General features: G+C 44.1%; 47 protein-coding genes (2 of these 47 running past the window's edge). 25 read left to right on the top strand and 22 right to left on the bottom strand.

Annotated elements, in window-relative coordinates:
• The 4 genes from ilvC to ilvD form a co-directional block, all read right to left on the bottom strand.
• On the bottom strand, positions 1–790 hold the 5' portion of the coding sequence (ilvC, locus tag M1L62_RS20450) for a ketol-acid reductoisomerase (RefSeq protein WP_254561482.1). 257 nt of this gene lie to the left of the window's left edge; the window shows 790 of its 1,047 coding nt (coding positions 1–790); it begins with the start codon at positions 788–790; its stop codon lies off the left edge, out of view.
• 230 nt (positions 791–1,020) lie between these two features.
• Entirely contained in the window at positions 1,021–1,554 is a 534-nt protein-coding gene (gene ilvN / locus M1L62_RS20455) for an acetolactate synthase small subunit (protein WP_254561483.1), read from the bottom strand.
• A 55-nt stretch (positions 1,555–1,609) separates the two neighbouring features.
• A complete protein-coding gene (ilvB, locus tag M1L62_RS20460; RefSeq protein ID WP_254561484.1) occupies positions 1,610–3,370 on the bottom strand; it encodes a biosynthetic-type acetolactate synthase large subunit in 1,761 nt (586 codons plus the stop codon).
• Positions 3,371–3,450: 80 nt separating this feature from the next.
• Complete coding sequence (gene ilvD, locus M1L62_RS20465; RefSeq protein WP_254561485.1) at positions 3,451–5,136, bottom strand: dihydroxy-acid dehydratase; 1,686 nt, start codon at positions 5,134–5,136, stop codon at positions 3,451–3,453.
• Positions 5,137–5,471: 335 nt separating this feature from the next.
• On the opposite strand from ilvD, the gene murQ reads away from it, so the two are divergent.
• Entirely contained in the window at positions 5,472–6,275 is an 804-nt protein-coding gene (gene murQ, locus M1L62_RS20470; protein ID WP_254561486.1) for an N-acetylmuramic acid 6-phosphate etherase, read from the top strand.
• Positions 6,276–6,317: 42 nt separating this feature from the next.
• Here the strand turns inward: murQ and M1L62_RS20475 are convergent, their stop codons facing one another.
• From M1L62_RS20475 to M1L62_RS20485, 3 genes are all read right to left on the bottom strand, one after another.
• Positions 6,318–7,331 carry a quinone oxidoreductase family protein gene (locus tag M1L62_RS20475; RefSeq protein ID WP_254561487.1) on the bottom strand — a complete coding sequence of 338 codons (1,014 nt, stop codon included), beginning with the start codon at positions 7,329–7,331 and terminating at the stop codon, positions 6,318–6,320.
• Positions 7,332–7,446: 115 nt separating this feature from the next.
• On the bottom strand, positions 7,447–8,235 hold the full coding sequence (locus M1L62_RS20480) for an NIPSNAP family protein (RefSeq protein ID WP_254561488.1): 789 nt from the start codon (positions 8,233–8,235) through the stop codon (positions 7,447–7,449).
• Between the two features lie 123 nt (positions 8,236–8,358).
• The gene (locus tag M1L62_RS20485) at positions 8,359–9,357 is read right to left on the bottom strand and encodes a PorP/SprF family type IX secretion system membrane protein (RefSeq protein ID WP_445439670.1); all 999 of its coding nucleotides are present in this window, start codon (positions 9,355–9,357) and stop codon (positions 8,359–8,361) included.
• Between the two features lie 255 nt (positions 9,358–9,612).
• On the opposite strand from M1L62_RS20485, the gene M1L62_RS20490 reads away from it, so the two are divergent.
• The 3 genes from M1L62_RS20490 (at position 9,613) to M1L62_RS20500 (ending at position 14,157) form a co-directional block, all read left to right on the top strand.
• Positions 9,613–12,480 (top strand): PKD domain-containing protein, encoded by a 2,868-nt coding sequence (locus M1L62_RS20490; protein ID WP_254561490.1) that lies wholly within the window; start codon positions 9,613–9,615, stop codon positions 12,478–12,480.
• Positions 12,481–12,570: 90 nt separating this feature from the next.
• On the top strand, positions 12,571–13,596 hold the full coding sequence (ruvB, locus tag M1L62_RS20495; protein WP_254561491.1) for a Holliday junction branch migration DNA helicase RuvB: 1,026 nt from the start codon (positions 12,571–12,573) through the stop codon (positions 13,594–13,596).
• A gap of 138 nt (positions 13,597–13,734) precedes the next feature.
• Positions 13,735–14,157, top strand: coding sequence for a (deoxy)nucleoside triphosphate pyrophosphohydrolase (locus M1L62_RS20500; protein WP_254561492.1), 423 nt, complete (start codon positions 13,735–13,737; stop codon positions 14,155–14,157).
• Here M1L62_RS20500 and M1L62_RS20505 read toward each other — a convergent pair.
• Entirely contained in the window at positions 14,143–15,504 is a 1,362-nt protein-coding gene (locus M1L62_RS20505) for a dihydroorotase (protein WP_254561493.1), read from the bottom strand. The genes M1L62_RS20500 and M1L62_RS20505 overlap by 15 nt on opposite strands.
• A gap of 74 nt (positions 15,505–15,578) precedes the next feature.
• Between M1L62_RS20505 and M1L62_RS20510 the strand changes: the two genes are divergently transcribed.
• Positions 15,579–16,331 (top strand): ComF family protein, encoded by a 753-nt coding sequence (locus M1L62_RS20510; protein ID WP_254561494.1) that lies wholly within the window; start codon positions 15,579–15,581, stop codon positions 16,329–16,331.
• A 78-nt stretch (positions 16,332–16,409) separates the two neighbouring features.
• Here the strand turns inward: M1L62_RS20510 and gldJ are convergent, their stop codons facing one another.
• Together gldJ and mfd are read right to left on the bottom strand one after the other, a co-directional pair.
• The gene (gene gldJ / locus M1L62_RS20515) at positions 16,410–17,669 is read right to left on the bottom strand and encodes a gliding motility lipoprotein GldJ (RefSeq protein WP_254561495.1); all 1,260 of its coding nucleotides are present in this window, start codon (positions 17,667–17,669) and stop codon (positions 16,410–16,412) included.
• A 99-nt stretch (positions 17,670–17,768) separates the two neighbouring features.
• On the bottom strand, positions 17,769–21,119 hold the full coding sequence (gene mfd, locus M1L62_RS20520) for a transcription-repair coupling factor (RefSeq protein ID WP_254561496.1): 3,351 nt from the start codon (positions 21,117–21,119) through the stop codon (positions 17,769–17,771).
• A 194-nt stretch (positions 21,120–21,313) separates the two neighbouring features.
• On the opposite strand from mfd, the gene pnuC reads away from it, so the two are divergent.
• Complete coding sequence (gene pnuC, locus M1L62_RS20525; RefSeq protein WP_254561497.1) at positions 21,314–21,934, top strand: nicotinamide riboside transporter PnuC; 621 nt, start codon at positions 21,314–21,316, stop codon at positions 21,932–21,934.
• Here the strand turns inward: pnuC and M1L62_RS20530 are convergent, their stop codons facing one another.
• The 3 genes from M1L62_RS20530 to M1L62_RS20540 all read right to left on the bottom strand — a co-directional run bounded on the left by M1L62_RS20530 (position 21,935) and on the right by M1L62_RS20540 (position 23,319).
• Positions 21,935–22,375 (bottom strand): barstar family protein, encoded by a 441-nt coding sequence (locus tag M1L62_RS20530; RefSeq protein WP_254561498.1) that lies wholly within the window; start codon positions 22,373–22,375, stop codon positions 21,935–21,937.
• Between the two features lie 72 nt (positions 22,376–22,447).
• Positions 22,448–22,930 (bottom strand): guanyl-specific ribonuclease, encoded by a 483-nt coding sequence (locus M1L62_RS20535; protein WP_254561499.1) that lies wholly within the window; start codon positions 22,928–22,930, stop codon positions 22,448–22,450.
• A 92-nt stretch (positions 22,931–23,022) separates the two neighbouring features.
• Positions 23,023–23,319, bottom strand: coding sequence for a muconolactone Delta-isomerase family protein (locus M1L62_RS20540; protein ID WP_254561500.1), 297 nt, complete (start codon positions 23,317–23,319; stop codon positions 23,023–23,025).
• Between the two features lie 344 nt (positions 23,320–23,663).
• On the opposite strand from M1L62_RS20540, the gene M1L62_RS20545 reads away from it, so the two are divergent.
• The 7 genes from M1L62_RS20545 to M1L62_RS20575 all read left to right on the top strand — a co-directional run bounded on the left by M1L62_RS20545 (position 23,664) and on the right by M1L62_RS20575 (position 31,112).
• Positions 23,664–24,227: an RNA polymerase sigma factor gene (locus tag M1L62_RS20545; protein ID WP_254561501.1), complete on the top strand. Its 564-nt coding sequence runs from the start codon at positions 23,664–23,666 to the stop codon at positions 24,225–24,227.
• Entirely contained in the window at positions 24,202–25,734 is a 1,533-nt protein-coding gene (locus tag M1L62_RS20550) for an outer membrane beta-barrel protein (RefSeq protein ID WP_254561502.1), read from the top strand. Before M1L62_RS20545 ends, M1L62_RS20550 begins: the two co-directional genes overlap by 26 nt.
• 113 nt (positions 25,735–25,847) lie before the next feature.
• A complete protein-coding gene (locus tag M1L62_RS20555; RefSeq protein ID WP_254561503.1) occupies positions 25,848–27,083 on the top strand; it encodes a serpin family protein in 1,236 nt (411 codons plus the stop codon).
• A 240-nt stretch (positions 27,084–27,323) separates the two neighbouring features.
• Entirely contained in the window at positions 27,324–28,568 is a 1,245-nt protein-coding gene (locus M1L62_RS20560) for an LVIVD repeat-containing protein (protein ID WP_254561504.1), read from the top strand.
• A 123-nt stretch (positions 28,569–28,691) separates the two neighbouring features.
• Positions 28,692–29,996: an LVIVD repeat-containing protein gene (locus tag M1L62_RS20565; RefSeq protein WP_254561505.1), complete on the top strand. Its 1,305-nt coding sequence runs from the start codon at positions 28,692–28,694 to the stop codon at positions 29,994–29,996.
• A gap of 67 nt (positions 29,997–30,063) precedes the next feature.
• On the top strand, positions 30,064–30,645 hold the full coding sequence (locus M1L62_RS20570; protein ID WP_254561506.1) for a hypothetical protein: 582 nt from the start codon (positions 30,064–30,066) through the stop codon (positions 30,643–30,645).
• Between the two features lie 11 nt (positions 30,646–30,656).
• Positions 30,657–31,112 (top strand): META domain-containing protein, encoded by a 456-nt coding sequence (locus M1L62_RS20575; RefSeq protein ID WP_254561507.1) that lies wholly within the window; start codon positions 30,657–30,659, stop codon positions 31,110–31,112.
• On the opposite strand, the gene M1L62_RS20580 is transcribed toward M1L62_RS20575, so the two are convergent.
• Together M1L62_RS20580 and M1L62_RS20585 are read right to left on the bottom strand one after the other, a co-directional pair.
• Complete coding sequence (locus M1L62_RS20580) at positions 31,099–32,220, bottom strand: glycosyltransferase family protein (protein WP_254561508.1); 1,122 nt, start codon at positions 32,218–32,220, stop codon at positions 31,099–31,101. The genes M1L62_RS20575 and M1L62_RS20580 overlap by 14 nt on opposite strands.
• Before the next feature lie 9 nt (positions 32,221–32,229).
• On the bottom strand, positions 32,230–33,102 hold the full coding sequence (locus M1L62_RS20585) for a UDP-2,3-diacylglucosamine diphosphatase (RefSeq protein ID WP_254561509.1): 873 nt from the start codon (positions 33,100–33,102) through the stop codon (positions 32,230–32,232).
• Positions 33,103–33,279: 177 nt separating this feature from the next.
• On the opposite strand from M1L62_RS20585, the gene M1L62_RS20590 reads away from it, so the two are divergent.
• The 5 genes from M1L62_RS20590 (at position 33,280) to M1L62_RS20610 (ending at position 39,731) form a co-directional block, all read left to right on the top strand.
• The gene (locus tag M1L62_RS20590; RefSeq protein WP_254561510.1) at positions 33,280–34,716 is read left to right on the top strand and encodes a TonB family protein; all 1,437 of its coding nucleotides are present in this window, start codon (positions 33,280–33,282) and stop codon (positions 34,714–34,716) included.
• Positions 34,717–34,781: 65 nt separating this feature from the next.
• Entirely contained in the window at positions 34,782–36,218 is a 1,437-nt protein-coding gene (locus M1L62_RS20595; RefSeq protein ID WP_254561511.1) for an energy transducer TonB, read from the top strand.
• Between the two features lie 128 nt (positions 36,219–36,346).
• Positions 36,347–37,204 (top strand): SPFH domain-containing protein, encoded by an 858-nt coding sequence (locus tag M1L62_RS20600; RefSeq protein WP_254561512.1) that lies wholly within the window; start codon positions 36,347–36,349, stop codon positions 37,202–37,204.
• A gap of 1 nt (position 37,205) precedes the next feature.
• Positions 37,206–37,391, top strand: coding sequence for a type II toxin-antitoxin system antitoxin (locus M1L62_RS20605; protein ID WP_254561513.1), 186 nt, complete (start codon positions 37,206–37,208; stop codon positions 37,389–37,391).
• A gap of 156 nt (positions 37,392–37,547) precedes the next feature.
• The gene (locus M1L62_RS20610; RefSeq protein ID WP_254561514.1) at positions 37,548–39,731 is read left to right on the top strand and encodes a S9 family peptidase; all 2,184 of its coding nucleotides are present in this window, start codon (positions 37,548–37,550) and stop codon (positions 39,729–39,731) included.
• A 99-nt stretch (positions 39,732–39,830) separates the two neighbouring features.
• On the opposite strand, the gene M1L62_RS20615 is transcribed toward M1L62_RS20610, so the two are convergent.
• The 4 genes from M1L62_RS20615 to M1L62_RS20630 form a co-directional block, all read right to left on the bottom strand.
• Positions 39,831–41,357: a M20/M25/M40 family metallo-hydrolase gene (locus M1L62_RS20615; protein WP_254561515.1), complete on the bottom strand. Its 1,527-nt coding sequence runs from the start codon at positions 41,355–41,357 to the stop codon at positions 39,831–39,833.
• Positions 41,358–41,525: 168 nt separating this feature from the next.
• Positions 41,526–44,816 (bottom strand): S41 family peptidase, encoded by a 3,291-nt coding sequence (locus tag M1L62_RS20620; RefSeq protein WP_254561516.1) that lies wholly within the window; start codon positions 44,814–44,816, stop codon positions 41,526–41,528.
• 91 nt (positions 44,817–44,907) lie between these two features.
• A complete protein-coding gene (gene hemB / locus M1L62_RS20625; protein ID WP_254561517.1) occupies positions 44,908–45,888 on the bottom strand; it encodes a porphobilinogen synthase in 981 nt (326 codons plus the stop codon).
• 142 nt (positions 45,889–46,030) lie between these two features.
• Positions 46,031–46,717, bottom strand: a complete 687-nt coding sequence (locus M1L62_RS20630) for a response regulator transcription factor (RefSeq protein ID WP_254561518.1) — start codon at positions 46,715–46,717, stop codon at positions 46,031–46,033.
• Between the two features lie 170 nt (positions 46,718–46,887).
• Here M1L62_RS20630 and M1L62_RS20635 point away from each other — a divergent pair, with 170 nt between their 5' ends.
• From M1L62_RS20635 to M1L62_RS20655, 5 genes are all read left to right on the top strand, one after another.
• Complete coding sequence (locus M1L62_RS20635) at positions 46,888–47,901, top strand: alpha/beta hydrolase (RefSeq protein ID WP_254561519.1); 1,014 nt, start codon at positions 46,888–46,890, stop codon at positions 47,899–47,901.
• A 119-nt stretch (positions 47,902–48,020) separates the two neighbouring features.
• Complete coding sequence (locus M1L62_RS20640; RefSeq protein WP_254561520.1) at positions 48,021–48,845, top strand: enoyl-ACP reductase FabI; 825 nt, start codon at positions 48,021–48,023, stop codon at positions 48,843–48,845.
• Positions 48,846–49,038: 193 nt separating this feature from the next.
• Positions 49,039–49,821 carry a hypothetical protein gene (locus tag M1L62_RS20645; RefSeq protein ID WP_254561521.1) on the top strand — a complete coding sequence of 261 codons (783 nt, stop codon included), beginning with the start codon at positions 49,039–49,041 and terminating at the stop codon, positions 49,819–49,821.
• Positions 49,822–49,958: 137 nt separating this feature from the next.
• A complete protein-coding gene (locus tag M1L62_RS20650; protein ID WP_254561522.1) occupies positions 49,959–50,786 on the top strand; it encodes a DUF4349 domain-containing protein in 828 nt (275 codons plus the stop codon).
• A 601-nt stretch (positions 50,787–51,387) separates the two neighbouring features.
• Complete coding sequence (locus M1L62_RS20655; protein ID WP_254561523.1) at positions 51,388–52,506, top strand: acyltransferase family protein; 1,119 nt, start codon at positions 51,388–51,390, stop codon at positions 52,504–52,506.
• A gap of 23 nt (positions 52,507–52,529) precedes the next feature.
• Here the strand turns inward: M1L62_RS20655 and M1L62_RS20660 are convergent, their stop codons facing one another.
• Complete coding sequence (locus M1L62_RS20660) at positions 52,530–54,071, bottom strand: YifB family Mg chelatase-like AAA ATPase (RefSeq protein ID WP_254561524.1); 1,542 nt, start codon at positions 54,069–54,071, stop codon at positions 52,530–52,532.
• 218 nt (positions 54,072–54,289) lie between these two features.
• Here M1L62_RS20660 and M1L62_RS20665 point away from each other — a divergent pair, with 218 nt between their 5' ends.
• On the top strand, positions 54,290–55,294 hold the full coding sequence (locus M1L62_RS20665) for an N-acetylmuramoyl-L-alanine amidase family protein (protein WP_254561525.1): 1,005 nt from the start codon (positions 54,290–54,292) through the stop codon (positions 55,292–55,294).
• On the opposite strand, the gene M1L62_RS20670 is transcribed toward M1L62_RS20665, so the two are convergent.
• Both M1L62_RS20670 and M1L62_RS20675 read right to left on the bottom strand, forming a co-directional pair.
• Complete coding sequence (locus M1L62_RS20670; RefSeq protein WP_254561526.1) at positions 55,295–56,143, bottom strand: TIGR01459 family HAD-type hydrolase; 849 nt, start codon at positions 56,141–56,143, stop codon at positions 55,295–55,297. It lies immediately after the preceding gene.
• Between the two features lie 18 nt (positions 56,144–56,161).
• Positions 56,162–57,250 (bottom strand): hypothetical protein, encoded by a 1,089-nt coding sequence (locus M1L62_RS20675; protein ID WP_254561527.1) that lies wholly within the window; start codon positions 57,248–57,250, stop codon positions 56,162–56,164.
• Positions 57,251–57,459: 209 nt separating this feature from the next.
• Between M1L62_RS20675 and M1L62_RS20680 the strand changes: the two genes are divergently transcribed.
• Positions 57,460–57,671: the 5' portion of an ATP-binding protein gene (locus M1L62_RS20680; RefSeq protein WP_254561528.1), read on the top strand. Its footprint extends 949 nt past the window's final position; only the first 212 of its 1,161 coding nucleotides appear in the window; it begins with the start codon at positions 57,460–57,462; its stop codon lies beyond the right edge, outside the window.

Raw genomic sequence — 57,671 nt, forward strand, 5'->3', positions numbered from 1 at the left:
AGTCCATACCGTTTTCAGCAACAAGAGGCATCAATGATTGAGTCAATTCTTCAACTGTTTCATTGAAAGCTTCTGATGGTGTGTGTCCGTTTGAACGAAGAACTTCATACTGAGCAGCAAAAATTCCCTGGATAGCACCCATCAAAGTACCACGCTCACCTGTAAGGTCAGAAGTTACTTCACGGTAGAAATCAGTTTCGAACAAATATCCTGAACCAACACCGATACCCATTGCGATACATTTTTCACGTGCTTTACCAGTTGCATCCTGGAACACAGCGAAAGATGAGTTCAAGCCTTTTCCTTCTACAAACAAACGACGAAGAGAAGTTCCTGATCCTTTTGGCGCTACAAGATAAACATCTACGTCAGCAGGAGGAACGATTCCAGTTTGATCTTTATAAGTTACACCGAAACCATGTGAGAAATACAATGATTTACCGGCAGTCAAATTAGCCTTAACAGTTGGCCATAATTCGATTTGAGCGGCGTCAGAAAGAAGGTAGCAAATGATTGTTCCTTTTGCCAATGCTTCTTCAAGTTCGAAAAGCGTTTCACCAGGAACCCATCCGTCAGCAATCGCTTTATCCCATGATTTACCACCTTTACGTTGTCCAACGATTACGTTGAATCCGTTGTCACGCATGTTTAAGCTTTGACCAGGACCTTGAACACCGTATCCGATCACGGCAATAGTTTCAGTAGATAGTACTTCGCGCGCTTTTTCTAGTGGGAACTCTTCGCGGGTTACTACTTCTTCTTCGACCCCGCCGAAATTTAATTTTGCCATTGATTATTAATTGAATTATTGATTACTTAATTAAAGGACAATATTACTAAAAATGGATTTGATACTTATTGATAAACATGTTATTAAACAGGCAACTCCTACGGAGTTTTGTCAAATCTGGAATTACTAGATTCTATAAACACTTCGGAGAAGTATCCTGTTTATAGCCATTACGTGTGTTAGTCCAATAATGGGCTCTGGAAGAGCCTCCTGATCATAACACAACGTTATTACATGTAATACTCCCACTCAGCTTCCGGCAGATAATCTACCAGTGTCTGAGGTGATTTGCTTACCGCTACACGTCCCGAGCGTACAAATTCAAGGATTTCGTGTGGTTTGATATAGTTGAAGAATTCGAAAATTTCTTCTTCCGTACCTGTTTTTTGAATGATCACATAAGTCAGGTGCCAGTAAACAACCCAAGCTTTGTACACTTTGTTGATCGTTTCGATATCAAGCGGTTTTGCTCCTATTGGCGTGGAAATCTTGAACATCGCAATTTCATTGTAAGCGATATCGTCGTTCAGATACCCGAAAACAGCCAGAACTTCAATAACCTTACGGATCTGACGAACAAGTTTTTCAACAGCTTCACGTGATTCATGACGAATGACGATGGTAAAGCGGGAAATACCCTTACGTTCCGTTTCCGAAACCGTCAGACTATCAATATTGATACGGCGACGGGTGAAAATGGTTGTGATCTTATTTAATATCCCAATCGTATTTTCGGTAAATACGCAAATGGTGTAAGTTGTCATGATTCTTTTAATGTCTAGTGAAAAAATGCAAGTGATTTTTGAGAGTTCAGTTACATTATTCTAGTCTGATATCCGCTACACAAGCTCCTGTTGGAACCATTGGGAACACGTTTTCTTCTTTTTCGACCAGTACTTCCAATAAATATGGTTTGTCGGAAGCCAGCATTTTATCAAGTGAATCGTTAAGATCTTCACGTGCACCGCAAGTATGTCCGTCGATACCGAAACCTTTTGCAATTGTGATAAAATCAGGATTTTGCAGCTCAACAAATGAATAGCGTTTCTGGTGGAAAAGCTGTTGCCACTGGCGAACCATCCCTAAGAAGTTGTTATTCAGGATAATGATCTTAACCGGTAGGCCACTTTGTGCAATGGTTCCCAATTCCTGGATCGTCATCTGAAAACAGCCGTCACCGATAATCGAAACAACTTCACGGTCAGGCGCTCCTACTTTTGCACCGAAAGCCGCTGGTAAAGCATATCCCATCGTGCCCAATCCTCCTGAAGTGATGAAAGAATTTGCTTTTTTGAACTGGTAATAACGAGCCGTCATCATCTGGTGCTGACCAACATCCGCTACAATTACCGCTTCACCTTTTGTTTTATCAGAAAGTGTGCGGATTACTTCCGCCATCTTTATTTTCTCTGTTGTAGGAGCAAGTTCCGGCTGCGTGATTTTTTCGTCCTCAATCGCATCGAATTTCTTGAATTCTGCCCGCCATGTTTCGTGATTATTTTCATTCACAAGTGGCAAAAGCATTTCCAAAGCTTTTTTTGCATCACCCACAACCGGTGCATCTGCCTTCTTTATTTTATCAATTTCGGCAGGATCGATTTCGATATGAACCACTTTGGCTTGCTTTGCATAACGGCTCAGATCGCCGGTTACACGGTCATCGAAACGCATACCGATCGCGATGATAAGGTCACACTGGTTCGTAAGAACGTTGGTTCCATAGTTGCCATGCATTCCTAACCAACCTACATAATTCGGGTGATCGACAGAAACAGACGAAAGACCTAACAGTGTTGAAGCGGCAGGAACATCTGTTTTTTCAATAAATTTCAGCAACTCTTGCTCAGCACCAGCGATTTGTACGCCATGTCCGAAGAACAAAAACGGACGTTTAGCTTCATTGATAAGCTTTGCAGCCGCCTCAACCTGATCTTCTTTTGGGGATAGGCGTGGGCGATAGCTAAGCAACTTTTCACATTTTTTGTGTGAAAAAGGTTTAGTCATCAGTTTTTGCTGCGCATCTTTTGTGATATCGATCAGTACTGGTCCGGGGCGGCCGGATTTTGCTATATAAAATGCCTTGGCAATAATTTCAGGAATTTCATCAGCATTGGTAATCTGGTAGTTCCATTTGGTAATCGGAATGGTAACCCCCATGATATCTGTTTCCTGGAAAGCATCTGTCCCGAGCAAATGAGATCCAACCTGACCAACAATACAGACCATTGGCGTAGAATCAATGATGGCGTCTGCGATGCCTGTCACAAGATTTGTCGCACCTGGGCCTGATGTTGCCAAACATACGCCAACCTTACCGCTGATACGGGCGAATCCTTCTGCTGCATGTGCGGCACCTTGTTCGTGGCGTACGAGAATATGATTGACTTGTTCCTGATAATCATAGATAGCATCGTAAACAGGCATAATTGCCCCGCCCGGATATCCAAAAATCGTTTCGACGCCTTCGGCAATCAATGACTGGATCAGTGCGTGAGAACCGTTGATCAGTTCTGGTGTTGCTACCGAAACTGGCTGCTCAGCGATTTCGGTTGTTTGTGTTTGGTTTTCATTAAATTCCATGACCTCTTACTTATTTAGTCGGATGAATTTCAAGCTTTCTATATTGGAAATTGTGTCGCCACAATTTTTTTGTTCTTCTACTACGCTTCGTCAGTCACACATCCTTCACTGGCAGATTTTACCGTGCGGATATATCTTCCTAACATTCCTTTTGTAAATCTCGGTGCAGGCTGAACCCATGCTGCTTTACGTGCTGCCAATTCTTCATCAGAAATATGAACGGTCAGCTGACGTGTGTTTGCATCGATGGTAATTCTGTCGCCATCTTTCACCAGCGCAATCGGACCTCCGTCAAATGCTTCCGGTGTGATGTGGCCTACCACAAATCCATGTGTTCCTCCTGAGAAGCGACCGTCTGTGATCAGTGCAATTTTATCGCCAAGTCCGGCTCCCATGACGGCAGATGTTGGTTTCAACATTTCTGACATCCCTGGTCCGCCTTTTGGTCCTGCATTACGAATAACAACCACGTGGCCTTCTTTAATTTCTCCTTTTGAAAGCATGGTGATAATCTCCGTTTCATGCTCGCAAATTTTCGCTTCTCCGTCAAATGTCAAACCTTCTTTACCCGTGATTTTCGCAACAGAACCCTGCGGGGCCAAATTGCCGTATAAAACCTGGATATGTCCGGAAGACTTAATCGGCGTTTCCAGAGGGAAAATAATTTTTTGTGTTTCAAAATTAAGATCCGGAGCCTCAGCCAAATCTTCTGCCAATGTTCTACCTGTTACGGTAAGACATTCGCCGTGAATTAGACCTTTTGAATACAAATATTTCATTACAGCAGGCACACCACCGATTTCCAGGATGTCCTCCATGTAATATTTGCCGCTTGGTTTCAGATCAGCGATAAAGGGTACGCGGTTAGAGATTTCCTGAATATCATCCAATGTCAAAGGAAGGTCTGCTGCACGTGCGATCGCCAGGAAGTGCAGTGCTGCGTTTGTAGAACCACCTAAGGCCATAACCACCGTCAATGCATTTTCAAGCGATTTTTTCGTGATGATATCTCTTGGAGTAATGTTCAGTTCAAGCAATTTTTTCATTGCCGCCCCGATTTTCTTACATTCTTCCTGTTTTCCTTCGTGTGTTGCAGGGTAAGAGCTGCTGAAAGGCAAACTTAGTCCCATCGCTTCAATCGAAGCAGCCATCGTGTTTGCCGTGTACATACCACCACAGGCACCCTGACCAGGAATTGAATTCTGGATCACGCCTTTGTAATCTTCATCAGAAATATTGTTGGCGAATTTTTTACCAAGTGCTTCAAAAGCAGAAACGATATCCAGTTTTTGTCCTTTATAATGTCCTGAACGGATTGTTCCGCCATAAACCATAATTGAAGGGCGATCGATACGCGCCATGGCCATGATCGCACCCGGCATATTTTTGTCACAACCTACCACGGCGATAACACCATCGTACCATTGTGCGGAAACTACGGTTTCAATAGAATCGGCAATGATATCGCGACTTGGCAGGGAATAACGCATACCGTCATTTCCATTTGTCATACCATCGGAAACTCCAATTGTGTTGAAGATCAAACCGACCATATCATTGGCAGTAATGCCCTGTTTCACATAAACAGAAAGTCCGTTTAAGTGCATATTACAAGGGTTTCCTTCATACCCGGTGCTGGCAATCCCGATTTGCGGTTTTGACATGTCAGCTTCTTTTAATCCAATACCGTAAAGCATTGCCTGAGCTGCCGGATTTGTAACTTCCTGGGTTAGGGTCTTTGAAAATTTGTTCAGTTCTGTCGCCATGGTGAATTATTATAAAATAAAAACACCTCACTCAGTTATTGAGTGAGGTGCAGGTTATATACCGTAACATCCCACTCACGCCTGGGGCGTGACTACAATCAGGAGGAGAATGAAACGGTTTGAAAACATAAATATCAGATAAAAACGAAAATTTTGATTTTAGCGAAATTTCGCTGACTCTCAGATTCTGTTACAAATTAGGAGGGTATCTTTTTATTTTCCAAATTTTAGGGCAAATTTTTGCAGATATACTTAGATAAATACCATAATATTTATTTGGTAAAGGTTCGTAAACAGAAAATAATTAATTTTGGATTTAAATTAATGCAACATCTATGCTAACGACCGAAGCTTCATCCCTCTATAATGATCTCGATTTAATGAGCGTTCAGGAAATTCTGACCTCGATTAATCGTGAAGATCAGACCGTTCCCAATGCTGTTCAAAAGGTGATTCCTCAAATCGAAGCGCTTATTGAGCAGATTGTTCCGCGCATGAAAAAAGGCGGACGTTTGTTTTATATCGGTGCCGGAACGAGCGGTCGTCTGGGCGTTGTGGATGCATCCGAATGCCCCCCAACTTTTGGTGTTCCGTTTGATCTGGTTGTAGGGATTATTGCCGGTGGCGACGTTGCGATCAGAAAAGCGGTAGAAAACGCGGAGGATGACTGGAATCAGGCCTGGATTGATCTGGCTTCATATAATCTTACTGAAAATGATACGTTGATAGGACTTGCCGCATCAGGCCGTACACCCTATGTGATCGGTGGGTTGAATGAGGCTAAAAAGGCAGGTTTGTTAACAGGTTGCGTGGTTTGCAATAACGGCTCTCCTGTTGCGCAGGCTTGTGAATATCCGGTGGAAGTGGTGGTAGGACCTGAATTTCTGACAGGAAGTACAAGAATGAAATCAGGAACGGCTCAGAAACTGGTGCTGAATATGATTTCTACGGCGGTGATGATCCGCCTTGGTAAGGTAAAAGGAAATAAAATGGTGGATATGCAGATGACAAACGAAAAACTTGTCAACCGTGCCATTCATATGATTATAGACGAACTGGGTGTGTCGCCTGATGAGGCAGAATCGTTGCTCGAAGAGCACGGCAGTGTCCGCGGTGCGATTGATGCGGTAAGAAAATAGTAAAAAAAACAGCGCTGAGCCGGCTCAGCGCTGTTTTTTTTGTCAATCAATTTTGAGAATAATCTTTCCAAACTGTTTGCCGGAATCCATTTTTCTGAATGCCTGTTCGGCCTGTTCAAGGGACAACACTTCGTCGATCACGGGAACAACTTTGTGTTCTTTCACAAAATCGATCATATCCGAAAACTCTGCTTCGGTACCCATGGTGCTTCCGTAAATATTAAGCTGCTTGAAAAATACCTTGGCCGGAACCACGTCTGTGATATTTCCCGTGCCGCCACCATAAAAGCAAATCCGCGCTCCAGGTGCAGCAATGTCAATCAAACGGGCAAATCCAGGACCGCCGGCACTGTCAATAATCACATCGAAATAGCCAATCTTTTTACCGCGTACCTTTACAAGCAGATCCCGGAACCAGGTTGGATTTTTGTAGTTAATCCCGCCTTTCGCTCCAAGGGCAATGGCTTTTTGAATCTTATCGTCGGATCCGGATGTTACCCACACCTCCGCACCGGCTGCAATAGCAAATTGTATCGCAAAAAGCGCCACACCGCCGCCTGCACCCGTGATCAGTACCCTATCGTTTTTCGTCAGGTTGGCGCGCGTGATCAAAGATCTCCACGCCGTTAAGCCACCCATGGGCAAAGCCGCAGCCTCTTCAAAAGAAAGATGTGCCGGTTTTTCGGCAAGATATTTTGCTTCGGTTTTTACAAATTCTGCAAAGGTCCCGTTGTCTGGTAAACCCAGGATTTTATGTTCTTCGGAATAAAAAGCCGGATTATCGCCCCAGTTATGTGAAGGATTGATGATCACTTCTTTGCCAAGCCAGGCTTTATCAACGCCGGGACCTATTGCCGTAACAATTCCGGAACCGTCGGAGCCCAGAATGATCGGTGTTGTGATTTTAGGGTATAATCCCTTTTGAATCCAAACGTCCCTGTGATTGAGTGACGCGGCTTTTAATTGAACAATTACCTCTCCTTCGCCTGCTTCCGGTGTGATTATCTGTTCAACAACGATGGGTTCATTTATACTTTTTAAAATAGCGGCTTTCATAAAAAATAGCATTAAATGAAAAATGATGGAACATGGGTTTTATCTTAAGACGACAACAAGCCCATATTCCATCAATACAAAGTGCGACAAATTTTAGTTGCCTGAAAATCCGTTCTCAGATATCTGAGTAGTCTGTCGGATACAGGAAGAAGCTTGTATTTTTTGATACGTTGTTCTGGTACTCAGGATTCACCTTTAATTTATTCCATTCAGCGTCGCTGCTGAAAGCTTTCCAGTGCTCATCACGCGATGCCTTGTTTTCGAAGGTTGTCATGTACATAAGGTTCGGCTGGTGACTTCCGGCGATCACTTCGCCATAAAATACCGCGTTGAAACCCAATCTTACGAAAAGAGGAACTTCGCCGCCGTCGTTAAACATTTTAACCTTGTTCTGGTAAATTTTTTCGGTGTAACCCTCATAGCTGCGCAGCTCATATACACGTTCGCTTTTTGGTCCGGTCAAATTTGGTTTTGCATGAACCGGCATCGTTGTGAAAGCCTGCAATACCGTTGTTTCGATGCGGGCATAAGGCGGATTTTTATAGGCTGCGTCGATATAATCTTTCCCTGCCGATAAATACTTGGCATCTTTTTCCAGCAATTTAGGCAGTGAAAGCAATTGATCCAGTGAACTGATCGGAGTCAGTACATAAATCAGTTTTCCACTCATCGTGTCCGAAGCAACAGGTTTGAAAACCCCTACATTTTTTATTCCGGCACGGTGTAAGGCAGGTATATAGGCGTCTTTAAGATAATTTTCGACAGTTGCTTCCTGCGTTTTATCTTTCAGACGATACATTTTTATTTCGTAATACTCTCTTTTAGGAGGTGCCGCAATAGCGCCAATGGCCAGCACCAGCATGAAAAGGCCGGATAAGAGTTTTTGTGTAGTAGGCTTGATCATAGATTAATTTTCTCTTGGAATAAGGTTAATTTAAATCGAAAAGAAGCGATTGCTTATTTTATACTGTAACAAAAAATGCAGACAAATTTGTCTGCATCGGGGTATAAAATCAAATCTGTTATGCTAAAATTTCGGGCAGGAAAGCTGGTGTTTACTGCTTCTGCTGCGTTTAGGTTTAGGGGTGAGCGGTTCAAAAATGTAGGACAGCGAAATTTCATGCGCTCCGCCGCTGCCTGCACCCAAAGTTGAGATCGTTAAGTCATAACTGTAACCAATCGAAAATTTGTCCTGACGAAATCCGGCGAGAAAAACGAGCGATTCGTGGTTATTGATCGAGGGTTCATATTTTTTGAAAGGAATCCCGCGATACCACATCCCCAACACCAGCGGCTCGATGGTTACATAAAGCCCCATATCCAGCTGATCGTACTTGCCTTGTTTTTTATACAAAATCGCCGGTGAGATTGTCTTTTCCTTGTCGATTTCATTTCCTAAAAATGTATATCCTGCAAAAGGAATGCGCAAACCAGCCTGTAAACTTGTTTTTACCGGAAGGCGCGCCTCCGTTCCGCTGAATGCCTGATTGGGTTTGTTGATATGATGCGCCGACAATCCAAGCCAGTACCAGTCGGAATAGACCATCATACCGGAGGAGAAATCGGCATAAGAAACGTTGGGGCCGCCTTGGGCAAAGGGATCCGAGGATGGATTGCCGTTGAGTCCGCCGTTGTTATACTGGTCGCCGAAAGTCAATCCGTAATAATCGAGTGAACGTGACGAAAAGCCACCTTGTATTCCTAATCTTAAAGAAGTAACCTCATTCAGTGAAATCTGGTAAGAATATTGGAGAGCGACGTCCGTTGCCTTTAAATTGCCCAGACCCTGGCTATCGGTAGTTACCTGAATGCCAACACCGCTATTATAATTTGGAAGAAAAACATCGGCACCGAAAGAAGCAGTTACAAAATTTGCAGAAAGCGCAGGCCACTGATTACGATAATTTGCGGTAAGACGCGGCGCCAGCGCACCACCAGCCAGAGCGGGGTTAAGGTACAACGGGTTAGCGTAAAATTGCGAAAATTGAGGATCCTGACTCCAACCTTTCAGGCAGAGCAGTGTCATTATCATAAGAGGAAGTAAACGCTTAATCATATATTTTCAGGCTTTGTTCGCCATTTACAGCGAATTGGGTATACGAGGATGAAAATTACTAAAATATAATTCACAAATTGTCGCCACATTGCGTATTAATATTCAAATTAGCATGGTTTTTAAGACTTTACCACACAAAATTTTAACATATTATTTTCGTTAGAATGATCAGGTAACAAGAATATTAAATTGGCGGGGTAGGGATGATTGAATAAGTAACGAAACATGAGGCGATTTTATAATACACATCGGAAAATATTTTATTCACTGTTCTTTTTGCTGTTCCTGGGCGCGGGTTTTGCAAACGCGCAGCCGTTTACAGTGAAAGAAACCTGTGTGCCAAGTCCTGCGTGTGCCGAGGATGGAACGGTGTTTACCGAAGATGCAAACAGTAAAGCAACTGCCTGGGCCTGGGTTTTTGGTGATGGAGGCACCGATAAGGTACGTAATCCACTCCATTCCTATAAGACGGCGGGTACTTATACCGTAACCGTAACCCGTACTTTTGCAGACGGAAGCACGGCGAGCGAGTCGCAGCAGGTCATTATTGGCGAACTTCCCCCGGCATTTCAGAAATGGAAAGCAGATACCACCATTTGCCCAAATACAAGTATAACACTGGACCCTTATCCTGACGGAGCTCCCGCAGGCGCAAAATATATCTGGTATCCGAAGGGAGATACCACACAGACGCTCGAAGTAGATAGCTCAGGGTGTTATTCAGTGGAAGTAATAATGCCTAACGGATGTAAAATTCAGGATCGCGTTAATGTCAAAATTTGTATGCAGCCTGAAAATCAGGAAGGTGCAAAATGGTTTTTTGGTGGAAACGCTGGTCTTGATTTTTCAAACAGCCCGCCTACCCCCATTACCGATGGCAAAGTGAACACGCCGGAAGGGACATCTTCGATTGCCAATTCCAAGGGGATTCTGCTGTTTTACTCAGACGGGATAACGATCTGGGACAAGGATGGCGGCGTTATGCCCTGTATTGACCCGGCGAATTGCAAACCGCTTTTGGGTAGTAAAAACTCAACGCAATCCGTGCTCATTGTGCCGCAGCCGACTTGCCGGGGCTGTGAGTATTTGTTCAACGTTTTTACGACATCCGATATTAATGGTGAAAAGCTCCTGACGGTCAGCGTGGTGGATATGCGTAGAAATGGTGGCAAGGGAGCTATTATTGAGCAGAATACGACGTTACAGCAACCAACGACGGAACGCCTTGCTGCTGTCCAAAACAAAAGAGACAGCACTTACTGGGTTATTTCTCACGATTACGGCACCAATAAATTTCGCATCTTTCACGCTACGGCGGGAGGCCTGACAGAAACCAGTGCACCTGAACTGGGTATGGCGCATGACTCGCTCAACAAAGGTGAGGGATATATGAAATTTTCTGCTGCGGACAGCACCAGCGGAGACAGACGTCTGGCGGTAGTTATTCCCGGCCCGCCCACCAATTACGTCGAGTTATTCAAATTCAATGACTCAACCGGTGTTTTGACCTATGACAAAACCATCAACCTCGGCCCTGCCCCGCCCAAAGCGTACGGGATTGAGTTTTCGCCCAGCGGTGAAAAAATGTATGTCTCGTTTCAGGGTGAAAACGGTACGAAATCATATTTGAAACAGTACGATCTCACATTTAGTGATAGCCTGATTGTCGAATCGGCTATCGTCATTGACAGCTCGGCCACGCAGAAATTCGGCGCTTTGCAGATTGCTCCTGATGGAAAAATATATATGGCCATTGATGGCAGCGATTATCTGGCATCCATTGGTGAGCCGGAAAGGAATTCCGTATCGGCGATAGAATACAAAAGGAATGGCGTCAATCTGGGAGGCAAGAAAAGCCAGCTTGGTTTACCAAGCATGGTGCAGGATTTTACACAGGAAGCCTCAGGTCCGGGATTTTCTGCTGACGGGTTTTGTACAGGTGAACCGACCAACTTTGAAGCCGGCCCGATTTGCGATCCGTTGAAGGATAATATGTACATCTGGGATTTTGGAGATGGAGCCGGTGGAACTTCCAAAGAACCGAAAATTTCGCATACTTATATCCAACCGGGAAGGTATTTGGTTTCATTGTCGCAGTCCAATGCCTGTACGAGCATTGTCAGCAAAGACACGGTTGTTATTTATGAAACGCCTCCTAAAATTGTACTTGGCCCTGACAAAGATACCTGCGGGGCTTATGTGCCTTTGGATATGGGGGTTAAGGCAGAGATTTATGAATGGTATAACCGCGGCAGAATTATTGGCCGTGCCAAAACAATTCGCATCACAACAACGGGCAGATACATAGCGGTTGCGTACAACGGCCCTGACCGGGATTGTTTCTCTGCCGATACTATTGAAGTGGTGCTTCGAAAGCCACCACCATTTGAGCTCCGGGATACTACGATATGCCGCGATAGTTCTGTTGTATTATTGGCGACAGGCCTTTCCTGGAACGAATGGTTGTGGAGCACCGGCGAAACCACACAAAGTATTACCGTTAAGCAGCCGGGCACGTATTTTGTACAGGTTAAAAACAGACTTAACTGCTACAATAGTGATACATTAGAGGTGAAGGAGTTACCATCTCCAATTTTGAGACTGGATCCTGAATATTATATCTGTATCCCGGATGGCGGCTCAACCAAGCTGGATCCAAGGGGCATTGGTGTAGTGCATTATGAATGGCCGCAGTCAGGAGATACAACGGCTACGATCACGGTCGATAAGGAAGGCGTTTATACCGTTCTTGCGACTAACAAAGAAGGTTGCGTTGCACAGCAATCCACCAAAGTTGTTGATCAATGTGAGCCACGATTCTTTATTCCGGATGCTTTTACGCCGGACGGTGATGGTAAAAATGAATCGCTGGATGTTTTTGGAGCTTATTACACCAATTATTCTATCAAGATCTATAACCGCTGGGGAGAGGTGATTTACGCGACCAACACGATCGAAGGACGTTGGGATGGGACTTACAAAGGCGTGAAAGTGCAGCCGGGCGTGTATCCCTATATTGTGTCTTACGAGGCTCAGTATTTCCCGGAACGTAACCCTGTGGTGCTTCGTGGGTCCGTGATGGTGATCCGGTAAAAGTTCGGTTTTGCCAATAAAAACGGCTATTTTTGAAGTTAAAATCAATGCGTTTTTAGTTGAAACGTAGCTAATATTGTCAAAAAGCCTATGCGCCAGGATTATCTGTCCGGAGATAAAGAAAATCTTTCCAACCCGGAAAAAGAGATCGACCGGGCTTTACGTCCGTTGTCCTTCGATGATTTTACGGGACAGGATAAAATTCTTGAAAACCTTAAAATATTTGTTCAGGCGGCGAAACATCGGGGTGATGCCCTCGACCATGTTCTGCTTCATGGGCCTCCGGGTCTGGGTAAAACCACATTGTCACATATCATTGCCAACGAACTTGCGTCGGGTATCAAAATTACCTCCGGACCTGTACTCGATAAACCCAGTGATCTGGCTGGTTTGCTGACCAATTTACAGGAGCACGACGTACTTTTTATTGATGAGATCCACCGTTTGAATCCGATCGTGGAAGAATATCTGTATTCTGCCATGGAGGATTATAAAATTGATATCATGCTGGACAGCGGTCCGAATGCACGCAGCATTCAGATCGGTCTGAATCCTTTTACACTGATTGGAGCCACCACCCGGGCCGGTATGCTTACGTCGCCGCTGCGTGCCCGTTTTGGGATCAATGCTAGGCTGGAATATTACGATGCTCAGCTCCTGTCATCGATTTTAAAAAGATCAGCAGTGATCCTGGGTACTCCGCTGGAAGATGATGCGGCTTTCGAAATTGCCAGACGAAGCCGGGGGACACCACGTATCGCCAATAACCTGCTTCGCCGGACACGTGATTTTGCCCAGGTAAAAGGCAATGGCCGGATAACCGTAGCCATCGCAGAAATGGCATTGCTGGCATTGGATGTTGATCAGAATGGTCTGGATGAAATGGATAACCGTATTCTAAGTACCATTATCGAGAAATTCAAAGGCGGCCCGGTAGGACTTTCCACCATTGCCACAGCATGCGGAGAAGAGGCAGAAACGATAGAAGAAGTTTATGAGCCGTTTTTGATCCAGGAGGGATATCTTAAGAGAACTTCAAGAGGAAGAGAAGTAACCGAAAAGGCTTTTCGTCACCTCGGAATTTTGCCAAGACACCGCTCGGGAGAGCTGTTTTAATGCAAACCGAGGCATCCCGAAAATTTTATATTTAGCACAGAATAAAACCAGCGAGGTATTGAAAATCAATTCAATACCTCGCTGGTTTTTATAAAATAAAATCTATACTTTTGCGGTAAATTTTGTGTCACCGTTGGTATGGTAGAAAGTATTGTTGCTGTTAAATTAGTTGTACGGGTTCCTTGTGCTATTATTGAACATAATGGCAAGGTATTGGCCGGTCAGCGCAGTGCTGCATTATCCTTTCCGCTTCAATGGGAATTTCCCGGAGGAAAGCAGGAGGAAAACGAAACAGACGAAGAAACGCTGGTGCGCGAGATCCGTGAAGAACTGAATGTAGAAATTGATATAATTCAAAAACTTCCCGTTACGACAAAGGATCAGGGATGGAGGGAAATCATACTGGTACCCTTCGTTTGCAAGCTTCGTACCCATGATATCGTCCTTTCAGAGCATGAGCAAATCTCATGGCTTGAACCACAAGATTTGCCTACACTCGACTGGACGGAAGCAGATTTAGGCGTTATCCAGAGTTATTACGCTTATCTAGCGGGAGAATAACATCCGTTTTCCTTTTACAGATTCGTCAAAATTCCCGTTTTCATAAGCCAGGTGGCCTGAAACAAAGGTATGTGTCACCACAGACTGGAAATTGGTGCCTTCAAAAGGTGACCAGCCACATTTTGAATAGAGATTGGACGGCTGTACCGATGTGGTGCCGTCAAGATCAACAAGTACAAGATCAGCCCAGTAGCCTTCCCGGATATAACCTCTTTCCTTGATCTGAAAACAGTCAGCCACCGCGTGACTCATTTTTTCAGCTACCCTTTCCAAAGGTATTTTACCTTTTTTACTGAATTCAAGCATCACATTAAGCGTATGCTGAATAAGCGGTAAACCCGAAGGCGCCTGCCAGTAAGGCTGCGCTTTTTCTTCGATCGTATGCGGCGCATGGTCCGTGGCAATGACATCGATACGGTTGTCTAAAAGTGCCTGGAAGATGGCTTCCTTGTGATGAGGAGCCTTGATCGCCGGGTTACATTTTATCTTGTTGCCAAGGGTATGATAATCCTCTGCGTCAAACCATAAATGATGGACACAAGCTTCGGCAGTAACGAGTTTTGGAGCGCCGCTTGCCAATAGAATCTGTCCGTTTACACGTTCTCCGATCTCAAAAAGAGATACCTCGTCTCCCGTTGAAATGTGAAGAATGTGCAGTCTGGTTTTGTGTTTATGCGCCAGCGCACTGGCAAATGAAGAAGATTTCAGACAGGCTTCTTCGTTTCTTATCAGTGCGTGAATATCGTAAGGGACATTCTCGCCATATTTCTCTTTAAAAAGCTCCATCCGGTGACGCACCGTAGGTTCATCCTCACAGTGTGTTGCGATAAGGCAGGGAGCATTTGCAAACAATTTTTCAAGCACGTCCGGCGAATCCACCAGCATGTTTCCGGTAGAAGACCCCATGAATACTTTGATACCGCAAACCTGGGTCGGGTCGGTGCGCATTACCTCGTCGTAATTGCTGTTGGAACCACCCATAAAGAAGGAATAATTAGCCAGTGAAGATCGTGCGGCAATGTCATACTTATCCTGCAATAACGGCTGCGTCAGTGTATTCGGAACCGTATTGGGCATTTCCATATAAGACGTGACACCGCCAGCCACACCTGCGCGCGCTTCTGAATGGATATCGGCCTTGTACGTTAACCCCGGCTCGCGGAAATGAACCTGATCATCAATTACGCCGGGAAGCAAATACGTTCCTTTGGCATCGATAATCCTTTCAGCAGGAAGATGTTGTAAATTCTTACCAATACGTTCGATGTGACCATTGCTAATATACACGTCAGATTCCTGGATCGTGTTTTCATTCACGATGCGGGCATTCAGGATAAGGGTGTTCATTTCGTAATTGAAAATAGGTTACTGAAAATTCGAAATCAATGACAAATTCATGAAGCCGTAAAGTTAACAATGTCTTGGCTGACCAGCTAACGATTCTGTTATTCTCTCATGGTATCATCCAAAATTACCTGCTCATGAGCCTGAAATCGATATGGTTTGATTTTGTTGATCTTATTTTTCCGCGTTGCTGTGCAGCTTGCGACAAAGGGCTGGTAGGCAATGAAGATATTATTTGCACCTCCTGCCGTATCGCTTTGCCAAGAATTGAGAAGGAAAGTGTTCATGATGAAATTATCAGGCATAAATTTGTCGGTGTGCATGAGGTGCTGGAAACACATGCCTTTCTGTTATTTACAAAAAGGGGAAAAGTGCAGAAGCTGCTGCATGCACTCAAATACAAAGGACAGGCCGACGTAGGAATTTTGCTGGGCTCTATGTTTGGCCAGGAAATGATTTCGAACAGCATTTTACCCGAAGCAGATCTGATCATCAGTGTGCCGCTGCATAAGAAAAAATTGAAAGTCAGAGGTTATAACCAGAGTGACAAACTCGCGGAAGGATTTTCCAAGGCGACGGATATCCCGTGGTCGGGCGGGGTTTTGGAAAGAATAAAATATACCGAAACCCAAACGGGGAAAACAAGAAATGAACGCTGGGAGAATGTGAAAGGCGTATTTTCGGTAAAAGAAAGTGTTGCGGGCAAACGGATTATCATCATGGATGATGTGTTAACCACCGGAGCAACACTGGAAGCCTGTATGGAAGCGTTGAAAAGTGCCGGCTGTGACCAGTTTTATATCCTGACTATCGCTTCTGCCCAGCATTGACGGAAACAGCTATAAATGAAAAAGAGCCGCTATCCAATGGCAACGGCTCTTTTTGCTATATTTTAAAAACTGTCAGGCCTATTTGCGGCTACCTGTTGCGATCATAGCACAACGGAAACCAACCATAGCCGTAGCAGAATCCTGATCCATGTAACGACGTGTTCCCGGAGACAACCAGTAGGCTACGTCAGACCATGAACCGCCTTTGTAAACACGAAGGTTATCGTTTACCAGCGAGTTGCCATTTTTATTGTCATAATTTTTGGCCTCATCCTGATATCCGTCACGACGGAAAGAGTTCAAGTCGTTTACGTCATTGTTTGAAAGCGGACGGTAAACGTCATACACCCATTCGCTAACGTTTCCAGCCATATCATAAAGACCGTTGTCATTAGCAGGATACGAACGAATTTCCTGTGTAATGATCGCTCCATCGTTTGATCTTCCTGCAATACCTGCATAATCCCCAGGGCCGCGTTTGAAGTTGGCAAGCATTGTTCCTTGCTTACGTCCGCGTGGCTGGCGCATTGTAGAACCATCCCATGGATAAATACGCTGGTTTGACTGATTTTCATCTGCATACTGCGTACCGATCATCGCGATTGCAGCGTATTCAAATTCAGCTTCTGTCGGAAGACGGTAAGGAGGCATTACGTAGCCGCTTTCGATTCCAAGTTTAGCAGGTTCCGAAGATGCAACAGCTTCTGCTTCGGCAGCAGCGGCAGCTTTTTTCTTCTTACCGATAGAAAATCCTTTCTTAGGCTGACCAGCTTTTGCACCGGCAGCGTTATTGCTTTTACTTACAGCGTCCGTTCTCCATGCGCAGTAATCGTTAGCCTGAACCCACGATACACCAACCACCGGATACAAACGGAAGCCCGGGTGACGCAGATACATGGTCACGTATGAATCGTTGAAAGACAATTCGTTGAACCAAACGGCTGTGTCAGGTAAGGCTTTGCTGTAAAATTCTTCTGATGAATCTTTCTGAACAGCATTAAGATATTCAAGATAGTGAACGTTGGCAACTTCCGTCTGGTCCATGTAGAACGACTGGATACTTACCGTACGTTTCGGGTTGTCACGTCTGTTCATGACATCCTCTTCCAAAGATCCCATGGTAAAACGTCCGCCTTCGATATAAACCAAGTCAGGACCAGCCGGTAAAGCTTTGTATTGTTTTACCTTATATCCATCCTTGCCATTATACGCCAAGCCTGTTTTTGAACTGGTTTTTCCAGGCTTTAAACTCGTTGGTCTTTTTTTCTTACTACAGGAAGTGGCCGCTAATAACACAATCAGTATCAACGCGATCGACCGGATACCCATCTTATGCATGCAAATCATTGCTTTAAAGTGACTTAGAGTGTTTGGTATTTAATAGTATGCGAAACTGCAAATGTATGAAATCAATCCAACTTATTTGCTACAAATCTTTTATTGGCACATTTCTGTTAAAATCTTTTGCGCCTGGTCGATACTGTGTACATCCTGACAAATCAGGATTAACTTCCCTTTCTGATCTTTCAATGCGATCTGTCTCGGATGCATTTTTATGTAATCAATCACTTTTCCGAATCTCGGCGACTGAAAAAATTCATCGTTCTGCGAAGTAACGAAGTATCCTTTCAATGTATTGCTTTTCAGTGTTAATTTTTCGAAATACAAACCTTCTGCTTCCCAGCGCAACCGAACCGTTTTCAGCAAATCCTCCACTTCTTTCGGCATAGGCCCAAAGCGGTCAGCGACTTCTTTTTCAAAACCGATGAGTTCCTCATCCGTCTTCATGTCGTCAAGACGCGTATATAACGAAAGTCTTTCCGAAATATTTTTAACGTATGTTTCCGGGATCAGTGTGGCAAAATCGGTCTCGATCTGACAATCCGGCAATAACTTCTTAGGCAGTCCGAGTGCTGAGGAAAACAGGTCTTTAAATTCGTTATTTTTCAGCTCAGAAACCGCCTCATCCAGCATTTTGTGATACAGTTCATAGCCAAGATCGTTTACAAATCCGCTTTGCTCGGCTCCTAACAAATTTCCTGCTCCGCGAATGTCAAGGTCACGCATGGCTACTTTAAAACCGTCGCCAAGTTCGGAGAACTCTTCAAGTGTCTGAAGGCGTTTTCTCGAATCGCTCGCCAAGGTAGACGCAGAAGGTGTCAGCAGATAACAGAATGCTTTTCTGTTGGAACGCCCTACCCGGCCGCGCATCTGGTGCAGGTCGGACAAACCGAACATATGCGCAGAGTTAATAATAATGGTATTGGCATTGGCGATATCAATTCCGGATTCGATAATATTGGTCGAAACCAGGATGTCGTATTCTCCTTCGATAAAATCCACCATCACTTTTTCGAGCTTATCGCCATCCATTTGTCCGTGTGCCACACCAATCCGCACTTCCGGCACCAGACGCATGATGATGTTGGCAATCGATTCAATATCGTTTACGCGGTTATGGACAAAAAATACCTGGCCGCCGCGCTGGATTTCGAAACTGATCGCATCACGGATAAATTCTTCGCTGAAAGAGTGTACTTCCGTTGTCACCGGCTGGCGGTTTGGCGGCGGGGTTGCAATAACCGAAAGGTCGCGGGCGCCCATCAGCGAGAAATGCAGTGTTCTCGGAATAGGTGTCGCGGTTAATGTCAGCACATCCACATTGACACGCATTTCCTTCAACCGGTCTTTCGCTTTTACACCAAATTTCTGCTCTTCATCCACGATCAGCAGACCCAGGTCTTTGAATTTTACATCCTTATTCAGGATCCGGTGCGTTCCGATCAGGATATCTATTTTGCCTTCTTCTGCTTCTTTAAGTGTTTCCTTAATCTGTTTTGGTGATTTAAAACGGTTGATATAACCTACTTTCGCAGGGAAATCGCCAAGACGTTCACTGAACGTTTTGAAATGTTGCATCGCCAAAATGGTCGTAGGCACCAGCACCGCCACTTGTTTACTATCACAAACCGCTTTAAAAGCAGCCCGGATGGCTATTTCTGTTTTTCCAAAACCCACATCGCCACAAACGAGGCGGTCCATCGGATGCCCTTTTTCCATATCTTCCTTGACATTGGCGGTTGCCGTTGCCTGGTCAGGCGTGTCTTCGTAGATAAAGGAAGATTCGAGCTCAGCCTGCATGTAGTTGTCAGGAGAAAACTGGAATCCCGGTGCCTGACGGCGTTTCGCATAAAGGGCGATCAGCTCGTGGGCGATATCTTTAAGCTGTTTTTTGACTCTTGATTTTTTTGCCTCCCACTCTCCCGAGCCTAATTTACTCATGGCCGGCGGTGCCCCTTCCTTACCGGTGTATTTGGCAATTTTATGCAGGTTATGCACACTCACATAAAGCAGGTCATTGTCTCGGTAAATCAGACGTATCGCTTCCTGCTCCTTGCCATTGACATCCTTGCGTTCCATCCCGGCAAATCTGCCGATACCGTAGTCGACGTGCGTGACAAAGTCTCCCGGGTGCAGCGATTTCAGCTCTTTGAGCGTGATCGCTTTCGATTTGCTGAACTTCTCTTTTAACCGGTATTTATGGAAACGCGCAAAAATCTGGTGATCGGTATAACACGCAACTTTCAGGTTTTCATCTACAAAACCTTCACGTAATGAAATACTGGGCAGGGGCTGGAACTTTACAAACGGGTCAAGGTCTTCAAAAATCCTTTCCAAACGGTCAAGCTGTTTGGGCTGTTCGGCAACGATCACGTTGACAAAACCCTTGGACTGATTTTCCGAAAGATCGTCCAGCAATCTTTTAAAATCCTTATTAAAGGAAGGCTGAGGTTTGGAAGAATAGGGGAGTTTAATTTCGGTTTTGAAATAAAATCTTCGACCGAACTCAACTGTCTTGAATTTTTTGACCTGATTTAAAAAACCACGACGTGTTTCAAATAAATCCTGCGGGTTGGAAACGATCTGTACACCACCACTTGTAACTTCTTCCAAGGCTTTTTCTGCTCTTTCGAAACATTTTTCGATGGTTTCAAGCGTAAGTTCTGCATCCTTAAACCACATCACCGTATCGTCGTCAAGAAAATCTAAAAACGATTCTCTTGTTTCATGGATCAGCTTCTGCTGAATATCCGGAACAATATTAATCTGCCTTGCCGTTTCAATAGAGAGCTGTGTATCAGGATCAAAAGACCGGATACTCTCTACTTCATCACCAAAAAGTTCGATACGGAAAGGATGTTCACTGGCATAGGAGAAAACATCCAGGATGCCTCCTCTTACTGAAAATTGTCCTGCTTCAAATACAAAATCGGTTATTTCAAAATCGTAACTGTTCAGGAATTCTGTAAGAAACGCCGGATCCAGCTTCTCGCCTACTTTTACCGAAAATGTGTTGGCTATCAGCGAGCGTTTGTTGATCACTTTTTCAAAAAGCGCCTCTGGATAAGTCACAATCTGAAACGGACCAGGTTTGGCAACATTAAGTTTGTTCAGGATTTCGCCGCGCATCAAAACGTTGGCGTTATCTACCTCTTCGTAATGGTATGGCCGTTTGTAAGACGTTGGATAATACAATACCTCCGTCTTGCCGAGCAGATTCTGCAAGTCATTCTGGAAATAAGCGGCCTCTTCCCGGTCACTCAAAACATACAATGCCGGACTTTTCTTCTTTTGCTGAACAGCCGCAGCCACTACCGCATCCAGACTGCCCACCAGTCCTTTGATCTGGATGTGCGCAGCATCTTCTTTTTTCGAGGCGATTTGGGAAATGAACAGATCCAGATAACTGTCAGCTCCGTATAGCGTCAATAAATCTTTAACTTCCAAAAGTATAGCTTAATTATTTTAAGGAAAGACTCCAACTTTATGCACTTAATCAAACGCAAAAAGCCGTCTCGGAATATTTTCCGCTCGGCTTAATAGGTAACAACAGTTTTTCTACTTTTGTTGATACCGGTAATTATTTTACAAAAATACAGGTAAATAGATAGCATTTGTAATGAATATGTTAATTTGATAAAATGATCGACTGGCTTAATCAATCCATAACTTTTGCAGGCATAGCCACAACGGTTCTTGAAATACTGGGTTTTCTGACGGGAGCTATTTGTGTTTATCTGAACACGCGGCAAAATGTTCTGGGATGGTTTTTCGGGATTATTAACGCGGTCCTTTATTTTATCGTTTTCTGGCAGGTAAAATTATATGCCGATATGAGCCTCCAGGGTTATTACTTTTTTACCAGTATGTATGGCTGGTGGATGTGGTTGTACGGAGGCAAAACCCATGACGGGATCACGGTAAGTAACACACCAACAAAATTATATGGCATTTTTGCCCTGATTTTTATAGGAGCAACCTTGTGCTGGGGTTTCCTTTTAGGCCATTTTACCAATGCCAGCCTCACCTACGCAGACTCCGCGCTGACGATTGCCAGCCTGATCGGACAGTGGATGATGGTGCGTAAATACGTGGAAAACTGGATCGTGTGGATCGTCGCTGACGCCTGTTATACGGTAATGTATTTTTATAAAGACTTATACCTCACGGCCATTTTGTATGCCGTGTTTCTGGGTTTGGCCGTGATGGGTTATGTTCAGTGGAAAAGAGATTTGAAAAAACTCGCTGGTGCCGGAATCTGATCAGCAATCACCAAAAGGAATTTCCTGCTCTTCCAGTATCGTCCGGATTCTTGGGGTATCTTCAAAAATAATCCTGAGCTCCTTCTTGGCGACATCTTCCTCCTCGTCCATCCATTTCCAGTCCTCAGCGGTTGCGTCAAAAATATCGAGTATCGAAAGGATTTTATCGTCAGTTTTCTCCTTTGAAAGCCAGTCGTTGGAGTTGGTGATGTAAATGATCACCTTTTCTTCCTCGATCCATTCCAGGTCGTTCAGCATTTCATCCAGCGCATCAAGGTTTTTTCCTGAATAGTCAGGGAAGTTTAATGCAGCACCGATTTGCTCATGAAAATCCTTTATCGAAGTGGCTTTTTGCCCGTCAATGATTCCGATAAATGCTCCCAGAAATGATTTTCGAAGATCTGTACCTTTTTTTGCAAGAAGAAAATGTGTGTTTTTCATGATTGGAAAACTGAATAAATCAGATGTAAAAGTAAATGATGAACAAAGATAAAAAGCTGCGATCGAAAAAACTTATTCTATTTCGGTAAAAGAATTGTAGTGGTCGCGTGTGTACCAGGCGTGTTTGTCGCTGGTGATCAGACGCTCGGCACCCCGGTTTTTGCCTTTCTTTTTGGGGTTTACATCCCATTCGCGGTATCTCATGGCTCCTCCCCGTTCATCCTTTAGCGGTAACCGTTTTTCATAGTTGCCAAATTTACGGCCCCCCTGATACCCTTCCGGCGCGCGGTCGTTGGCCCGGATATACTCTAAAACTTTGTAAACTTTTTGAGGGATGTCTGCCTTTCTATCGTTTTTCGAAAGCAAAGTGCCGGACTTTTCCGGGAGTTTCAGGTTTTTTCTGTGTTGCGGGCTTTCGGTTTTTTGCTGCTTATGCGCGTTTTCCTGTGTATTGCTTCCATTGCCCGAACAGGCGACAGCCAGCAACGAAGCAAAAACAAAAAGCGTGCGTTTCAGCCAGGCAGAAATTTGAAGACGATTATTTTGAAAGGACATCAGATTAGTAAAAGGCTTGTAAAATTCAGAACGTCTTAAAAGTAAAGAACCTCATCGTGGCGACAATGAGGTTCCTGAAAAATAATTATTTGTTAATTCAATGAAAACATGGGCAATCTGAGTGCAACGACGTTGTTAAACATCAGTTTACAAATTGTTGGGTCCATGAAATCGATCAGCGGAAATTCTGATACAAGCGACATCACTTCAAACTCACTTTCCGCTCTTACCACGCACCAGAGTTTTAAACGATCTTCTGAAAGCGCATAGGACATTAATCGCCCCTGCTCCATCATTTCATTTATTTTTTTTCTCTGCGCCGGTATTTTCTCGGTGTATTCCTCCGTCATAACAGCCGGAAGTTGGATTTCAACCATATATTGACTCATGAGCGAAAGAGGTTAGGTTACAAATAAGTCCGATCTATTTTAACTACTATAAAAGGATATGCGTTAGGTAATAGTTCCTGCTACGTAATCCTGGGCACTTTACGATACGATTTTGTAATAACAGGCACAATGGCTGAACTTAGGTAAGTTAAAAAAAGTTTTCATTTTTTAAAGCTCTGTTACAACCAATTCACTGATAATCGTGTCAATAAATTATGAAGTTGAAAATTGGGCTGGTCACAGACGAACTGATGGTGAAGATTTAATGCAGAAAACAGGCTTTTATTGCTTGCAGTAAAAGAAAAAATAATAATAAACCGAAAGTAGCACCCCTTAAGCTTCGGATGACCTTTAACGAACATGAATTGGTGATTGGCTGTCAACAGCGCAACCGTGTCGCCCAGAAACAGCTATATGATGTTTTCGGGGGGAAGCTGTTTGCTATATGCCTGCGTTACACCAAAAACCGCACCGATGCGGAAGATGTTTTACAAGATGCCTTTATAAAAATTTATGAAAACATAAGTACATTCCGAAATGACAGTCCGCTTGAATATTGGCTTCGTTCTATCGTGGTCAATACAGCCCTGAACCATTTAAGACAGCAGAAATATCTGAAGCAGCTTGATGATATCGACGGTTATGAGAACGGACTTTCCGGAAAGGAATTGATTTTGGCGGATTTTCAATGGCAGCAGCTGCTGGGGTTTATAAAAGAACTTCCTATCGGTTGCCAGACTATTTTCAATCTATACGCCATTGAAGGATACCAGCATAATGAAATAGCCCAGAAATTAGGTATATCTGAAGGAACCTCCAAGTCGCAGTATTCGCGGGCGCGGGTGCTTCTTCAGGAAAAATTGAACAAAGAAACAAGATTCGATGATGGATCCGTCCGAAACAAATAGCTTTGAAGAGCAATGGAAAAAGGCGTTTCAGGAAGCCTCTGAAACACCTCCTCTGTCTGCCTGGGAAGGCATAGAGGCTCGCCTTGACAAAGAGGAGAGAAAAGTGGTGCCGCTTTGGTGGCAGACACCACGGCTTTGGTATGCGGCTGCATCCGTGGCAGCCTTGTTGATGGTGGGTGTGGCGTTGTGGAACGGGTCTGGTGATTTAACAGATGCGGGTAAGCAAATCGCGGCAAACAAAACACAAATTGAAGGTCAGCAGGCAGATCGTAATAATCCGGAGGTTCAGCAAACAGAAAAGAGTATTCAGGATAAGGAGGAAGTTATAAAAACACCGGACAATGCGTCCGAAACCGTGATTGCAAAGGTTGAGCCTGGTCGCAGTAAAATTGCTCCGGCAGGAAAACTACCTCAAACAACGCCTGAACACCTTGCCTCGGCGCCTGGTGGTAAAGAATCAGGAAAACTTGCGAAAACAGGTAGCGCGGAAGTTTTGCCTGAGGGAAATAGTATTGCCGCCGCCCGTCTTACAGAAGCGAATAAGGTTTTGTCTTCTGGTGAGAGCAATAAAAACGAAGATATTGCTGTGCTTTCTAAAAATACCAATGCTGCGCCTGAAGTGAGTGCGTCGGCCATGGATGCTGCCAGCCAGATTTTAGCGGAGGCTCTTACACCGATCGGATATAAAGATCTGGATGTTTATGTGCAGAAAAGATATGTGTTTTTCAGACCCGATGCGCTGAATAACATACCTGAAAAAGCGGCTAAAAAGAAAAGAGAATATTATGCGGGCGTGGGTGTGATGCCTGCCAGTTTTAATCCCAATGTAAAAGTTACTTCAGCGCCTAGCGCTTTTGCTTATGCCAATGCGTCGAGCCGCTCGACGGTAGGGGAAAGCCATGCGGGAACTTCCTATGCTGTGCAGACTCAGGGTGGAAAACGCCTTTCCAAACACTGGTCTGTGGAGACGGGCGTCAGTTATTTACAGGGAAATTCCAGCTATGAGGGAGATGGTTATCTGATTGAACCCGCAACAAGCCGCTCTCAGAATGTACTGGAAAGCGCGCTTGCAGATAAAAATAGCAATCAGGGCCTTAGCGGTGCTCCTCCTGCTTCGAATGCCTTGTACATTGATTTGAAAAAAGAATTCCGGAATGATTACCGTTATCTTCAGGTGCCTTTGCAGGCTGGTTTTACACTGAATCCGGATAAGAAATTCAGCTATTCCCTACTTGGTGGTATGATGGCGAATTTTTTCATGAACAATGAAATTGAGTCGGCTTCGGGAAATGTGATCACAACGAAAGCAAGTGACGATGTTTATCGCAGCCTCAATTGGGCGGCAACAACGGGGCTTCGTCTTAATTATCGCTTATCTCCGCAGTGGAGAGCCACGCTGACGGGTTCATACCAGCAGTCACTGACATCCGGATTTAAGAATAACGAGACCCTCGAAGCGCATCCGTATCTGTACGGGGTTTCGTGGGGGGTAAGATATTCTTTCTAAAAAAAATCGCAACTGCTTACAACCATTAAGCGGTTAAATGACTCTTACTACAAGAGACGGTTACAAACCGGCTTATGATATTGAATATCATACACACATTTTATTTATTAGCCATGAATAAAATATTGAAAATCAGCGGATTAATTTTCGTTCTTGTAGCAGCGGGTTTTCTTAGCTGTTCTGATGCGGAAGTAGATTCCAAACCAAACGAGGTCCGTCCGGTAGTTATCCCGGAACGGATCGCAGCTGGTACAAATGATTTTGCTTTCGATTTTTTTAAAAATTTACAGCAGGTCGGCAGTCCTGACGAAAATTTATTTGTCTCTCCTTTAAGCCTTCACATGGCGTTAGGAATGCTATTGAACGGTGCCGAAAATGAAACAGCGGCCGAGATTTTAAAGGCCCTCAAAATGGAAGGTGTTTCGATCGCGGATCTTAATAAAGCCTATCAGACGCTTTTAAATGATATGCCTGTTGCGGATTCTAAGGTGAGCCTGGGCCTGGCCAATTCGGTCTGGTATAAAAGTACTTTTCAGGTTGAGACAGATTTTACCAATGTCCTGAAACAATCCTTCAATGCCGAGGTAACCGGGCTTGAATTTAACAATGCAGCCACGGAAAGAATCAATAAATGGGCAAGTGACAAAACCAATGGCAAAATCAAGCAGGTTCTGGATAAGATTGATGCTGATGCCGTTATGTTTTTGCTGAACGCCTTGTATTTCAAAGGAGACTGGACCACAAAATTCGATTCAAAAAATACACTGGATAAGCCATTTCATCTTCAGACAGGAACCGATAGGAATGTAAAAATGATGTTTACAAAATCAGATTTTGCACTATCAGGTTCCGAAAAATATACAGCAGTTAAATTGCCTTATGGCAACAAGCAGTTTGAAATGACTTTGCTGCTCCCTCAAAACGGCAGTAACATCACGGAGGTTATGAATTCAATTACACCCTCGCAATGGAATAAGATCAAATCTGACACGGTCCGGACGGGCATTAACCTCGGGCTACCACGGTTTTCACTGGAATATTCAGAGCAGTTGAACGGAGTCCTGCAAAAGATGGGCATCAACAAAGCATTTCTGAAATCTGCTGAGTTTGGTAAAATCAATAAAACAGCACCGCTTATGGTGAGTTTTGTGAAACAGGATACCTACCTGGGTATTGACGAAAAAGGCACCGAAGCCGCCGCTGTTACCTCCATTGGTATCGTGGTTACCTCGGCAGGGCCAGAACCCAGAGACGTTATTTTCGACCGCCCGTTTGGTTTGATCATCAGCGAAAAAACATCCAATACCATTCTCTTCATGGGAAGAATAATGAATCCGGAAAGCAAATAATTGCGATAAAGCCGACGGCTGATAGCCGATTGCCGAAAGCCAACTGTTAGCCATGAAATAAAAATATTAAAGAAAATAAACGTTGGTGTCAATCGACGTTTTCGGGGTGCGTTATCGTCCGTAGGCTTTGCTCTCGGACGATTTTGTTTGTATACGGTTACAACCTTTTTTGCCTGAATTGTTTCTATCATTTAAGAGAGAAAAAGTTTGACTTAAATATTAACCTTCATCCTCGGCATTATGAAAAAATTCTTACTTTTTTTGACCATGATATTGCCGGTCAGTGGCTTATGGTCGTGCAGGGATAAGTGTAAAGAAACCAGGCTTGTTGTTCGTCAGATACCAATCTATCATCCCTTCTCGGAGATAAGAAGCGGTGTGGGTGTTATTGCTGGGCGTGAGATTCAGGATCCAGGCAAAATTGTTGTTCAGGGTAATTACCTTTTTGTCAATGAAATAAAACAGGGTGTGCATGTCATTGATAACAGCGATCAGGAAAATCCCAGATTTATATCTTTTATCAAAATTCCCGGCAATGGCGATATGGTTGTCCGCGATAACATTCTTTATGCCGACAGCTATTCCGACATCGTGTCCATCGATGTCAGAGACCCGGCTCATCCCTTAGAGGTCGGGCGGGTTAATGATGTCTTTTATTCGGGATGGTTTAATAGTGTACAATGGTCAGTGGTGACAGAGAGGCTGTTTCTTGGCGAATATGATGAGAAATATGAGACGGAGGTAATCGAGGTTGACTGCGAAGACAACACTCCGGTGCCGACAAGGGAAGTAGTTTATACGTCACCTGTGACTGACAGAATGAAGGCGGTTTCCCGTTTTGCGTTTAAGGATAAATTCCTTTACAGCATTATTAGTTGGGGCAGTTTGGGAGTGTTTGATTTAGAAACCCCTGCAAAACCGGTTTCCACGAACAGGAAGGTTTTAGAGTCTACCCTTTTTTCTATCGTTCCTTACCGCAATAAACTTTTTTTAGGTTCGCAAAACGGAATAGTCCTTTACGACAATACCGACCCGTCTGCTCCGCAAAAGATATCCAATTTTCCGCTGGGTACTCCCTGCGATCAGGTTACCGTTGATGATGATATTGCGTATGTCACGCTCAGGGCCAATACATTCTGCGGAGGCAATACAAACAAGCTTGATATTATTGATATCAGCGATAATAAAGTTCCCAAACTGATCAGGTCCTACCCCATGGAAAGTCCGTGGGCAACGAGCGTTGATTTCCCCCATCTATATCTGTGTGAGGGGGACAAAGGGCTCAAAGTTTTTGATGTGAGTGATAAGACGGAGATTGACAAACACCTGTTGTTGGTTAAAAATGATATTGTCGCTTACAGCGTTATTGCGATTGGTAAAACTTTACTGGTTACCGGTAAGGATTTTCTTTATCAGCTTGATACCACAAATCCCCGTGATCTACGGGAAATCAGTAAAATTCCAGTCAAAAGAGTAGTGCGGTAACAATGTATTTTGCTCACTGTCAGTTGATTTTGACTTTGGGGTTACAACCTTTCTTCCCTTCTGCGTGTCTAGGATTAAAAAGAGAAATAATGTCACGAAGTATACCTAACAAACTCCCTGATCATGAAAACACAACTACTTCCTTTTATCGTCTTCGTCATATCGATTGGATTATTTTCGTGCAATGATCAATGCGAGGAGACCCGTATAACGCGCCGACTGACTCCGCTGACCCGATCTCTCACAGAGCTTCGCAGCAGTGTTAAGGCGGAATCCAAACATGAACTTGTTCGCCCGGGTAAAATTTATACAAAGGGAAATTATCTGTTTATCAATGAAATAAAAGAGGGCATTCATGTGGTGGACAACAGCGATCCGGCAAACCCGAGATTTGTTTCGTTTATCGTGATTCCCGGAAACGGAGACATTGCGGTCCGTAATAATATTTTGTACGCCGATAGTTTTTCAGACCTTGTTGCACTGGATATCAGCGATCCTGAAAATGCAAAGGAGGTCAGCCGGGTTCAAAATGTTTTCAGGTCTGGTCAGTTTGACGGTGTTGGCTGGAATGTGTTATATAACGGCGGAAGCCCGGTCGTTTCCATTCAGGACTACACTGTTGACTATGTTACTGAAACTGTCAGCACGAACTGTGAAGAAAACTGGGCCGGCAACGGAGGCTGGTTTTGGAATGAGATGTTGTCGTTTACGGCGTCTTTTAGTGCTTCGGGTTCGGCATCTTCTGCGGCCCAGACCAACGGACAGGCGGGTTCCATGGCTCGTTTTGCTTTGTATGACAAGTACCTGTATACGGTGGAACAAAATAATCTGCACCTGTTCAATATCACAAATCCTGCACAACCGGGTGATTTTAAAACGGTAAGTACGAATTTGAATATCGAGACAATCTTCCCATATGAAAACAAGCTTTTCCTGGGAACAACCACAGGTATGCTCATTTTTGATAACGCCAATCCGGCAGAACCTAAGCAGCTTTCGGTGTTTCAGCATGGCCGTGCCTGTGATCCGGTGGTGGTGCATGATGACGTTGCCTATGTAACCCTGCGTACGGGCACAGCTTGCGCGGGGACACAAAATCAGATGGATTTGGTGGATGTCAGTGATGCAAGCTCTCCGAAGCTGATCAAAACCTATCAGATGGAAAACCCGCATGGATTGAGTATCAACTTCCCGACCTTGTTTCTGTGTGAGGGAGATAAGGGTCTAAAAGTTTTTGATGTAAAGGACAAAATGACGGTAGATCAGCATTTACTCTCTTTTTATAAGGATATGGATGCCTATGATGTGATTTCTCTGGGCAGTAATCTGATGCTGATCGGGAAGGATGGGTTTTACCAGTATGACGCCAGCGATCCGAAAAACCTTCGCTTGCTTAGTAAGATCCCAGTGAAAAAGGCACTTCCCTGATCACGGTTCCTGGAATCGCTTATTACATCTCTGTTCAATTACTTGTCCGGCTTTTAATGTCAAGATCATGAAAATATTTTTGTCTTTGTTGTTGTTAACTACATTGTCTCTCGGCTTGGCCAGTGCTCAGGATGCAGTGTTTAAAAAGAAGTTTATAAACCATACCGAAGTCGGCGCTTTGCTGGGACGCGTTAAATATGCTCCGGGAGGGTCGGATGAAAAGGTTGACAGTAAAGTTTCCATGTCGGCTCAGACGTTTAACGGAATTCAGCTGAGCCCACGTCTGGGTGCCGGGGTAACCATAGGTGCCGACTGGTATAAAACGGCTCTGATAACCCCGATTGCAGCGGGTATTCGCTACGATTTGCCTTCACGGGGAAATGCACGTTTTTTTGCCCTGGCAGATGTAGGATACGGTTTTACATGGCTCCATCAGGATTCGGACGGATTCGATACCAAGGGCGGTTTAATGACAAGTCCGGGTATAGGAATCCGCACGGGAAAGCCGGGCGGATCGTCTTTTACCATTTCAGTGACATATAGAAGACAGGAAGCATTTATAAAAAAACCGGTGTTTTACAACCAGATCGAGCGGCATGAGGACCGCGTTTATAACCGTATTGCCGTCAAACTGGGAATCAGTTTTTAACATGATCAGCCATGAAAAAGATTTTGTTTGTTTTAATAATTCCTTTTTTCCTGAGCCTTTCCGCTTCAAGGTGTGAAAAGGAATGCTGTGATGTACCGCCGTGCAGTGATACACCAACACTCACCGGAACCTGGAAACTTGAAGCGTATCAGAATTTATCTACCGGTATTCCGGAGACTAAACCGGCTGACGCAGATAAAGATATAATTTTTACTTTTAAGGATAACGAAAAGAACGGGACGATTGCGGGAAATACTTTTGTAAATACGGTTCAAGGCAGTTATGAATTGCTGGAATATTGCAGAATCCGGGTAACGTCCTTTGGCGGAACAAAAGTAGGTGAGCCCGCCTGGAGTGGAAGAGCCTGGCTTATTTCAGATACAGAATATCATTACGAAAGAAAGGAGAACCGGTTGACAATCCATAGAAATCAGGGAATGGAGGCCATGATTTTTAAGAAAATGTAGCGCTGGCTGTTTTGTTTTTCACATCGCCGGATTTGTCAAAAGCTTCGACGTTGTGGATAAACATGGCATTTCCACGATGGTACCAGTGTCTGAACTTTGCCGACTGATCGACATGATGTGGAAGGTAATCCAGTAAAACAGAAAGGTCGAACGTTTTTGAAGTGACACCCGCGCCGGAAATCACACCGTCAAGCGCATTACATTCCTGCTCAAAGTGATTCGGTACCGGAACCATCATCACGGGTTTTCCAAGGTACATCGCCTCGCAAACCGACTCAAAACCGGCTGTTGTAACCAGGGCGCGGCAGGTGCCAAGCATTTTGAGGTATTTTGGGCTGTTAATACGGTGAAACGAGAGTGTATCGTCGTAAACAAGCTCATCAGGTTCGTCTGCCTTGTCCCAAAAGCAATGCAAACGAACCTCGGGATGAGTAAGGTGCCATGAAATAATCTGCCCGCTCAGACTATGGTGCGTCATGTACACCAGGAAGAAATCGTTTTTTACCGGAAAAATATCCTGTATTTCCTGCCTTAATAACGGTGGGACAACAATCAGTTTTTCATCAGGCAGAGATTCCATTTCGCGGAAAGACAACGCAAGTCTCTGACTTGCTTTCCAAGAAGCTGCTTTGGAATTAAGATTGATGAGTGTCCGGCTGAGCCAGCTGTTTTTGGGAGAAGTGAAATCCGGGTGAAGGATCAGATACTGGTGGGCTACACAAATCATGGGTATTTGTGTCCGGTAAATAATGTTGTAAAGCCCGCTGTACGTTTCGTAAAAACTGATGATAAGATCCGGCTGAATTTCCCGGATTGTCTTGTGTATATAGTGTAAACTTTTAATGTAGGTCGGAAGATGCCTAACCAGGCTTAACAAAGTCCTTTTGGTGTTCATTCCGCCACCGTTGTAAACGATACTCGGAGCATTGAAGTAGTGAACGGGAGCTTTGATCTGATCGGTAAAAAAGGAGGGAATTTGCCGTCCGACGGCACTGCCGACCATGGCGCCCACCACCTCGTGACCGGCAGTTCTTAAAATCTGCCCCATGGAAATCGACTGTGTGAGGTGTCCCCTTCCTTCTCCCTGTACCAAAAACAATATTCTCATTATGCGCTGCTAAATGATCCGTCTTTTATCCTGACCCAGAATAAGTCCCGTAAAGGCCACTTGTTTATCCACAGTCGGGAAGTTTTCTATAACGGTGGTTTTTGATTGTTTCTGGTCCGTTGATTTGTCTTCGAATTCCTGCTGATTATAGTAAAGCAGGTTCCAGTTTCCGTCGAAATCTTCCACCAATGCACTTAATGTTTCCACCCAGTCGCCTGAATTCATGTACATCACACCATCAATTTCACGAATCGAAGGATGGTGGATATGCCCGCAGATTACACCGTCGCAGTCGCGGGAGCGGGCCAGTTCTGTCAGTTTTTCTTCAAAATCCGACATGTAATTCACCGCCATCTTCACCGATTGCTTAATCCGCTGCGACAAAGAATAGTACGGCAGACCTTTCCAAGCCCTGTATTTATTATAAAGCTTGTTTACCCAAAGCAAAAAGGTATACCCGATATCGCCCAGATAGGCCAGCCATTTCATGTTGGTGGTAATGGAGTCAAAAACATCACCATGGGTGACATAAAAGCGCTGCGAACCGGAATTGAGAATATAATCCTTTCGGATCTGAAAGTGTTTTCCCAAACGCAAAGGAATGATCTGATCGAGGAAATCGTCATGGTTTCCGCGTATGTAGATCACCTTCGTTTTGTTCTCCTCAATCATCTTCAGGACTCTTTTGAAAAACATGGTATGCTTCCGTTTCCAGACACCATATTTTTTCAGCTGCCAGGCATCAATAATATCACCATTCAGAATAAGCTTTTTGCATGAATAGCTTTTCAGAAAATTGGTAACCTCTTCCGCCTTCGAACCACCTGCTCCGAGGTGTAAGTCAGAAATGATAATCGTTCGGAAATGAGTTGTTTCTCCCATGTTACAAATATTCTCATTTCATGTTAACTGGATATTACTGGCAGGTTATCAGTAGGTTAAGTTTTGAGACCTAACTAGTATTACAAAGTCTCAAAATTTATTTGACATTATAATATTAGTATAATGAAGGTAAATAGCGGATTCGATATATTTGGACACAACAAACTCACCCGCCACATGAAAAGAATATTATTGTTTTTAATTTTTTTGAGCTATCAGTCTATTGGTCAAACGGTTTACCAACCGCATGAAGTAGAAAGTCAGGCTGTTCCGGCTGGTGGAGCTGCTGTCCTGAATCAGTTTTTATTATCAAATGTTCAGATTCCCTTTAAGTCAGGCATTCATGGGCTTAATAAAAAAGTATTTGTAAAAGGCGTCGTGGAAGCGGACGGCTCTATGACCGGGCTGGAAATTGTGAAGGGACTGGATTCGTTATGCAATATCGAGGCGATGCGTGTGTTGGGTTTATACAAATCATGGAAGCCAGCCAGCATAAAAGATCAGAAAGTGAGACAGACGGTAATCTATCAGGTTCCGTTTAACGTCGATGCACCTGAAAATTTTGACAGTACGTCATGGAGTTTTGTAAATTATTATGATAAAAAATATTATCCGACCACCATTGCCAAGGATTATAAATACCGCAGTGTGATGCCGGTCAATGAACAGGGCTATATCAAAGGAGATATTGTATACGAGGAGTTTAGGCTTGGGCATTGGAGCAAGGTTAATACCGTTCCTTTTCAACGGAAAGAATTATGGCATAAAGTATATGGCGAACCGGGTATTGATTCGGTTAAAGTATATCAGTTATTGGCAGAGGATAAAAATGAAACCAACTATGCACCGGTACTGACTTTTCAGGATAATGGCAAACTCATTGCTTACAAGGAATATGTTGCGGGGAACAAAACGGCTTTGAGAAAACAGTATTACCTAAGCGGTATGCTGAAAGAAGTTGAAACGAGCGGAGACAGCAGTGTAACTAATGTGAGCTGGTATAGCAACGGGCAGCTCAGAAGTGTTGTGGAATATCCGGTCAAGCAAGTACTTTTTGATAGTAAAGTCTTTGGTGTCTGGGAAGCTAACGGGAAGCAAACGGTGAAGGATGGAAATGGATGGTGGAAGTATAACAGTGATGAAAGCAAAAAGCTTTTGTACGAGCAAGGTGCTGTACATGAGGGAGTCAAAACCGGAAAATGGGTTGGGAAGTGGTCTGACAGCACCATTTATTATGTTGAGTCTTATGACAACGGTATATTAAAGGAAGGCCATTGTTTTGTGAACGGGGAGAAAGTTACATACGCGGAAAAAGCTATTCAACCCCACTTCAAAGGTGGTATTAATTCCCTTTATCAGTTTCTTGGCCAGAATATAAAGTATCCATCAGAAGCGGCCAGAAGAGGGATAACCGGGAGAGTCAGGGTTTCTTTTACGGTTTGTGAAGACGGAAGTCTGTGTGATTATAAGGTAGAAAAGGGAGTGGTTCAGGATATCGACGATGAGGCGCTCAGGGTGGTGAAAAAGATGAGTGGCAAATGGGAACCCGGAGAATTGCGCGGCCAGAAAGTGAGGGTACAGTATAATTTGCCGGTTAATTTTATAATGCAATAGTATCTCAACCTCTATAAAAACCTGTCACCAATTGGCTGGAAAGTACGATAACACTAATTTGAATAATGAAAAACATAACCCTCTTCCTTATTTTTTTTACGTCAACATGTTTTGCACAAAAAGTTTACCAGAACAACGAAGTTGAAAAAGTAGCCGAACCATCCGGTGGCAAGGACATTCTTGATTATTATTTTTCTTCCAATCTACGGATACCAATAAAGTCGGCTGCGAAAGGACTGGATAAAAATGTGATGATTAAAGCGGTTATCGAAACGGACGGGAGTGCGTCTCAGGTGCAAATTGTCTCGGGAATAGATTCCTTATGTGATGTTGAGGCCAAGCGTGTGGTCAGCTTATTTAGAGCGTGGAAACCCGCTGAGATTAAAAATGAAAAAGTACGTCAGGCTGTGGAAATTGCGGTGAAATTCAAATCAGAGCCTCTACTGAACTACGATGAAGAGAAAAAGTGCCTGAATGTTTATTACGATAGGCGGGGCAAACAATTATCGGGCAACAAGACGAGTAAGTACAGGATGAATATTCCTGTCGATGACTTTGGTTTTGTCAACGGCAATATTTTATCTCAGGAAAAGACATCAGATGGATGGAATATCAAACATTCAATAATCCTGAAAGAGGAAAAATACTGGCGGAAAAACGAAATTACCGACTCGGTACAGGCAGTACGTACGTTTTCTAGTGAAGGTTGGTATGATGTGCCTGTTTTTCAGGTTGTGGATCGTAAACTGAATGGCGAAATACTTTACATAAATCAATTCAGCTATGGCGGGAAACCGGACATCCAGAAAGAATATTATTTGGATGGGATGGTTAAATCAATGAAAATTACTGCAAACAGCGTATGGCAGGAAACCAAATGGTATGAGAACGGCCAGCTTACAAGCATTACTGAAAACCCGAAACTTTCAAAAGGTTCATCAGCCGTACCCCTGCTTAAAGATTTTAGGGATGTTTCAGGCAATCAGCTGGTTAAAGATGGAAATGGTCAGGGAGAATTTGCGACAGAAACCTATCATGAGCAAACAATTTATGATCGGGGAACTGTCAAAGCGGGTTTGAAAGAAGGAATCTGGATAGGCCAGTTAAAAGATGGCACGAAGTTGTTTGAGGAGCTGTATACGGGTGGAAAACTCGTGAAAGGAACGTCCTATATGGACGGAGAGACAATTGAGTATACGGAGCTGGGAATACAACCACAATATCAGGGAGGATTTTCTGAGATGTATAAATTTTTAGGGAAAAATATAAAATATCCCAAAGATGCAGCCAGAGCAGGTATTTCAGGGAGGGTCTTTACATCATTTGTGGTTTGCGAGGACGGCACGCTGTGTGATTACCAGGTAATTAAAGGAGTGCATAAAAGCATGGACGAGGAGGCACTGCGCGTAGTTAGTGAGATGAGTGGGAAATGGGAACCCGGCTGGATGAGGGGTAAGAAAGTGAGGGTTAAATTTAATCTTCCGATTAATTTCAGTTTTTAGTTACAATTACCATTCATCCAATCCCAAAGCCAGTCAGCGGCTTTGGGATTTTTTTATCATTTTTTATAAAATTAAATGAAAGGTTTTTGATAACATTGTGATATCATTTTACTATCACATTTAAAGCTATGAATGAAAAAGAATTAAACTCAGTTTCTGGCTATTTACATCTGGGAATAGGCCTGATCATGATGATTATAGGAGCGGGAGTCGCCACTAAGGCGGCTATACTGGGAGTGCTAATTTCCGTAATTGGTGCTATACTTTTAAAGGGATTATTTGTAGTGAATCCAAATGAAGCTGTGGTTACTATGTTTTTCGGGGATTATATGGGTACGATGAAGCAAGGTGGACTACGTTGGGTAAACCCACTATTCGGACGGAAAAAAATAAGCCTGCGCGCAAGAAACCTGAACGGACAAAAATTGAAGGTGAATGACAAACTTGGAAATCCGATCGAAATCGCTGCGGTTGTTGTATGGCGCGTGGGAGATACGGCCAAAGCTTCCTTCGAGGTAGATGATTACACCAAATATGTGGAAATTCAGTCGGAGGCTGCGGTACGTCATTTGGCCGGGGTTTATGCGTACGATACCATGGAGGCCGAAGAAGTGGAAGTTCCAGAATTTACTTTACGCGATGGTAGTGGAAAAATCAATGAAATGCTTGAAGCTGAGCTGACTGAGCGGTTGAGTAGGGCTGGAGTGGACGTTCTCGAAGCACGTATCAGCCACCTTGCTTATGCGCCTGAAATTGCCGGAGCGATGTTGCAGCGTCAGCAGGCTTCTGCGGTTGTGGCTGCGCGCCGCCAGATTGTAAACGGAGCGGTGGGTATGGTGGATATGGCGTTAGCCATGCTTTCAGAAAAAGGAATTGTTACGCTGGATGAGGAACGAAAAGCGGCAATGGTTTGTAATCTGCTGGTTGTTTTATGTGGTGAAAAATCGGTTACTCCTGTGTTGAACGCAGGTACCTTGTATCCTTGATATGGCAGAAAAAAAAGCGTTCGTTTTACGGATCAATCCCGACATGCTGAAAGAACTCGAGGCATGGGCGCAACAGGATTTCAGAAGCGTAAACGGACAGATAGAATACTTGTTGAGCGAAGCCTTGCGGAAGCAGCGGCGGTCGCGTGTGAAGGATATCAAGCCGGATCCTGAGGAGGAAAAATAATGTTCGGAGCGCAGGAAGCAATTTTTGGTGGGGAAACTTTACCAAAAATTGCTTATTGTCATGCGATTATGACCTGTGCATGGGATTTTGCAAATCAAAGTGTTAAAATTGCATTAGCAATTGTTCGTATAATATTTAATTCATATCCATTCACAAATGAAGCATTTGATCAAAGCAGTAGTCTTTGTTATCCTTTCCTCTCCTTTATTTGCGCAAATACCCGATAATTTCCAGTGGTTAGCCGATGGCAGTGGTTACAGAGATCTGGCGCAAGGCGAGATCGTAGAAATTAAATTGCCCGGCGAACAGTCCAGGGTGGTCGTTTCCAAGCAGCAGCTCACACCGAAAGGTTCGGATAAGTCGCTGGAAATACGCAGTTATTCTTTCAATCAGGCCGGGAATAAGGTGCTGATTTACACGAATGCGAAAAGAGTCTGGCGTTATGACACCAAAGGCGACTATTGGGTGCTGGACTTAACGACCAATACCCTGAAACAATTGGGCAAGGGGCGTCCTGCATCGTCGCTGATGTTTGCAAAGTTTTCTCCCGACGGGAAAAAGGTTGCCTATGTCAGTAAGCACAATATTTACTCGGAAGATCTTCTAACGGGTCAGAGCAAACAAGTTACGACGGATGGAACGGACCGCGTGATCAATGGTACTTTTGACTGGGTTTACGAAGAGGAATTTGATTGCCGTGACGGTTTCCGTTGGAGCCCGGACAGCAAAACCATTGCCTACTGGCAGCTGGATGCACGGAAGATCCGTAATTTCCTGATGATCAATACAACGGATTCGATCTATTCCTATACCATTCCGGTTGAATATCCGAAAGTAGGACAAACGCCTTCACCCTATAAAATCGGGGTTGTGGACGTGGTTTCTGCCAAAACCAAATGGATGAATATTCCGGGTGATCCGCAGAATACGTATGTGCCGCGTATGGAATGGTCGGGCGGCGCCAATGAGCTGGTTGTTCAGCAGCTGAACCGTAAACAAAACGCGAGCACGCTGATGTATATTGACGCTAAAACAGGTGTTTCGAAAGCATTTTATTCTGAAACTGACGAGGCCTGGATCGATATAAAAAGCCGCTGGGAAGATAGTCCGGCCGGATGGGACTGGCTTAATGAAGGGAAAGAATTTGTATGGGTGAGTGAAAAAGATGGCTGGAGACATGCGTACCGGGTAAGTCGTGACGGGAAAAAAGAAACGTTGATCACCACCGGGAAATATGATGTAATCCGTCCTGTTTTAATCGATGAAAAAAACAACGCTTATTATTTCACCGCATCGCCAGACAACGCGACGCAGGAATATTTGTACCGCGCACCCCTGGATGGAAAGGGAGAAGCCCAGCGTTTATCCCCGGCCGACCAGAGCGGAACACACCGTTATGAAATTTCTCCTGAGGCAAAATTTGCGACGCATGGTTTTTCAAATGCACGTATGGCGCCAATGATGGAGTGGATCACGCTTCCGGATCATAAATCAATAGATCCAAACAATTCGATCAGCCAGACGATGATGCGCATCAGACCGGCGGGTATTGATATTGAGTTTTTCAAAATTAAAACCGAGGAAGGTGTAGAAGTAGATGGCTGGATGGTAAAACCTAATAATTTCGATCCTGCAAAAAAATATCCGATTGTATTTTCAGTATATGGAGAGCCTGCTTCGAGCACGGTTCATGACAGTTATGGAACGGGCCGTAACCGCCTTTACGCCGGAAGTATGGCTCAGGACGGATATATTTATGCTTCGATTGATAACAGAGGAACACCTTCGCCGAAAGGCCGTGCATGGCGCAAATCGATTTACCGCAACATCGGTACGATCAATATTAAAGATATGGCAGGTGCCGCGACGTCCATGTTTAAACAATATCCGTTCATTGATACCAGCCGTGTAGCGGTTCATGGATGGAGTGGCGGCGGTTCTTCAACGCTAAACCTTTTGTTTAAATATCCGAAAATATTCAAAACAGGTATTGCTGTGGCGGCTGTTGGAAATCAGCTTACTTATGATAACATTTATCAGGAACGTTACATGGGTATTCCTCAGGAAAACCTGGATGATTTTGTAAAGGGTTCACCGATTACGAATGCCAAAAATCTGGAAGGAAATTTGCTGTATATCCACGGAACAGGCGACGACAATGTGCATTACCAGAACGCCGAAATGTTGGTAAACGAGCTGATCAAATACAACAAAGTGTTCCAGTTTATGCCTTATCCTAATCGTTCTCACGGTATTTATGAGGGTGAAGGAACATCATTGCACCTGAAAACTTTATTTACCGATTATTTGAAAAAGAACTGCCCTCCGGGTGCGCGGTAAGGAAATGATGCCAAAATCTTTGCGAATTGATTAGTGGCAAAACAAGAGAAGCCTGGTAGCTACTACCGGGCTTCTCTTGTTTATAAAGTAATGCAACTTTTACTTCCCATAAAGCTTTTTAGCCGCAGCCTCGTATTTGTCTCCGGCAATCCACTGCGGAGCTGTTTTACGATCGGCAACGAGACGAACGGTGTAGGCATAGGCCTGACAAAATTTTAATAAATAACCAAAATCAACGGTTTCCGGATTGTCTGAAACCTGGTGGTAATTCTTCATGATATCACCGTTGAATTCTTTGAAGCCTGGCGTGAACGTTGGCGCAGGAATGCCTTCCTTCGCGAAATTGACGTTATCAGACCGGTCGAATAATCCTTGTTCAGGAGACGGATCGGCGAAAACATTTAGTCCGAAAGCCTTGCTGGCAGTTTCAATTTCAGTCTTTACACCAGTCCGATTCAAACCCATGACGGATACAATGGTGGTGTCGTTATACCCTGCGCCGTCTGAATTCAGGTTCAGAATACACTTGTTCAAAGGTAGTAACGGATGAGCGGCATAATAACGGCTTCCCAGCAAACCCACTTCTTCTGCCGTCAGGGCGACGATTAAAACGGAGCGTTTGGGTGGATTTTTGGCCAAAGCTTCGGCAGCTGTCAATAAGGCAACGGTCCCGAAGGCATTGTCGCGTGCTCCGTTGAAAATGCTGTCTTCAGGCGTAAACGGCTGTCCGCCTTGTTTCCCAACACCCACGTGATCGTAATGAGCGGTCAACAATACGTATTCACTTTTCAAAACAGGATCTGATCCGGGGATATAACCTGCGACGTTGTAACTGTTTACAATCTGACTTTTACGTCCGGATGTTTTAAATGTCACCGTTTGTACCCCACGAAGCGCACGCGTAATTTTCGCCTCCTTTCCATTAACCCAGGCATGGGGAATGGATTTGGAGGTAGTGGCTGACTCAGCCAAAGAAATACGCTCGCCCGCAAAATAGCGGTTGACCATATTCCAGGGCATCGGCGCATTAAACAATTCGATGACTGCCAGAGCTCCTTTTTCCGCGGCCAGCTTTCTTTTTTCAGCCGACGAAGCGATAATCTCGGAAGGTGTCTGCACATCAGGCGTACCGCTTTGTACCAGCACAATCTTTCCTTTTACGTCCAGGCCTTTGTAGTCATCCCAGCCCTTTTCAGTGTTTTCAAGACCATAACTGGCATAAACCAAAGGAGCAGTAACGTCAATAGCATCGCCGTTCATGAGGATCCAGTCCTCCCCGCTTTTCAATTTTTCGGCGTCGGCAATGATTTCTCCGCTACCGTTAGATCCCATTTTTTCAAAAGGGACATTCTGGTAATAACCAGAGGTTCCCGAAGAAGTGTTGCCCGGAACCGGAATTACGCCAAGTTTCCGGAATTGCTCCGCGATGTATCTTGCCGCGATCAAATTCCCTTGTTCGCCCGTGCGTCTTCCCAGAAGTTCGTCAGCGGCCAGAAAACGGATATGAGCTTCCGTTTCTGATTGTTTGATATGGAATTCAGGCGGAAGGGCGGTTTTCTTTTGAGCCGATGCCGGGAGGTTGCAAAGGAGCAATCCGGAAAGGAAAGCCAAATGGAATTTTTTCATAGCGTAATGGATGGTTGATATATTTTTTCAGAACTGAGATTAGAATTCATTTTGGGTGAGCCGGAATTTAAGCCTCAACAATTTCCCCAAAACAACAAAAAAATCAGGCAGAGCCCGTAAACTCTGCCTGATTTAATGTTAAATGGTATGAAATAATTCCTGAAAGGATCAATTGCCGGATTTATTCGGGAATTTTGGAATATTGGGCACACCTTTCTGACCTGATTCGGCTATTTTTTTCTTCATTTCGTCGATAGCGCGGTCAAGCTGAACGTCATTTCCAAGATATTCCTGGTGCGGATCGTTGACTACCTCGATATCCGGTGAAACACCTTCGCCTTCAATGATAAATTTAGACCCGTCTGCTGCGAAATGGGCAAATTCAGGCTTCCGTAAATCGCTTCCGTCAATAAACGGCAGAGAACCGCGAATACCTACAACGCCGCCCCAGGTACGCTGTCCCACCAGTTGTCCGATGTTATAGAATCTGAACTGGTACGGAAAAAGGTCTCCGTCAGAAGCAGAATATTGATCAATCAGACAGATTTTTGGTCCGATTTGTGCATCCGGTTTCACAACGGCCGACTTGCTGTTACGCATCATCGCACCCAGTCCCGGCTGACGGCGCAAGCGTTCGATGATCATCGGTGAAACATTACCGCCGCCATTGCCACGGTCGTCGATAATCAATGCTTCTTTGTCAAGTTGTGGATAAAAATAGCGGGCAAACTGATTCAGGCCTTCCGGACCCATATCCGGGATATGCACATAACCTACTTTGCCGCCGGAAGCCTTGTTTACCCTGGCGATGTTATTTTGTACCCATTGGTGGTAATACAAATCCGCCTCATCAGCAATTGGTTTTACGATAATCTTGTGGCTGCCTTTATCAGAAGCAACACTGTTCACTTCCATTTCAATGGTCTGTCCGGCTTTGCCGATCAGTCCCTGATACAGGTTGGTGAAGTTTTTTACATCGTTTCCGTTGATGCTGATAATGTAATCACCAGTTTTTACTTTTACACCCGGTGCCCGCAGCGGAGATACCAGCGATTTGTTCCAGCTTTGCCCGGATAAAATGGTTTCAATTTTGTAATATCCGCTTTTGTCGCGACTAAATGTTGCGCCAAGCAGACCCATTTTAACACGCTCAATTTCAGGCCTGTCGCCCGGGTTGGTGTATGCGTGACCAATATTCAATTCGCCAATAAGCTCACCAATCAGGTAGGTAAGGTCGTTGCGGTGATTTACATAAGGCAGTAAAGCGGCATACTTATCATGCATCGCTTTCCAGTTTACGCCATGCATGTTCGGATCATAAAAATAATCACGCATCTGGCGCCAGCTTTCGTCATAAATCTGCTTCCATTCGGCACGCACGTCGGTATTGAATTTCAGACCGTCCAGATTCAGCTTGTTTTTCGGTTCGATTTTCGATGTGCCAAGGTCTTCGATATACCAGTCGGCCATTTTACGGAAAAGGATTTTTTTGCTGTCCGGGCTCACTACATAACCGCTGATATCACCGATTTCACTTTCCTTTTTGTCTTTAAGTCCAAAAAATTTGAGGGAACGATCCTTCCCAACGGTACTCGAGGTATAATATACACCCTCGTTACTGGCTGTAAGATTATTGTAATTCCCCGCAGTCACCGGAAGACTTTCGATTCTGTCAGCCAGATTTTCTTCGTCGACTTTTACGATAATTTCATCCGCTTTGGGCGCATCTTTTTTAGCGACTTCCTTTTTGTTTTTACTGTCTTTTATCTCCGGTTTGCTAACCGTTGCACTATCCGTTTTTACGGCTACCTCGTCATTTTCCAGCTGGAAAGAAGATTTCGCATCCGCAGTCAGGCGCACATAATACGGTTTTTCCATGTTGTTATAGGCATGGTTCCATTCGGTATTGCTGTAAGTCGGATTGAAATCGCGTGCTGACACGAAGTAAAGCAGTTTCCCATCCGGGCTGAATTTCGGCTGATTGCTGTTGTACCATCCATCGGTCACCTGCACGGTTTTCTTGCTGCCAATCTGGTACAATTTAATGACATCAAACTCTCTGGCTTTGCCCGGCTCGGTGTAAGCGATCCATTTGCTGTCGGGCGCGAAGGTATAATCGTCAATTTCGCGGTGGTCGTTATGGGTGATCAGCGTTTTATTTCCCGTTGCGGTTTCGACATAGTACAAATCCTGATTTCTGTCTGCTAACAACAAATACTTGCTGTCGGGGCTCCAAACCGGATTGAACTTATAACTTCCGCCGCCTTTGGTAAGCTGTTTCGCAGGTTCTGAGCCATCCTGTTTCTGGATATACAATTCATCCTCCCCGCTCCTGTCCGATAAGTAACTGACCCATTTCCCGTCCGGACTCCATTCCACATTCCTGTCATGTGCGTTGCTGCTTTGGGTAAGATTTCTGGTCACCCCGTTTTTAGCCGGAACCGAAAACACGTCTCCTCTTGCACCCAGGGCTGCCCGTTTCCCATCCGGTGAAATGGCATAGGAGTCAATCATTTTGGCGGCGTCAACCTGCTTGTTGCGGCCTGATGAAAAATCTTCGGAAACGGTTATCGAAAGCTTTTCTGTTTTGCCTGTTGTCAGGTCATACAAATAAATATATCCGGCATTTTCAAAGGCGATGGCGTTGTCTCCCAGTGAAGGAAATTTACAATCATACTCCTTAAAATCGGTTACTTTTTTGGTTTGTTTGCTTTGTGTATCGTATTCAAACAGGTTCATGGTACGATCTCTGTCGCTCAGGAAATAAACCTTGTTTTTATAATACATCGGGAAAATGTCCTGCGCAGGATTGTTGGTAACATTTTCCGTTTTTCCTGTTTTTACGTCAAAAATCCAGATTTCATCTGCCATTCCGCCTTTGTAATATTTCCAGGTACGGAATTCACGGAAGACGCGGTTCATGGCCAGCTTCGATCCGTCTTCATTGTAGCTGCTCCATCCGGCTACTGAAAACGGCAGTTCTTCGCTTAAATCTCCGCTCACCGGCGCTTTGTACAGTTTTCCTTTGAATGCATTGAATGAAGTTCCGCGGCTGCGGTAAATAACATTTTTGTCATCCGGAGTCCAGCCCATAACAACGTTGTTAGGCCCCATCCTGTCGGCGACATCGTCCCTTCCCAAAGTGGCCGTGTATGTTATTCTTTTGGGTTCACCTCCCGCAGCGGGAATGACAAAAACTTCGGTATTGCCATCATACTGGCCTGTAAATGCAATTTGTTTCCCATCATGACTGAACCTCGGGAAAGTTTCATAACCAGGATGGCTGGTGATTTTCCGGCTTACACCGCCACTTTTGGGGACGGTATAAAGATCTCCGGCATAAGAAAATACTACCTGATTGCCATGCACGGCCGGGAACCTCAGTAATCGGGTTTCCTGTGCGTTTGCACCGGTTTGCAGTAGTCCTAAAAGGAATAAAAATGAGTACCTTTTTTTCATAGCTGATTTTTGTTGGAAAATAAGAATCACACTACGAGAGGTTTAACTCCCGTAGTGTGATTTAAAGTTACAGTATAATTGCTTTCGAAATCTATCTGTTCAGAATCACAGCAGCTTCCTTGGCAAAATAAGTTAAAATACATTTGGCACCGGCACGGCGGATGCTTATCAGCACTTCCATCATGGCACGGTCGCCGTCAAGCCAGCCGTTCATAGCTGCCGCTTTCAACATGGCATATTCACCGGACACGTTGTAGGCAGCGATTGGAATGTCGAAATTCTCGTCCAGTTGGCGGATGATATCAAGATAAGACAAGGCAGGTTTTACCATCAGCATATCCGCACCTTCTGAGAAATCCAGCTGTGCTTCCAGAAGCGCTTCACGCTTGTTGGCCGGGTTCATCTGGTAGGTTTTTTTATCACCAAACTTTGGCGCAGATTCCAGCGCATCGCGGAATGGGCCGTAAAATGCGCTTGCGTATTTCGCCGAATAAGACATGATGCTGATATTCGTATGTCCGTCACGATCCAGAATATCCCGTAAATAACCGATACGGCCATCCATCATATCACTTGGCCCGAGAATATCGGCGCCGGCTCTCGCCTGTGCCAGACCCATTTTTCCTAGAATTTCAATGGTTGCGTCGTTCAGGATTTCTCCATTTTCAACCAGTCCGTCGTGTCCGTCCGAACTGTAAGGGTCCATCGCGATGTCCGTCATGATCACCAGTTCAGGAAATTTCTCCTTGATGGCAGTGATGGCTTTCAGGTAAAAAGTATCTTCCTTATAACTTTCGGAAGCATATTTATCCTTTTTGTTTTCCGCATAATTCGGGAAAAGATCAATGGCACGAATGCCCAGATCCGTTACCTCTTTCAGTTCTTCCAGAAGTGTATCCAGTGAAAAACGGTAAATACCAGGCATGGATTTGATCTCAACTTTCTGGTTGGTGCCTTCCTGAATGAACATCGGGAAAATAAAATCAGAAACCTGAAGCGTGGTTTCCTGTACCATATCCCTTATTGCAGAGGATTTTCGGTTGCGTCTCGGGCGACGGGTTAAGTAGATCATTTTATTATTTGGCGATCAGCTATGCGCTGTCGACTTTATTGTAAATAATTTCTTACAAAGAGAACCACAGAGAAATAGTTAGAGTTTCACGGCAAAGTATTTTCTGCTTTTCCGGTACCCCTTGCCTCTAATGCTCTGCCCATTACCCCACCATCAATTTGAAACCTTCTCCGTGCAGATTCATGATCTGGATGGCAGGATCTTCCTTGAAATGCTTGCGCAGCTTGGTGATGTAAACGTCCATACTCCGGGCATTAAAATAGGAGTCATCGCCCCAGATGGTTTTCAACGCAAAACTGCGGCTGATGGGCTGGTTAAGGTTCTGGCAAAAAAGTTTGAGCAGTTCAGATTCTTTGCTGGTAAGCTTTGTGCTCTTTTCGTCTGCTGTCAGCTGATGATGGTGATAATCAAAAGTGTAATTTCCTACCTGGAAAACGGAACTTTCTTCCGGAAGGTCGGCCTGTTTGCGGTACCTCCGTAAAATGGCTTCAATGCGCAGGATAAGTTCTTCCCGGTCAAAAGGCTTGGTTACATAATCATCCGCACCGACACGAAATCCCTGCATGGTGTCTTCCTTCATGGATTTGGCCGTCAGGAAAATGATCGGTACGTCACGCCCGCTCATGCGGACTTCTTTGGCCAGTGAAAACCCATCTTTTTTCGGCATCATGACGTCAAAAATGCAAAGATCGTATTGGTTATCCACAAAACACTGCCAGCCTTTTTGTCCATCGGTAGCAAGGTCCGTTGGATATCCTTTATCGATCAGATATTCCTGAAGCAAAAGTCCTAAATTGGCGTCGTCCTCGACAAGTAAGAGGTTGGGCATTTTTTCCTGGCTAAATTAATATTGGTTTAAAAATCGTATTCTTTTTTGGAAACAAGTATAAAAACCGGATTGTCTTTTTTTAGATAAAACCCGACTTTTCAGGCACAATTGGAATGCAGTATAAAACTAACGAACTTTCGGAGCAAAGAAACCTTCAAAAATCATAATATATGTTAAAAATTATTGCTTGGCTCATTGCCGTACTGGCAGTTCTTGCCGTTGTGTATTTTGCTGGCCCGAAAGTAACGGCCACAGCGCCAGATGCTACGCTGCCCACGGTTACCCAGAATTTGCCTGATCTGGAAAAAGAAATTAACACCTCAGAAGCGGCAGTAAAAGACCTGAAAAGAGATAATCAGGCCCGTATCGTCTGGGCAGATACATCCAAAAAGGAAAAAATGCCATATAGCATCGTGTACATACATGGCTTTGGTGCCAGCTGGGCGGAGGGAGACCCTATCCATAAAGATCTTGCCAAAAGATATGGCGCAAACCTGTATCTGTCGCGTATGCATGATGCCGGTATCAGCGACCCGAATGCTTTTGACGATCTTACACCTGAAAACTTTATTGCCGGAGCCAAGCGTGCTTTGGCCATTGGAAAAGCTTTGGGCGACAGTGTCATTGTTGTGGGTACGTCGGCGGGAGGGTTATTGACCGTTTTTCTGGCCTCCACGAATCCTGAAATAAAAGGTATTGTCCTCTACTCTCCGTGTATTGCCGTAGCCAGTCCTGCCATTAAACTGATCACCGGTCCGTGGGGGAAACAAATACTGCACGGGTTTATGGGGGATATCCGGAAATCGGCCGATGCTGAGCCTGATCGGGCAAATTTCTGGTTGCAAAGTTATAATACCAATGGTTTGATGGCTCTTCAGCAGACCATTGATCTGGTGGCCAGGCCGGAAGTTTTTGAGAAAATTAAAATGCCCGTTTTTATGGGTTATTATTATAAAAACGAAAAAGAGCAGGATCAGGTGGTATCGGTAAAAGCAATGCTGGATATGTTTCCGAAGCTTGGAACGCCTGAAAATCTTAAAGTTGAAAAGGCATTTCCAAACAGTGGCGACCATGTCATTGGTTCTTATTTGAGGTCGAAGGACGTGGCAGGTGTTTATGCCGCCACGGAGAAATTTCTTGAAGAAAAACTGTTATTGAAACCCGTCGAACAAGTAAAAAAATAGCCTTGACCCGTTTAAACGGAGTACTTTATGTAAAATTGGTTTGTGGTTTAACCAGTCAGAATTTTGTTACTTTGTCGGCCCAAAAAAGGCTTTAACTCGTAATTAGCAATAAAGAAATCATGGCGTACGGATTATTAAAAGGAAAAAGAGGGATCATATCAGGAGCTTTGGATGAAAATTCAATCGCCTGGAAAGTTGCACTGAAAGCAAAAGAAGAAGGAGCCGTATTCACGTTGACGAATGCACCCATCGCGATGCGTATGGGAGCGATCAACGAATTGGCAAAAGCTTGTGATGCGCAAATTATTCCTGCTGATGCCACTTCTGTTGAAGATATTGAAAAACTATATACCCAGTCGATTGACGTATTGGGCGGAAAAGTGGATTTCGTTCTGCACTCCATCGGTATGAGCGCAAATATCCGCAAAGGCAAAGAGTATGGTGACCTTAACTACGACTGGTATCTTAAAAGTCTTGATGTTTCGTCACTTTCCCTGCATAAATTTTTACAGGTTGCCGAAAAACTGGACGCTATCAACGAGTGGGGATCTGTTGTGGCATTATCCTACATTGCTGCCCAGCGGACATATCCTTTTTATACGGATATGGCGGAGGCAAAAGCAATGCTGGAAAGTATTGCACGCAGCTTTGGTTATCGTTATGGAAAGGCGAAAAATGTTCGTGTCAACACCATTTCGCAGTCTCCAACGAAAACAACTGCGGGTTCGGGAATCGGTGGGTTTGATGCATTTTATGAGTTTGCAGACAAAATGAGCCCGTTAGGAAACGCTACGGCTGACGATTGTGCAAACTATACCATCTCGTTGTTCTCTGACCTGACACGTATGGTTACGATGCAAAATCTTTTCCATGACGGCGGATATTCTTCGACCGGGATTTCGGAAGAATTGGTTCAGATGATCCAGGATCAGAATAAGGGTTGAGAAGATTCTCAACACAGTTTTTTAGATAAAACTGAAAAATCCCTCCAAAACGATTTGTTCTGGAGGGATTTTTGTGTGTTAATAAAATAATTAAACCGTCCATCCCGTTTGGCGTTGTATGGTTATGACGATCTGAGTAGTTTCGTTACGTAAATCCAGAGCTATGATTTCTCTTAAAAATCCCCGTTTTCTCATGCATCCTTCTTCAAAAATCAAATATGCTGTTCTTTCAGGACTTGTTTTTTTGCTCGCGGCCTGTGGCGGTGAAAAAGAAAAAGCAGCCACGGTTCCAGACGCGCCGGTTTACACCCTGATTTTTTTGGATAAAACCCAAAGTGTTAATGTCAACAAGGCGTATGTCAATGAAAAGTACCGTCAGACGCTCACGGACATCATGGAAACCAATATGAAAAACAAGGGCGATAAGCTGGAAGTGTATTTTATTCATGAAAATACCTCCAAAGCCAGGGCTCTGTCGCTGACGATCCGCAGCGAAAAGGAAATAAATGAAGCTGCCAATGCAACCGACCGTGAGGCAATTGAAACCGCATTCCAGCTTTCTTTGCAGCGGGAAAAAAGTATTTTTCTCAGACAGTTGCTGTTAAAACTAAATCAGCAGAATACAGGTTCGTCCAATCAGTCAACCGATATCTGGGCCAGCTTACCGGTAATTGCCAAAGCTGGAGAAAGTGGTGCGCAGGTAAGTGTGTATTATTTCAGTGACATGATTGAAAGCGTAAAAGGTGCCGATCGTCGTGATTTTCACAAACAACCACCCGTTTCTGATGCTCAGGCGGAAGAGGAGGCTAAGTCGGATGTGAAGCAGCTTGAAAAATATGCCATTGGCTCACCGCAGGTTACCATTGTTTCTCCTTTCGAAGCGACTGCTTCATCGAAAGAAAATAATCCGCATGTAACGCATTACTGGCAGACACTTTTCCAGGAATTGGGCGGTGTGAGTGTTGAAGAATTATAATCAGCAGACTGATCATTTACGAACAGGAAATTATTTTTTGGAATAACCGAAGATTTGTTTTGGTTATTCCAAAAATGCCGTATATTTAAGATACTTATATAACACCTGTTTAATGTATCTTAAATGACCTGTTAGCTATGAAAATTTTAGTTTTCTTTTTGTCGCTTTTCGTTTTTGCCTCATGTGCAAAAAAGCCTAATGAAGAGCAACTTGCCATGCCTGTCGACCTCGCGGAAGTTCCTCCGCCTGCGCAGGGAGGCGCACCACAGGAAGCAGTTCGTGTAAATGAAGTTTCTGTTTCAAGAAAACTGATCAAGGAAGGATTAGTCCTGTTTGAGACCCCCGATATTGAGAAAACCAGGAGCCAGATCATGGCTGCTGTTGCAGCGAACAATGCTTATGTCTCCGCCGACAAACAAAATAACCTGGCTGATAAGGACAGCTACGAATTAACAATAAGGATACCAACCGCCAACTTTGACGCGTTTTTAAACTCCGCAACCAAGGACGTTCTTTATTTTGACAACAAAGAAATTGATGTCAAAGATGTCACTGCCGAATATCTGGACAATGAGGCCAGGCTGAAAACGAAAAAAGAGATAGAACTGCGCTATCGGCAACTGCTGAGCAAGGCGTCCACGGTAAAGGATGTCTTATCCATCGAGAAAGAATTAGGGGATATCAGGACGGAAATTGAGTCTCTTGAAGGCCAGTTAAAGTTTTTAGCGGACCAGGTGCAGTTTTCCACACTTCGGATCAATTTTTATAAAAATATCTCCACGCCTACCGTATTTACGTACCAGATAAGCGCTGCTTTTGCAAGAGGCTGGGAAAATCTGCTGACAATGTTCCTTTTGGCTATCGATATCTGGCCGTTTTTATTGCTTGGAGCCGGGATTTGGTTTGGAGTTAGAAAGCTCAATAAACGGAAAGTAAAAAAGGCTGATCCGGAGACGGTTGTTTAAATTGTTTCATATCTGCTAGCCCCGATTTGAAAATATCTTACCGTTGATCTGGGATATGATTTCTTAGTGAAAAATGATTTATTAAAGAGATTGTCTGATCAATTGGAGTTTGAAAAGTAGGTATAGGGCAATACTCTTGCTCCCCGCCCGTCAGTCACAGACTGACTACTATTTTAAGTACGGAGTGTTCGATTGAACACTCCGCACAACAGACACAACGGAGGTTGGCTGGTCGGCTATTTAGCAATATCCATTTAAATTGAAAATCTTAAAACGGATTACTAATTCGTAATCAAACTTTTGTATTATTGTATCTGATAGCAGGCTGGATATCCCCTTTGATATCCGTAACGTATAGTAATAATACGGTATATCCTGTTGTTGAGGATTACGATGTTCAATATAACACACTATTTTTATGAAAAATAACCTATTTTACTCCGTTTCAACGCACGTGTGCTGTTTTCCCATTGCAGTTGGCGTGCAGCAAGTAAATACCCGGTCTGAATCTGTCAGCGGCAAAACGGGTAACTAATCTTACTTAATCTTATTGGAAATCCACCATGACCCGTATAGGGGTCATGATCAAATCTTTATATAGATGGGACAAATCTCCTCGCATGGTAAAAATGCGTACGGGCATTCAGGCCGTTTACAAGAGCTTGATGCGCTACGCGGTCTGGCGGCTCTGAGCGTCGTGCTTTTTCATTACACCTATAACCAGCCACATATCGACCCGGATTTTACATTCAGGTATGGTATCACCGGTGTGGATCTGTTTTTTATGATCAGCGGATTTACGATCAGCCTGAGTCTGAATAAAATAAGTCACTGGAAAAATTTTGTAGTATATCGTTTTGGAAGGCTTTATCCGGCATTCTGGGTGTGCGTGCTTATTACCTCCGTCTTTGTTTTGATATACGATTTTCAACACTTTAAGCTTTCTGATATACTGATCAATATGACCATGGTTCCGGCCTATTTTGGTATCGAAGACCTGGATGGCTCATACTGGACTTTGGCTATTGAGTTTGCATTTTACCTTTGGATTCTTTGCGTTTACATGGCTGGGAAAATCGAGAATCTTGAACTTTCCGGAATTCTCACGCTGGCAGTGATGTTAGCCTTTCACTTTTTCCGACCTTTTTATCCGTCTCTTTACGCGTTGGTTGTGACTAAAATTCAGCTTATTAATCACTTTCCACTGTTTTTTTCTGGCATACTTTTCTACCAGTTTTCGTATAAGGGCTTCTCGGTAAAATATCTGTTGCTGATGATTGTCTCTGTTTTGGCGTCATTATATCTGCACGATAAGGGGGGAAGAGCCATGTACCTCATTTCAGATCAGGAGCACATGCTGATCATTCTTTTTTATCATGCTGTATTTGCATTGCTGATTTATGGAAAGATGAAATTTTTGGCGAAGCGGCAACTGGTTTTTTTAGGCACGATCTCATATAGTCTTTACCTTTTGCATCAGTACATGGGGCGAAAAATAATCGATTCCCTGCTGACGTATACCCATGCAAACAGTTACCTGGTAATTTCTTTGGTCGTTTTACTTAATATTTTTTTAGCGTACATCGTAACAAGATTCATAGAAATCCCCGCAAACGGATATATCAGGGACAGTTTTAAAAAAGCAAGCAGGCGTTCGTCCATCGCAACTTTACGCCCGATGGATATCTCCAATAGTTTTCATAACCACTCGCATCCCTAAATTTAAGCTTGTGTTGGGTATCCTCACCCTGCCCAGTTCTCGCGGTCAAGGCTCCGGTATTGGATGGCTTCGGCTAAATGTTCAACCTTGATATCTTCACTACCAGCCAGATCTGCGATGGTGCGGGATACTTTAAGGATACGGTCGTATGCCCGGGCCGATAATCCCAGCCGGTCCATGGCGGTGCGGAGAAGTGCGGTTCCTGCTGTCCCGATAAGGCATATTTCCTTAACCATTTCGGGAGGCATCATGGCGTTGGAATAAATCTCTTTTTTATCTTTAAAACGCTCAGTCTGTATCTCCCGGGCTTTGATAACCCGCTCCCTGATTTGCTCGCTGCTTTCGGATTTCCGCGTTGAGGCAATCTGGTCAAAGGAGACCGGTGTTACTTCCACATGCAGGTCAATACGGTCCAGCAAAGGTCCGCTGATCTTGTTTAGATATTTCTGAACAACACCCGGCCCGCAAACACATTCCTTATCCGGGTGATTGTAGTATCCGCAGGGACAAGGGTTCATACTGGCGATCAGCATGAAATTGGCGGGAAATTCGACAGCCATTTTTGCCCTTGAAATACTTACTTTTCTTTCTTCAAGCGGCTGCCGCATTACTTCCAGAACTGTTCTTTTAAATTCCGGGAGTTCGTCCAGAAAAAGAACACCGTTGTGCGCCAGTGAAATTTCTCCGGGTTGCGGAAAACTCCCACCTCCAACCAAAGCAGCGTCACTGATGCTGTGATGTGGTGCGCGATAAGGTCTGCGTGAAACCAGTGCGGCATTGGAGCCGAGTTTACCTGCGACGGAATGAATTTTTGTTGTTTCCAGCGCCTCGGGCAGGCTTAATGGCGGAAGTATGCTGGGGATCCGTTTCGCCAGCATGGTTTTGCCCGCTCCGGGAGGCCCGATCATGATGGCATTATGTCCGCCGGCGGCTGCAATTTCCAACGCCCGTTTTATATTTTCCTGCCCCTGAACATGCTCAAAATCGGCTGTATATTCATTCTGTGTCGTGAAAAACAAATCGCGGGTATCGACAATGAGCGGTTCAATCGTACTTTTTCCTTCAAAAAAAGCAATCGCATCTTCCAGGGTTTCCACCGGGATCACATCAATGTTGTTGACAATAGCGGCTTCCCGGGCATTTTCTGCCGGTAGAACAAAGCCTTTAAAACCTTGTTTTCTAACTTCAATGGCGATGGGCAAAACCCCTTTAATCGGTCGTAATTTTCCATCGAGTGAAAGCTCTCCCATGATCACATAATCTTCGAGATTATGCACAGTGCTGATTTGCTCAGAGGATTGCAGAATACAAAGTGCTATGGGAAGGTCATAAGCAGAACCTTCTTTACGGATGTCGGCCGGAGCCATATTCACCACTACTTTTTGGCGTGGCATCTTGTAACTGAAGTATTTCAAAGATGCTTCCACGCGGTGTTCACTTTCCTTTACTGCGCTGTCGGCAAGCCCGACAATATGGAAATGCATTCCCTGTCCTACTGTTACTTCAATGGTAATCATTTTGGCATTGACGCCGTAAACGGCACTCCCGAAAGTTTTTGCAAGCATAATAATGGATGTTGATGAGAAGTGTGTGTTCGATTAATAAATCGTATCAAAATTAACAGGATTTTGGATAACCATTTACAATTGAAATACAGATATGACAACGAAGAAAAAGAATTTTCCGGATTCGAATAAAATTGCCGGGAAATATTAGCTAAAATGCCTGAATGGAGGAATAAAGATTAATTTTAGAGATCTAAGTTTTTTAATTCCTGACCCCTATGTTCAAAAAAAGTTTTCTTCTTTTACTGATTTGCTCACTGACTTGTACGGAATATGTTTTTTCTCAGACCAAATCAGGCGTTTTATCGGGTAAAGTTATCTGTGTTGATGCAGGCCATGGTGGTACGGCGTTAACCGATAGCTATCGCGTAGGACCCGGGGGTGAACGTGAGGAATGGATCAATCTGCGGGTGGCAAAAATCCTGCAAAAGAAGCTTTTGCAAAAGGGTGCAAAGGTACTCATGACCAGAACGGCGGATGACACGATTGCGCTGTGGAGAAGGGCTAAAATAGTCGTTGACAACAAAGCTGACCTGTTTGTTTCCATCCATCATAATGCGACGGCGGATGCCAATGTTAACTTTCCGATCATTTATTTCCACGGAAATGCTTCTGAGAATCTGGCTGGTGTGGCATTGGGCAAAGAACTGGCAACGACGATTACGAAGCATTTATTTGAGGGAAACAGTCCGGTTTCGGTTGTGTCTGATTTTACGATATTCCCCAAGGCTGGTGCGCAGGTGTTACGAGGAACTTATGGTATTCCAGCCGTTTTGGCCGAAGCGGCATTTTTTTCCAATCCGACGGAAGAGCAAAAGTTAAAACAGGAAGATTATAACGAGAAGGAAGCACAGGCCTACACAGAAGCGCTTGAAGCTTTTTTCAGTAAGTCAATTCCTGAAATTATTCCTAAAAATAGAATTGCTTCAGTACCACCTTTCATGGCATTTCAGGAGGCGGAAAGAATGACCGAAACAGCACGCCGGTGGCATCAGGATTTTCTGGACGGCCAGGTTTTGATGAAAAATTCAGACACCACTTCCATCCGCCAGGCTTATGAGTTGTTCACACGCTCGGCACGTTCCTTCCCTGATTCCTATGTAGCCGCCGAATGCCATGCAAACAGGGCAGTTTTACTAAGACTTATGGGCAAAACAGATGAGGCGAAGCAGGAAGAGCTTCGGGTAAAAGAGTTTTATGTGAAGTTTGCGGTGAAACGCTAATTATTCCACCACCGCCGACACACATATGTAAGTCGGGATAATCCCTGTACTTCTGATCCTTACTTCTGCATCGATCGCCTGGGTATTACCCGTCAGAACGAGAGCCGTATCCAGACCAAATTTATTCCCGCCTAAAATATCGGTATGCAAGGTATCGCCGACCATCAGAATATCCCTCTTGCTCACATCCGGGTAATTTTTGATGTGTTGGTAAGCAAAGATAAACATTTGCGGATCGGGTTTCCCGAAACGGATAAATTGTCGCCCGATGGTGTCTTCTATCATTTTGGCCAAGGCTCCGACAGCAATCGAAAGTCTGGTTTTAGAAGCAGGATATGTTTTGTCTGTATTGGCAACGATAACAGGAATATTACGTTTTCGAAGCAGATTAAGTGTTTTTGTTAAATCTGTGTTCCAGTCAAAACCTTCGTCATCAAGAAACACAAGCGCGTTCACATTGTCCACATCACTTAAATCAAGCTCACGAATCGATAGCGTTTTGATATCTTCTGTTCCGATATAGTGGGCTGAATTTTCAGTTCCCAGATAAGCAACAATACCGCTTCTTACTTTTAAATCGAGGTACTCACGGGCCAGCATTCCCGACGAAATAATGCGGTCGGGCGTGACATCATTGATACCCAGCCTCACATAAGACTCAGCAAGCTGTTCCGGGCTGCGCGAAGCATCGTTCGTTACAACATAAAAATCCTTACCCGTATCTTTCAGATAGGCAAAAGTGTTTTCAATTCCCGGAATGAGCCCGTTATAAGTTTTAAGAACGCCAAATGCATCAAAGAATATAACTTCGTACTTAGACAGTACGGATTTGAAGTTGTCTAAAATCATGAAATTGGCGTCTAGGTTTTATTGTTTATCTGAACTCTGTTTTTTCTTAACTTCCTTAGGTTCTGGTGTTATATTCAGAACTTTTAGAATTTTATCCGCATCAAAAGTTTCGATGGACGGAAAATAAAGCTCATAAGCTTCACGCTGCAATTTGGTGGAGTATGTCCTATGAAAAAAGTATTTTCCGTATTTAATTACATAATTTAGAATGAAAAAACGATAGGCTTCTTTCATGAACCGCACCTCATTTTCCGAAAGCGGATATATTTTATGATATTCTTCAAGGAAGATCATGAAACGGTCTTCCATCAGCGGTGTGATCAGATAACTGAATACGGTGCGGTCGCCCACGTTCGAAACCACCCGGCTGAAAAAATAAAAGTCCAGAATACGGGAAGATACACGGAACCAATCATAGTCCCAGCGCGAGAACAAGTGCTGATCGTCGGTAACAGAGAAATTGCCAATGTTCCAGTCCACAAAAACGGGCATCATGTCAAATGATATCACATTCAGTTTCTGAACGTTCTTCAGGAAAATTTCACATTGTTCTTTCAGAAAATCGACGTGCATCCTGTGCTCGTATTGTCCCGCCTCGGTATCCAGGATATCAAGCAAATGCTGGATATCGGTTCTCAGCTTTTTAGAAGACTTGGGAATAGATTTTCCAACCCTGAAGCAAGCCTGGTGAAATTTGGCCATTTCCCGTCCGAATTTGCGGATATTGTCATCATTCAGCCGTCTTGGCAAACGATGCATCGCGCGGATCGGATTGTAAAAAACAACCCAGGTATCCAGAAAATCTTCCTTGTAGCGATAGGTGTAAACCTGATTATTCTTTAAAAGGGACTTGGCAACGACATTTTCAAAAGGGTAAAGCAGGTTATTGGAAACGGCCTGAATAATCCGGTGGTCTTCCTTGAAATGTTCATATTTCCCAAAATAGGAAAGCTTGGCAATCACAATATCGTCATTGTCCAGGGTAACTCTGAAAACGTGGTTCGTAGAAACTTTTGCACTTATATCTTCCACCTGTTTTATGGAAGTGGAATCATCAAATCCCGCCCAGGCCTTTTCAATGATGGCTGGATAGTTTTTTATACGCATGTCAATTTTTGTTGGGTTACTCTCTGTTTGTTGATGTTTATAAGTTAAGGTCGTCATATTATGACAATAAAATATTTACAAAGTTATAAACTTCGGTTTCCTAAATAACTTCATTATACATATTCAGCTTACTTTAAAGCATACAAATATTTATTTGAATGAAATAATACCGTAAATTGCAAATTAAAGTTTCAATTTACAGGATTGATATGGTGAGCAGAAGTATAGAAAGTGAATTGGTGAAGCGGTTCAGGTATTTTCCGGCCATCGCTATTGTGGGCCCGAGACAAGTTGGCAAAACCACTTTGGTGAAAAAAATCCAGTCCCAAATATCGAAATCAACAATCTACCTGGATCTGGAATTACCGGAAGATTTGAATAAGCTGAGGGACGCACCATTGTTTCTGGAACAATTCACCGA

It is taken from the genome of Dyadobacter diqingensis (assembly GCF_024220585.1).
In the GTDB taxonomy this organism is placed as follows: domain Bacteria; phylum Bacteroidota; class Bacteroidia; order Cytophagales; family Spirosomataceae; genus Dyadobacter; species Dyadobacter diqingensis.

Coding starts and splice junctions, on each gene's coding strand:
- M1L62_RS20610 (WP_254561514.1), top strand. CDS start 37,548: ATGAAGCATTTGATCAAAGCAGTAGTCTTTGTTATCCTTTCCTCTCCT.
- M1L62_RS20620 (WP_254561516.1), bottom strand. CDS start 44,816: ATGAAAAAAAGGTACTCATTTTTATTCCTTTTAGGACTACTGCAAACC.
- M1L62_RS20605 (WP_254561513.1), top strand. CDS start 37,206: ATGGCAGAAAAAAAAGCGTTCGTTTTACGGATCAATCCCGACATGCTG.
- M1L62_RS20665 (WP_254561525.1), top strand. CDS start 54,290: ATGTTCAAAAAAAGTTTTCTTCTTTTACTGATTTGCTCACTGACTTGT.
- M1L62_RS20635 (WP_254561519.1), top strand. CDS start 46,888: ATGTTAAAAATTATTGCTTGGCTCATTGCCGTACTGGCAGTTCTTGCC.
- M1L62_RS20570 (WP_254561506.1), top strand. CDS start 30,064: ATGAAAATATTTTTGTCTTTGTTGTTGTTAACTACATTGTCTCTCGGC.
- M1L62_RS20505 (WP_254561493.1), bottom strand. CDS start 15,504: ATGAACACCCTTATCCTGAATGCCCGCATCGTGAATGAAAACACGATC.
- ilvN (WP_254561483.1), bottom strand. CDS start 1,554: ATGACAACTTACACCATTTGCGTATTTACCGAAAATACGATTGGGATA.
- M1L62_RS20670 (WP_254561526.1), bottom strand. CDS start 56,143: ATGATTTTAGACAACTTCAAATCCGTACTGTCTAAGTACGAAGTTATA.
- M1L62_RS20565 (WP_254561505.1), top strand. CDS start 28,692: ATGAAAACACAACTACTTCCTTTTATCGTCTTCGTCATATCGATTGGA.
- M1L62_RS20500 (WP_254561492.1), top strand. CDS start 13,735: ATGGTAGAAAGTATTGTTGCTGTTAAATTAGTTGTACGGGTTCCTTGT.
- M1L62_RS20640 (WP_254561520.1), top strand. CDS start 48,021: ATGGCGTACGGATTATTAAAAGGAAAAAGAGGGATCATATCAGGAGCT.
- M1L62_RS20480 (WP_254561488.1), bottom strand. CDS start 8,235: ATGATCAAGCCTACTACACAAAAACTCTTATCCGGCCTTTTCATGCTG.
- M1L62_RS20535 (WP_254561499.1), bottom strand. CDS start 22,930: ATGTCCTTTCAAAATAATCGTCTTCAAATTTCTGCCTGGCTGAAACGC.
- M1L62_RS20675 (WP_254561527.1), bottom strand. CDS start 57,250: ATGCGTATAAAAAACTATCCAGCCATCATTGAAAAGGCCTGGGCGGGA.
- M1L62_RS20660 (WP_254561524.1), bottom strand. CDS start 54,071: ATGCTTGCAAAAACTTTCGGGAGTGCCGTTTACGGCGTCAATGCCAAA.
- M1L62_RS20655 (WP_254561523.1), top strand. CDS start 51,388: ATGGGACAAATCTCCTCGCATGGTAAAAATGCGTACGGGCATTCAGGC.
- M1L62_RS20575 (WP_254561507.1), top strand. CDS start 30,657: ATGAAAAAGATTTTGTTTGTTTTAATAATTCCTTTTTTCCTGAGCCTT.
- M1L62_RS20590 (WP_254561510.1), top strand. CDS start 33,280: ATGAAAAGAATATTATTGTTTTTAATTTTTTTGAGCTATCAGTCTATT.
- ruvB (WP_254561491.1), top strand. CDS start 12,571: ATGCGCCAGGATTATCTGTCCGGAGATAAAGAAAATCTTTCCAACCCG.
- M1L62_RS20595 (WP_254561511.1), top strand. CDS start 34,782: ATGAAAAACATAACCCTCTTCCTTATTTTTTTTACGTCAACATGTTTT.
- ilvD (WP_254561485.1), bottom strand. CDS start 5,136: ATGGCGACAGAACTGAACAAATTTTCAAAGACCCTAACCCAGGAAGTT.
- pnuC (WP_254561497.1), top strand. CDS start 21,314: ATGATCGACTGGCTTAATCAATCCATAACTTTTGCAGGCATAGCCACA.
- M1L62_RS20600 (WP_254561512.1), top strand. CDS start 36,347: ATGAATGAAAAAGAATTAAACTCAGTTTCTGGCTATTTACATCTGGGA.
- M1L62_RS20615 (WP_254561515.1), bottom strand. CDS start 41,357: ATGAAAAAATTCCATTTGGCTTTCCTTTCCGGATTGCTCCTTTGCAAC.
- M1L62_RS20490 (WP_254561490.1), top strand. CDS start 9,613: ATGAGGCGATTTTATAATACACATCGGAAAATATTTTATTCACTGTTC.
- M1L62_RS20530 (WP_254561498.1), bottom strand. CDS start 22,375: ATGAAAAACACACATTTTCTTCTTGCAAAAAAAGGTACAGATCTTCGA.
- M1L62_RS20555 (WP_254561503.1), top strand. CDS start 25,848: ATGAATAAAATATTGAAAATCAGCGGATTAATTTTCGTTCTTGTAGCA.
- M1L62_RS20645 (WP_254561521.1), top strand. CDS start 49,039: ATGCATCCTTCTTCAAAAATCAAATATGCTGTTCTTTCAGGACTTGTT.
- M1L62_RS20630 (WP_254561518.1), bottom strand. CDS start 46,717: ATGCCCAACCTCTTACTTGTCGAGGACGACGCCAATTTAGGACTTTTG.
- M1L62_RS20580 (WP_254561508.1), bottom strand. CDS start 32,220: ATGAGAATATTGTTTTTGGTACAGGGAGAAGGAAGGGGACACCTCACA.
- murQ (WP_254561486.1), top strand. CDS start 5,472: ATGCTAACGACCGAAGCTTCATCCCTCTATAATGATCTCGATTTAATG.
- M1L62_RS20475 (WP_254561487.1), bottom strand. CDS start 7,331: ATGAAAGCCGCTATTTTAAAAAGTATAAATGAACCCATCGTTGTTGAA.
- M1L62_RS20550 (WP_254561502.1), top strand. CDS start 24,202: ATGATGGATCCGTCCGAAACAAATAGCTTTGAAGAGCAATGGAAAAAG.
- M1L62_RS20560 (WP_254561504.1), top strand. CDS start 27,324: ATGAAAAAATTCTTACTTTTTTTGACCATGATATTGCCGGTCAGTGGC.
- ilvB (WP_254561484.1), bottom strand. CDS start 3,370: ATGGAATTTAATGAAAACCAAACACAAACAACCGAAATCGCTGAGCAG.
- M1L62_RS20650 (WP_254561522.1), top strand. CDS start 49,959: ATGAAAATTTTAGTTTTCTTTTTGTCGCTTTTCGTTTTTGCCTCATGT.
- M1L62_RS20540 (WP_254561500.1), bottom strand. CDS start 23,319: ATGAGTCAATATATGGTTGAAATCCAACTTCCGGCTGTTATGACGGAG.
- M1L62_RS20485 (WP_445439670.1), bottom strand. CDS start 9,357: ATGACACTGCTCTGCCTGAAAGGTTGGAGTCAGGATCCTCAATTTTCG.
- hemB (WP_254561517.1), bottom strand. CDS start 45,888: ATGATCTACTTAACCCGTCGCCCGAGACGCAACCGAAAATCCTCTGCA.
- M1L62_RS20585 (WP_254561509.1), bottom strand. CDS start 33,102: ATGGGAGAAACAACTCATTTCCGAACGATTATCATTTCTGACTTACAC.
- M1L62_RS20545 (WP_254561501.1), top strand. CDS start 23,664: ATGACCTTTAACGAACATGAATTGGTGATTGGCTGTCAACAGCGCAAC.
- gldJ (WP_254561495.1), bottom strand. CDS start 17,669: ATGCATAAGATGGGTATCCGGTCGATCGCGTTGATACTGATTGTGTTA.